Below are 53,640 nucleotides of genomic sequence, written 5' to 3'. Positions count from 1 at the left end.
CGGGATGATTCCCGCCTTTTGGGTTCGATGAGGGTTTGCGATGGTCGCGTATCCTCCTCTCAACTCTCACGCCTAAGAAAAGGCATGATTAATGCAAAGCCAAAACATTCGCATTCGGCTGAAGGCATTCGATTACCGTGTACTGGACGCCAGCACTCAGGAAATCGTGAACACTGCAAAGCGCACAGGCGCGCAGGTTCGTGGCCCGATCCCGCTTCCCAACAAGATTGAGAAGTTCACCGTTCTGCGTGGTCCCCACGTTGACAAGAAATCCCGCGATCAGTTCGAGATCCGTACGCACAAGCGTCTTCTCGACATCGTTGATCCGACTCCCCAGACCGTGGACGCGCTGATGAAGCTCGACCTGGCGGCTGGTGTTGACGTCCAGATCTCGGTTTAAGGAGGGTATCTAGCATGCGCTCTGGAATTATCGCGAAAAAAGTGGGCATGACCCGCTTGTTCATGGAAGACGGCAAACAGATTCCTGTCACCGTTCTTCACCTTGACGGCCTGCAGGTCGTTGCACAACGCACCAACGAAACTGACGGTTACACCGCGGTTCAGCTGGGCGCTGGTTCGGCCAAAGCCAAACGTACATCTCAAGCGATGCGCGGTCACTTTGCCAAAGCCAACGTCGCGCCGAAGCGCAAAGTTGCCGAATTCCGTGTTTCTGAGGATGCCCTGATTGAAGTCGGCGCCGAAATCTCGGCCGAGCACTTCCTTGAAGGTCAAAAAGTTGACGTTGCTGGCACATCAATCGGTAAAGGTTTTGCCGGTGCGATGAAGCGCCACAACTTTGGCGGTTTGCGCGCGACACACGGTGTTTCGATCTCGCACCGTTCGCACGGTTCAACCGGTCAATGTCAGGATCCGGGCAAAGTTTTCAAAGGCAAGAAAATGGCTGGTCACATGGGCGCCGTCCGTGTCACCACTCAGAACCTTGAAGTTGTGAAAACGGATGCCGACCGTGGCCTCGTGTTCATCAAAGGCGCCGTCCCCGGCTCCAAAGGTGGCTGGGTGACTGTTAAGGACGCCGTTAAGAAAAAAGCCCCCGAAGGTCTGCCTTTCCCGGCTGGACTGATCACGGCTGCAACTGAAGCACCTGCAGAAGAAGCTCCTGCAGAAGGCGGTGAAGCATGAAACTTGACGTAATCAAACTCGACGGCGGCAAAGCCGGTTCGGTTGATCTGGACGAAGCCCTGTTTGGCCTCGAGCCACGCGCCGACATCCTGCACCGTGTGGTCCGCTGGCAGCGTAACAACGCTCAGGCCGGTACTCACAAGGTTAAGACCCGTTCGGAAGTGAACTACTCGACCAAGAAGATCTATCGCCAGAAAGGCACCGGCGGCGCACGCCACGGCGCACGTTCTGCTCCGATCTTCCGCGGTGGTGGGGTTTACAAAGGCCCGGTTGTCCGTTCGCACGGCCACGACCTGACCAAGAAATTCCGTAAACTGGGTCTCAAGCACGCCCTGTCCGCCAAAGCGAAAGCAGGCGAACTGGTTGTGATTGACGCCGCAGAGTCGGACGGCAAAACATCCGCACTGGCCAAACAGGTTGCAAACCTGGGCTGGAAACGCGCGCTGATCATTGACGGTGCCTCGGTTAACGAAGCATTCGCCAAAGCAGCAAGCAACATCGAAGGTCTGGATATCCTGCCAACGATGGGCGCCAACGTTTATGACATCCTGAAACGTGACACTCTTGTGATCACCAAAGCAGGTATGGAAGCACTGGAGGCTCGACTGAAATGAGCGCGAAGGCTGAACATTACGACGTGATCCGCAAGCCGATCATCACCGAGAAATCAACCATGGCATCTGAAAATGGTGCGGTTGTTTTCGAAGTGGCAATCGCGGCGAACAAACCGATGATCAAAGAGGCCGTTGAGGCTCTGTTTGGTGTTAAGGTCAAAGCGGTCAACACGACAATCACCAAAGGTAAAGTCAAACGTTTCCGCGGCCAGTTGGGCAAGCGTAAAGACGTGAAAAAGGCTTATGTGACCTTGGAAGAAGGCAACACAATCGACGTGTCCACCGGACTGTAATTGTGAGTGGCCCGGGCTGAAGCCCGGTCTACGCCTTGAGAAAATAGAAAAGCCCCTCGGTGAGAGCCGGGGGGCTTTTTTGTTGCTTCGGCTAACCTTGCTCCACAGGAAACGTCCAAACTTCGACAGCTTGGTCTCGACCGCGAACGTCAATTTCACCGTGCCTTTGTAGCTTTGCCACAAGGTCGGATGCATCCCGGTTTCCATTTTCACTGTTAACTGCGTCGACAAGGTCCTGGCTGGCGACAAGATCGCATTGAAGATCCCGAGTCGCATGCTGCAACCGGCTCGCTGTGTTCACGGTGTCACCTATGACTGTAAACTCGACAAAGTCCTCGGTGCCGACGTCGCCAAGAACGACGGGCCCATAGTGTACGCCAATTCCGATGTGAACCGGCAGCAATCCCTGATTGGCTCTACCTTCGTTCCATTGCTGCGAGGCCGCAAGAAGCTCAAACGCGCAAGAAAGGGCGTTCACGGCGTCGTCCTCACCGGCTTTGGGGAAGCCAAATATCGCCAGAGTTTCGTCGCCAACATAGCCGGCAATTGATCCGTTCCATTTAAAGACGGCTTTTTCGATCCAGCTGTGAACCTCGCGCAACAGATCCATAACTTGCTTGGGTTCAAGGTCTTCCGAAAGCGACGTAAAACCGACAATGTCTGCAAACAGGACCGCAAGGTCTTGCTGTGTCACGTCGCCAAGAGGCTGGTCCTTTTCGGTGAGCATTTCGACCAAATCGGGCGAAAAGTACCGCGCCAGATTGGCGCGTGCCCGGTCTGCTTCACTTGCTTCTTTCTGGGCCAGCCGCAAGCGTTTGTCGGCCTCAACGCGGTCGGTCACGTCGCGCTGAACTGCCAGGTATTGGTACACTTTGCCGTGGTCATCGTTCAAAGGCACGATCGACCATTCCATCCAGAATTCCGAACCATCTTTCCGGTAGTTGATTGTCCGGCCTTCCCATAGCCCTGTGGACCCAAGCTGTTCCCACATATCAGCAAAGATACTGTGATCTGTCTTTGGGCCTTGCAAAATTTTGGGTGACTGGCCGAGCACCTCTGCGTTTGACCATCCGGTCATCTCTTCAAATCTGGGGTTCGCAAAAACGATTTGAGGTCCGAGTGGCTCTGATCCTGCCGTTGTGACCAAAATGCTTTCTGCAGCGGAATTGACAATGGCGCGGTAATCAATGTTTGAATTCGCGTTGCTTTTTGACATCCGGCCCCCCGTATCAAATCATCGATGATGAACGGTAACACATAATTCACCGCGTCCAAATGCGGCTGCTGTCGTTATAGGGGGTAAAGCGGTCAACACGACAATCATCGAAGGTAAAGTCAAACGTTTCCGCGGCCAGTTGGGCAAGCGTAAAGACGTGAAAAAGGCTTATGTGACCTTGGAAGAAGGCAACACAATCGACGTGTCCACCGGACTGTGATTGTGGGTGGCCCGGGCTGAAGCCCGGTCTACACCTTGAGAAAGTGAAAAGCCCCTCGCTGTGAAGCGGGGGGCCTTTTTTTGTTTCTTGTGCCTCGTTGAAAAAGGCACCTGATTTGGCGCAATGTGGCGATAGCAATCAGAGCTTGGGGTGAAAATGTCTAAGAAAAAATCGCTATTGTCAGAGTTGACCAATCAGATAGTTGCAGCGATTGAAGAAGCTGATTTCAGCGAAGACAAAATTTCTGAACTAATTGAGTCAATAGTTTCGGAAGGGCAGAATGAGCTATTTGAATCTCTTAAGAAAAACGCTCCTCCAATGCTTAAAGAGGAGCGTCGAGCAAAGCGGTCTTTCGAGGATCGAAATTATCGGCGATGGAAGGAACCGTTAGATTTATTGCGAACCATGTGGGTTTGTTGCCAAGAGATTGCAGAAAGCCATGCTCACGAAGGTCCTCTTGATGGAGATGAACTAACATTTGATACGTTAGCTCATTTGCAACCTAAAGCTCTACTCATTCTAAGTGAAATTCTTAGCCTTTTGGAAAGCGGCTTTGCTGATGGCGCTCTTGCACGCTGGCGCTCGCTTCATGAGGTTACAGTTGTCGGAATGTTTATTTCAAAGCACGGCCACGAAGCAGCTTTGGCTTACCGGTTAAGTATGTGGTTTTCGAACTTGCGTGCTGCCAATCAGTATAATCGACACGCAAATAGAGCCAATCTGGCGCCAATCACACACGCAGAGGTGTCGAAAATTGAACAAAAGTGTGCGGAATCTCGAGAGCTTCTCGGGAGAGAACTCAAGTCAGACTGGGATTGGGCGTCTTCCATTCTTAAGAAAACAAGACCAAACTTCGCTGATCTTGAAAGGGAAGTTGGGTTGGATCACTGGCGACCGCGCTTTAAATGGGCGTGTCAACACATCCATGCAGGCTTTGTTCGCCCGGATAGATTATTGGGCATGACTGAAGCAGATAATTTTGCATTTCAAGTAGGCGCGAGTAACTCGGGACTAGTTGAGCCTCTTCAGATGTCTGCAATTTCTTTGATGCAGATAACAAATACATTCCTGCTATTCCCTGAACCGAATGTTGACAGGCTGGTATTCGCAAATGTTCTGGCCGCCTTTTCAGATGAAATCGGAATGGTTGCCTTAAGAACGAAAGATGAGACTCTTAAAGAGGCTCTAAAGGATGCCAGGGAGTAAGGCCGTCATACAGTACGAAACAGCGGCCCATAGGCCGCCGTGCATCGACGACGCGCCCGGACGCGGCGCCGATTTGGTGAGGCCGGCGCAACACTGATGGTGCACACGGATTTGGCGGGGATAAACTGCCATCTATCTGCGTTGGATCGCAACCGCGCGCGTCGTCGACGCACGGCCTACCCAAAAGCGCACCAAGCCCAAAGAAATATGGGCGATCCACTTGCCAGCCCCCCCTGACCCTGTTACATCCCGCCAGTCGGCTGGCCTCAGATTCGTTCTGGGGCCGGTTGTTATTTAATCGGGCACCTACGGGGGCCTATACACTTGGCACCTACGGGGGCCTCAAACATAGCGGATCAGTTAGGTCCGCATTGCTAAACGGAAGACAGAAAGCATGGCACTTAAGTCGTATAAGCCGACGACGCCGGGCCAACGTGGGTTGGTGCTGATTGACCGTTCCGAGCTGTATAAAGGACGTCCAGTCAAAGCCCTCACCGAGGGTCTGACAAAGTCGGGCGGCCGGAATAACACCGGACGGATCACATCGCGTCGCCGCGGTGGTGGGGCAAAACGCCTCTACCGGATCGTTGATTTCAAACGTAATAAACTGGATGTTGCGGCAACCGTCGAACGGATCGAATATGACCCGAACCGGACCGCATTCATCGCATTGGTCAAATATGCAGACGGCGAGCAGGCCTATATCCTGGCCGCACAGCGTCTTGCAGTTGGTGATCAGGTTGTGGCCTCGGCCAAAGCCGACATCAAACCGGGCAACGCAATGCCGTTCTCGGGCATGCCGATCGGTACCATCGTTCACAACATCGAACTGAAACCAGGCAAAGGCGGCCAGATCGCCCGTGCAGCTGGGACTTATGCTCAGTTTGTTGGTCGTGATGGTGGCTACGCTCAGATCCGCCTGTCGTCAGGTGAATTGCGCATGGTCCGTCAGGAATGCATGGCCACTGTTGGTGCCGTGTCGAACCCCGACAACTCGAACCAGAACTACGGTAAAGCCGGTCGTATGCGCCACAAAGGCAAACGCCCGTCGGTTCGTGGTGTTGTTATGAACCCGATCGATCACCCACACGGTGGTGGTGAAGGTCGTACATCCGGTGGTCGTCACCCGGTTTCGCCTTGGGGCAAACCAACCAAGGGTTACCGCACTCGTAATAAGAACAAAGCGTCGCAAAAGCTTATTATTCGCTCGCGTCACGCCAAGAAGAAGGGACGTTAATCCATGTCTCGCTCTGTATGGAAAGGTCCTTTCGTCGATTCTTACGTGCTTAAAAAAGCCGAAGCATCGCGCGAGTCGGGCCGCAACGAAGTTATCAAGATTTGGTCGCGTCGTTCCACCATTCTGCCCCAGTTCGTGGGTCTGACATTTGGTGTGTACAACGGCCATAAACATATCCCAGTCAACGTCTCTGAGGACATGATCGGTCAGAAGTTTGGTGAGTATTCGCCAACTCGCACCTATTACGGTCACGCAGCAGACAAAAAAGCGAAACGGAAGTAAGCCATGAGCAAGGATAAAAATCCCCGCCGCGTGGCTGACAACGAAGCAATGGCGAAAACGCGCATGCTTCGCACCAGCCCGCAAAAGTTGAACCTGGTCGCCGGCATGATCCGTGGCAAGAAAGTTGAAAAGGCGTTGATCGACCTGACTTTCTCGAACAAGCGTATCGCAGCAGACGTGAAGAAATGCCTTCAGTCCGCAATTGCCAACGCCGAAAACAACCACAACCTGGACGTCGATGAACTGATCGTCGCCGAGGCGTATGTTGGCAAAAACCTGACCCTGAAACGCGGACGTCCGCGGGCTCGTGGTCGTTTTGGCAAGATCATCAAACCGTTCTCGGAACTCACCATCCTGGTGCGTCAAGTTGAGGAGCAAGCCTAATGGGTAACAAAGTAAATCCGGTCGGCATGCGTCTTCAGGTGAACCGCACCTGGGACAGCCGTTGGTACGCAAATACCAAAGACTACGGTGATCTTCTTCTGGAAGACCTGAAAATCCGTGAGTTCATCAACAAAGAGTGTAAGCAAGCTGGTATTGCCCGTGTGATCATCGAACGTCCGCACAAAAAGTGCCGCGTCACGATCCACACGGCTCGTCCCGGCGTCATCATTGGCAAAAAAGGCGCAGATATCGAAACCCTGCGCAAGAAAATCGCCTCGATGACCGACTCGGAACTGCACCTCAACATCGTTGAAGTGCGCAAGCCCGAGCTCGACGCTCAGCTGGTCGGCGAGAATATCGCTCAGCAGCTGGAACGCCGTGTATCTTTCCGTCGCGCGATGAAGCGTGCCGTACAGAACGCTATGCGCATGGGCGCCCTGGGTATCCGGGTGAACGTTGCTGGCCGTCTGGGTGGTGCTGAAATCGCACGGACCGAATGGTATCGTGAGGGCCGTGTGCCACTTCACACTCTGCGTGCCGACATCGATTACGCACATTCCGAAGCGATGACTGCCTATGGCATCATCGGGATCAAAGTCTGGATCTTCAAAGGTGAGATCATGGAACACGATCCAGCGGCGCGTGACCGTAAAGCACAAGAAGTCCAGGATGGCCCAGCACCTCGCGGTGCCGGCGGTCGTCGCTAAGGGAGACTGACAAATGCTTCAACCAAAGCGTACTAAATTCCGCAAGCAGCACAAAGGCCGGATCAAAGGTCTTGCTAAAGGCGGTTCTGACCTGAACTTCGGTTCTTTCGGTCTCAAAGCCACTCAGCCCGAGCGTGTGACTGCTCGTCAAATCGAAGCGGCTCGCCGCGCGATGACCCGTCACATGAAACGTCAGGGCCGTGTTTGGATCCGTATCTTCCCAGACGTGCCGGTCACTTCAAAACCGACCGAAGTTCGTATGGGTAAAGGTAAAGGTTCTGTTGATTATTGGGCATGCAAGGTCAAACCTGGCCGCGTAATGTTCGAAATCGACGGTGTCTCGGACGAGGTTGCCCGCGAAGCCCTGCGCCTCGCTGCAATGAAACTCCCGGTCAAAACCCGCGTCGTGGTTCGCGAAGACTGGTAAGAACGTCGAAAACGCCCCTGGGCGTTTTCTGACGACTGCGGTGTAGGCAGTTTCGCAGAAACTGTCCGGGTCGCAGCCAGGTCGCAAGAAATCAAAACCCCCGTCGAGAAATCGGCGGGGTTTTTTCTTTGGCTTGGTGTTGATTGTTGCCCGAGTTGGGTTTTGTGAATTGATCCAACGCCCGCTATCATGTGGCAACGCAGGAAATGTCTGGTTTGAGCCCCAAGGCGCCTAGTTTGAGTTTCGTGACTTTCCTTATAGTATGGCGTTTTAGATTACTTGGAGCACGAAGATGGCAGACCCTTTTCAAGATGTAGATGAGGCTGGGCCTGAGTTTATCAAAATGTTCGCTGACTCGATGGACGTGCGCCAAACTGACCCGACAATGGAGCGAATTGTTGCGGAATATTTAGAGCGGCTACCGCTCGCCACCGACAGTGTAACTATCGAAGTTGGAGCTGGTGCTGGTGCAGTAACACGTCGCATCGCAGCAGCGGCACACCCAGCAAAGGTGGTAGGCTACGAGCCGTCTCAGGGATTCGTGAACGAAGCAATCGGACGATCAAGTGACCATGCCAATTTGTCATTCACAGTGGCCGATGGCGCAAAACTTCCCATTGAAAACAACAGCGTTGATGCAGTAATCATGCATACCGTTCTGACGCATGTGACCCATCCAGAATCTCTTTTAGCTGAAGCATTTAGAGTTCTAAAGGCAGGCGGATCGCTTGTCATATGTGATGCGGATTTTTCGAAAGCCACATTCAGTAGCATTCCCAACGACCCGCTAAATATATGCGCTCAAGAGTTCGTTCGAGAATTTGTCACCGATGCGTTCATTGTTGGTAAGTTAAGAACCTTGATTTCAACCGCAGGCATGGAGATTGCTAGCTTTGATGTCGTGAGTCGCGTCGTCACAACTCGTGAGCAAATGCTGCCATGGGTAGAAGTGACAACACGGCAAATGGTTGAACGTGGCGATATCGGCAAGGAACTGGCGGATGCGCTTGTAGCAGAACATGATCGCCGTGCCGAAGCCGGTTCACTCTACGGCTATCAAGCATTTGCGACGGCAATTGCACGAAAGCCCTAACAGCTAAAACTTCGTAGGGCAGCTTTGTCCCGCCCACCAGACATTGAGCAGGAGCAGCCGAATGTTTGCGAAATGCCCCGCGCGATGCGCCAACGCGTGTGGCCTTAGAACTTTCCGTTGTCGTTTTTCCAAACCTCGCGCGGGGGCACGCGCTCGACGGTGTTCCAGTGTTCGGCCAGTTTGCCCTCTTGCACGCGGAACATGTCATAAAACGAACTGTGCTTGCCGGCCTGATCGCCTTCGCAAACCGTCAGAACAAAGTCTCCACAGGCCAAGGTGCGATGGCGATGTTGGTACTGTTTCGCGGTCTCTTGTGGCCCAACGCTGATGCGCAGCGCCTCGACCCCGTCGGGCAAATCCGCGTCGTGCTGGATCAACTGACCATCGACACAGAACCCGTCCATCCGGCCCCAGTTTTGCGCGATCAGAACCTCATCGACAAAGCGGCTCACCAGCGCGCGGTTGGCTTCAGTCAGATCCAGATCGCGGGCCTCAACCGGCCCGTCCACCATACTGCGCCCCGAAGGGTTGGGGCCGCGGCGCGCCTGAATGTTGTCCCAATGCTCAACCACCTGATCGCCGTCATAGCGAAACACCTCGAACCCGATCCGGCGGGTTGAGAAATCATATTCAGTGTGGCCAAACACAAAGTCCCCGTCCTCAAAGGCGCGCACGATGTTGACCTTGGGGTTGGTCAGGGACAGGCGCTTGAACAATTCTTCCAACCCTTCACTGCCCTCAAGGGTCTGGGGGTTGTGCTGGATGTATCGCGCCTGATTGACCACAGCGATGGGCCCGGATTCTCCGGTCTCGATGCTCTTCAACAACGCGCGGATTTGATCGGGGCGGCTCGGTGGCATGGGACTCTCCTGAGCAGGTGAAACACCCCAAAAGCTTGGGTGTATTTTTACTTGGGCCCAAGCGTTAAGTCGCGCTAGGGTCGCAACATGCATATCACATGTTCTTTTGTTTCGTCCCTGCCTGATCCAAAAGCTTTTCAGGATCTGATGGAGGAATACTATCAAGTCATGGTCGACAAATTTTCCATGGCGGGCGGCGTGGCAAAGTTTACGGCTGCCGGCCTTGCGCGGGACACCGTAGAAAATATAGACGCGCTTTTGCCGCCCCATGGGCGAACGTTGCTGGCGACAGACGCGCATGGCCGCCTGTTGGGCTGCGGTGCCCTTCGCACAATCCGTCCCGATGCGGCCGAGTTAAAGCGTATGTATGTGCGCCCCGAGGCGCGCGGCACTGGATTGGGCAAAAGGCTGTTTGAAATGCGCATGGCCGAGGCGCGTGCGATGGGCTGCACCCGGCTTTATGCGGATACGGTCAAAGGCAATCGCGAAATGCTGCGGATGTATGAGAAGATGGGGTTCTCTTACATTCCACGCTATCCAGAAAACGCCAATGATCCCGACATGGCCCCGTATCTGGTGTTTCTGGAATATGTGTTTCCGTAAGGCCGGGCGCCTGCCTCGCGTCAATTCCACCTCTCGCGCTTGGCCCGGCCTTGCGCTAAACCCCCGGTATGGCCCAGATCGAATCTCTCTTTGTGACCCGCTTTTACCGCGCCAAGCTGTCTGAACATGGCACCGCCATTGATCCAGAAGAGCTTGAAGCATCCTGTTATTCCATCGCCGAAGATGACGAGGCCGGCCAGAAATGGTGCGAAGACAACGGCTATCCCGGCTATACGTCCTATGCGTCGCTGACCGATCTGGCGTGGCGATTTCCGGTCTTTGCCGACATCGTCACCGCGTTGGATCTGCATGTCGCCGAATTTGTCAAAGACCTCGAATTTGACCTTGATGGGCGCACGCTGAAACTCGAAGACCTGTGGATCAACATCCTGCCCGAAGGCGGCACCCATTCATCCCACCTGCACCCGCATTCTGTAATCTCGGGCACCACCTATGTGTCCATGCCCGGTGGTGCCAGTGCCCTGAAACTGGAAGACCCCCGGTCTGCCCGTATGATGGCCGCACCCACCCGCACCAAAGAGGCACGCCGCGAATTGCAGCCGTTTGTCTATATGCGCCCCGAAGTGGGCGAGGTGTTCCTCTGGGAAAGCTGGCTGCGCCACGAGGTGCCGCTAAACATGGACGAAGACGAACGTATTTCGGTGAGTTTTAACTACAAGTGGGAGTGAGTGCGTGTTTATGCAAAAACTTGCATTGCCGACTATTCTGATTTTTCTCCTTTCTTCAGTGGTAAATGCTCAAGACGAGCGGACCGAGTATAAGCTTATTGATACCGGTGTTTTGAACCATTCCACGCTGGGCAAAGGTATTTTGATGATAATTGTACCCGAGCCCATGCCAGAGGGCGGTATACATGGGGAAATTGTTCAGCAAGCAATGCCGGGCATTTGCAACTTTTATGCGCCCAATGTCATTCCTTATGTTATGAAAAAGACGGAAACCGAAGACCCGGAATTTGTCGGTGTTAGAATTAACAGCAGTTCGAAATCCGTCGATCAATACGTTATGCAAGCCTACCAAATCGCCCAAAACGAATGTGGTGCTCCGCTCAACTGATTTCGCAATCTTTCCCTTGCCAACCCGAACCCCAAACCGTATAGAGCGCCATCGCGTGGATTCCTGTTCAGGGATTCGCGTGTTTATCATTTATCCACCAGGTCAAAGGTGACCCCAGTTGGGGCCTTCTGGTGTGTGAAAAAAGGAATAGGCTATGAATGCCAACGAACTGCGCGACAAGTCGCCGGATCAGCTCCGTGAGGAACTGGCCAATCTTAAGAAAGAAAGCTTCAACCTTCGCTTTCAACAAGCCACCGGTCAGCTGGAAAACCCTTCGCGTATCCGTGAGGCACGTCGTGCCGCAGCGCGCGTGAAGACCATCCTGAACGAAAAAGCCCAATCAGCAGCCGAATAAGAGGAGCCTGAATTATGCCCAAACGTATTCTGACAGGCACCGTAACTTCGGATGCCAACGCCCAAACAGTCACCGTGTCGGTCGAGCGTCGCTTCACCCACCCGGTTCTGAAGAAAACCATTCGTAAGTCCAAAAAGTACCGGGCTCACGATGAGCAGAACGCTTTCAAGGTCGGCGATCAAGTTCGTATCATCGAATGCGCGCCGAAATCGAAAACGAAACGCTGGGAAGTTCTGGAAGCCTAAAGAGTCTCACTCGAGACTCCTGGCGACTTGACTTAACAGTTAGTCGAAACCCTGGGGGATAAGGCCACGCATCGGCCCCCCATAGGTCGGGAGAAACCATATGATCCAGATGCAAACAAACCTGGATGTAGCTGACAACAGCGGCGCTCGCCGTGTTCAGTGCATCAAGGTTCTGGGTGGTTCCAAGCGTAAGTACGCATCCGTAGGCGACGTTATTGTCGTCTCGGTCAAGGAAGCCATTCCACGTGGTCGCGTTAAAAAGGGTGACGTCCGTAAGGCCGTCGTCGTACGCACCGCTAAAGAAGTCCGTCGTGAAGATGGCACCGCGATCCGCTTTGATCGCAATGCAGCCGTTATCCTGAATAACGCGAACGAGCCTGTCGGCACCCGTATCTTCGGGCCGGTTGTTCGTGAACTGCGCGCCAAGAACTTCATGAAGATCATCTCACTCGCGCCGGAGGTGCTGTAAGATGGCTGCTAAATTGAAAAAAGGCGACAAGGTCGTTTTGTTGGCTGGTAAAGACAAGGGCAAAGAGGGCACGATTTCCTCTATTGATCCTAAAGCCGGTAAAGCCGTTGTAGACGGTTTGAACATCTCGATCCGTCACGTGCGCCAGTCGCAAAACGAACAAGGTGGCCGCGTTCCCAAAGCCATGCCAATCGCTCTTTCGAACCTGGCATTTGTGGACGCAAACGGCAAACCTTCGCGCGTTGGCTTCAAAATGGAAGGCGACAAGAAAGTGCGCTTTGCTAAAACCACGGGGGACGTGATCGATGCTTGATACTGAAAATTACACCCCGCGTCTGAAGGCTGCGTACAAAGACACCATCCGTGCCGCTCTGAAAGAAGAGTATGGTTACAAGAACGAAATGATGATCCCCAAGCTGGAGAAAATCGTTTTGAACATCGGGTGTGGTCGTGCGGCTGTTCGTGACAGCAAAAAAGCCAAGTCGGCACAAGCTGATCTGACATTGATTGCAGGCCAAAAGGCTCTGACAACCATTGCCAAGAATTCGATCGCGGGCTTCCGCGTACGTGAAGGTATGCCAATGGGTGCGAAAGTGACCCTGCGCGGCAACCGGATGTATGAATTCCTGGATCGTCTGACCACTATTGCGATGCCTCGTATCCGCGACTTCCGCGGCGTTTCGGGCACCTCGTTTGACGGCCGTGGCAACTATGCCATGGGTCTCAAAGAGCACATCGTGTTCCCAGAAATCGATTTTGATAAAGTCGACGAAAACTGGGGCATGGACATCGTAATTGCCACCAACGCGAAAACTGACGCTGAAGCAAAGAGCCTGTTGAAAGCTTTCAACATGCCTTTCAACAGCTGATCGCGGGAAGGAATAGACATGGCTAAGAAAAGCATGATCGAACGCGAGAAAAAGCGCGAACGTCTGGTGGCAAAATACGCAGCCAAACGTGCCGAGCTTAAAGAAATCGCAAATGACGAAAGCAAGCCGATGGAAGAGCGTTTCAAAGCGCGCCTCAAGCTTGCAAAACTGCCGCGCAACTCGTCGGCAACCCGTCTTCACAATCGCTGCCAGCTGACCGGCCGTCCTCACGCTTACTATCGTAAGCTGAAGGTGTCCCGGATTGCTCTGCGGGAACTGGGCTCGAATGGCCAGATCCCCGGCATGGTCAAATCTAGCTGGTAAGGAGAGACAGAGATGAACGATCCTATCGCTGATATGCTGACCCGAATCCGCAATGGCCAGATGCGTGGCAAGTCGACTGTGTCGACACCTGCATCGAAACTGCGCGGTTGGGTTCTGGATGTGCTGGCTGACGAAGGCTACATCCGCGGCTACGAAGCAGCTGAAGAGAACGGCCACCCGGCGTTCGAAATCAGCCTCAAGTATTACGAAGGCACTCCTGTCATTCGCGAAGTGAAGCGGGTCTCTAAACCTGGCCGTCGCGTCTACATGGGCGTCAATGACATTCCCGTTGTCCGTCAGGGCCTCGGTGTGTCGATTGTCTCCACCCCCAAGGGTGTGATGTCGGATGCAAGCGCTCGCGCCAACAATGTTGGTGGTGAAGTGATTTGCACGGTCTTCTAAGGAGAACCTGATGTCTCGTATTGGTAAAAAACCGGTCGAGCTGCCCAGCGGCGTATCTGCTGCTGTCTCCGGCCAGACCATCGAAATCAAAGGTCCAAAAGACACCCAGTCTTTTACTGCAACTGACGATGTCACGCTGACAGTAGAAGATAACATTGTAACCGTGACACCGCGTGGCTCGTCCAAGCGTGCACGTCAGCAATGGGGTATGTCACGTACTGTCATCGGTAACATGGTGACAGGCGTGTCTGCGGGCTTCAAAAAAGAGCTTGAAATCAACGGTGTTGGTTATCGTGCGCAGATGCAGGGCACCACCCTGAAACTGTCGCTCGGTCTCTCACACGAAGTGAACTTTGAAGTGCCAGCCGGTATTACCGTGACTGCACCAAAGCCCACCGTGATTATCGTTGAAGGCACTGACAACCAACTCGTTGGCCAGGTTGCGGCAAATATCCGCGAATGGCGCAAGCCCGAGCCCTATAAAGGCAAAGGCATCAAGTACAAAGACGAGTATATCTTCCGCAAGGAAGGCAAGAAGAAGTAAGGACCAGACAAATGGCAAACAGCAAACGGGATCTGTTCCTCAAGCGCCGCCTGCGCGTCCGGAACAAACTTCGCAAGGTCAACGCAGGACGTCCGCGTCTTTCGGTTCACCGTTCAAACAAGAACATCAGCGCTCAGCTGATCGACGATGTGAACGGCGTGACTTTGGCATCGGCTTCCACACTCGAGAAAGATCTCGGGTTTGTAGGCAAAAATGGTGTCGAAGCCGCGACCAAAGTTGGCGCAGCGATTGCAGAACGTGCACAGAAAGCCGGCGTGAGCGAAGCATACTTCGACCGCGGTGGTTTCCTCTTCCACGGCAAAGTGAAGGCTCTGGCCGACGCTGCGCGTGAAGGTGGCTTGAAAATCTAAAAACCTGAGGGGGACGGCAACGTCCCCCCGATGATCCGGGGGCAGGGCGCATGCGTGGCCTGCTCACCAGGATTGAAACAATAGGCGCCTTGCGCCAGACAAAAGGAAAGCCTTATGGCAGAACGTGATAATCGTCGTGGCAACCGCCGCGATCGTGATGAAACTCCGGAATTCGCCGACCGCCTGGTTGCGATCAACCGCGTATCGAAAACCGTAAAAGGTGGTAAGCGCTTTGGCTTTGCTGCTCTGGTTGTTGTAGGCGATCAAAAAGGCCGCGTTGGTTTCGGCAAAGGTAAAGCGAAAGAGGTCCCCGAGGCCATCCGCAAAGCCACCGAGCAAGCCAAGCGTCAAATGATCCGCGTTCCACTGCGCGAAGGCCGTACCCTGCACCACGACGTCAATGGTCGTCACGGCGCTGGTAAAGTGATCATGCGGACAGCCCCAGAAGGTACTGGTATTATTGCTGGTGGTCCTATGCGTGCTGTTTTCGAAATGCTCGGCGTCAAAGACGTTGTTTCGAAATCGCTGGGTTCCGCGAACCCATACAACATGATCCGCGCCACCATGGACGGCCTGACCAAAGAGTCTAGCCCCCGTCAGGTTGCAGCACGTCGTGGCAAAAAGGTCGCTGACATCTTGAAAAAAGATGACGCACCGGCCCCAGCCGCCGCTGAATCGTAAGGAGTAGACATCATGGCCAAAACCATCGTCGTCAAACAGATCGGTTCTCCGATCCGTCGCCCCGCCAAACAGCGTCAAACGCTGATCGGCCTGGGCCTGAACAAAATGAACAAGACCCGTGAACTCGAAGACACCCCTTCAGTCCGCGGCATGATCGCCAAGATCCCTCACATGGTCGAGATCATCGAAGAAAAAGGCTAAGCCCTTTTCGTCTTGAGAATTGAAACGCCTCGCAGGAAACTGCGGGGCGTTTTATTGCGTCTGGAGGAGTCGGAATTGCCAGTACTTTCCAAATGCGCCATCCAAATTTGGAGATTCTGACCGCTCTCGACTAACCAACTCGGATCGGTCGCGAACCTGGTGTTGGCTCTGAGCGCCCCCCTCATGCTCGCATAGGCTCCAATCTCTGAGCTCCCTTTCATTGCGAACGACCGGGCCAATTGGGGCATCCGTATGACATGCAATAGCTGCATAACGGGCTTGCCAAAACCCACCTTGCTGCAACGCGGCGGCAGGACTATCTGAGCCTCACAAACAAAGACACATGACAAGCACTCCGGGAAATCAGTCCCGGTCACATCAAAGGATATCACCCATGGCATATGCCCTCACAGCCGTCGCTTCCGACATTGGCCTCATCGGCCGTTTCCGCGTTTTCCTCAATGACTACAAAGCAGCTGCCGTCCGTGCGGCTCAGTATCGTAAAACCGTTGCCGAGCTTAGTGGCCTGAGCAACCACGAGCTGGCCGATATCGGCATCAGCCGTGGCCAAATCGAAGACATTGCGACTGCTCACGCCAACGGCTAAGCCCACCGCGTCTTTCGACTTTTCAAAACGCCTCCGGATCGCCGGGGGCGTTTTTTTGTGTCCTGGGATTATGCACATGGCTTGTGCGCGAAACCACGAACTTATTTCGGTTGATTGTTCCCAGACCATACATATCTGGCGTTGGATACAGGAAAAGGGACAAGAAACATGACACTCACCATGGTATTTACCGGATTGCTATCAGCGTTCTTTTTGTTCGCCAGCTCGATCAAGATCCTTGGATGGCAAAAAACGATCTTTGACGTGCAGGTCGAGATGTTCAAATCTTATGGGCTGAATCGCCGGATCATGCTGCTTGTCGGGCTGGCAGAATTGTTCGGAGCGATTGCGATCTGGTGCCAATCGACGGCCCTGGGAGGCTTGGGCGCGCTGGCTTTGTTGGGCACGTCGTTGGGGGCAATTTCCTGCCATCTGATCTTTGACACATGGAAGCAAGGGGTCCCGGCCATGATCACCGGAACCCTGTCGGCTTATGTCGTTTGGGTTAATCTGGATAAGCTTCTGGCGTTGATCCCCTGAGAGACATCCATGCGTTCACTGCATTTCGGGGATGTTGATTTCGGTGGTGGTCAGGGAAACTGGGTAGGCGTATCCAGCCTCAAACCTGAAATTCAGACATATGGACCTCCAGCATGGCATTCGCCACACAACTCCCCGCCCGCTTTTCGAACGCCTTTGGCGTTAGCGCCTTCTTCAAAGGCTTTTTCCGCGCCGAGCATGTCCCTCACTGGACCGAATACCTGCGCGACAGCCACCGCGTCTAAGCGACCTGACTCAAACCATCAGGCCGTTTGCGGCACTCCAAAGCGGCTCGCCTTTAACGGCGGGCGTTTTGCGTTTTAGCAGCTTGGTTCGCGGGTGATGGATGGTTTGCAGAACGTGAAAACCGACACGTCTTCGGGCAGCCCCTTGAGGGTAAATCGACCAACCGATTGAACCGGGGCGTCCAGAAGATCGGCAAACTCATTCGACATCAGAACAGAACATTCGGTTTGAGCACATAGTGCTTCGATCCGGGCCGCCAAATTAACCGCCGCGCCAAGGACCGTGAAATCCAATCGGGTTTCAGAGCCGACGTTGCCATACAGAACCTGACCCACGTGAAGCCCGACCCCAAATTGCAGCGCGTCACTTTGATTGGTCAGGGCAGATGTCGCTGCGGCCTTGGCGTTGGCGACTGCGCCTGCCTGATCTCCTTCGGCTGGAAAGATCGCCAACACTCCATCCCCCATGAATTTTAGGATTTCCCCGCCATTCGATTTCACGGCAGAGTCCAGAATGTCGAAATACTGATTGGCGATCGCCACAACCTCGTGCACAGGTCGTTCTGTGTTCAGTCGGGTCCAGCCACGCAGGTCGCTGATCATGATGGCCGCATCAATCTGGTCGACATGCCCGCGCGTGATCTCACCGCCCAGAACCCTCTGTCCAGTTGTCGGCCCCAGATAGGCACTGGCCACGGCCTTGGACAGAACAGCGAGACGCCGGACTTCGACCAGCGGCGCAAGTGTCATTGCAATGGTCGACAGCCCTTCGATGTCATGTTCGCAAAACCCATCAGAGGCATCGGTCACTGCGATCATAATTCCTCCCATGTGGTCACCGTACAATAACGGAATACCCAGATAATCTGTGGCCCCGCGTTCGCGCAGGTCGTGAAACGCTTTGTGATCTTCGCCGGTCAAATCGCTCAGATTCCTGCGCAATGGCGCACGGGTCTCGGAGATGACCGACATTGGGCTGCCCCGGAACACGCTGAGCTGTTCCAGCCCGTGCCGACTGACGAGCACATCCTGTGGGCCGGTTTCGCGCTCCCAGATCGTGCTTACGGCAGTGACAAGCGGGTGAATCGTGCGCATGGCCAGCCGTAACCGCCAGAGAGGCACGCCGCCGTCTCTCAGCCTGTCTGCCAGGGCATAGGTCAATGCCTCAAGATGCGGCATGTTTGGACCGTCGGTCAGAAGCCAGTCGGTGATGTCTCGGGCGTTCCAATGCATGAAAGTCAGCGTAAAGGGAAATACAGAAAATGCAAAAGGACGCAAACACCTGTACACCCTGTCGCAACGCTTGCATCGTCATCTCACAGGGTCTATACGCCCCCGGTGGCGTTTCACGTCACAAGAATCAACAAGCAAGAAAAGCCGCGTTTGGCCCCTTACGCTTCATGGGTCACTTCCGGCAAAAGGAGAAGCGATATGAAACTGAATGAACTGCGCGACAATCCAGGTGCAACCAAGAAACGCATGCGCGTTGGCCGTGGCCCGGGTTCGGGCAAAGGTAAAATGGGTGGCCGTGGTATCAAAGGTCAAAAGTCCCGCTCGGGTGTAGCCATCAATGGTTACGAAGGCGGCCAGATGCCCCTCTATCAACGTCTGCCTAAGCGTGGCTTCAGCAAGCCAAACCGCAAGGCATTTTCCGTTGTTAACCTGGGTCTGATCCAGAAATTCATCGACGAAGGCAAGATCGACGCGAAATCGGCAATCACCGAAGAATCGCTGGTCGCATCGGGCCTCGTACGTCGTGTTAAGGACGGTATCCGCGTTCTGAACAAAGGCGAAATTACTGCCAAAATTGACATCACAGTCACAGGTGCTTCGCAAGCAGCTGTAGACGCTGTTGCCAAAGCCGGTGGGTCGCTGAACGTTGCTGCTGCAGCTGCGGCAGAATAAGAGGTTGTGAGCGGGCTCAGCGCCCCTTACATACACTTCTAGTTTTCCAAACGCCGCCGAACCGGAAAACGGTTTTGGCGGCGTTTTCAGTCTAAGAGAGATCCGAATGGTATCCGCAGCAGAGCAAATGGCCGCCAACACAAGTTGGGCAGCACTTGGTAAAGCCACCGATCTACGCAACCGCATCCTGTTCACGCTGGGGCTGTTGATCGTTTATCGTCTGGGCACGTTTATTCCGGTGCCTGGCATCGACGGTGTTGCATTGCGCGAATTCATGGAAGGGGCCGCCGCTGGTATTGGCGGCATGCTGGCCATGTTCACCGGCGGCGCACTGGGCCGCATGGGCATTTTTGCTCTTGGGATCATGCCGTATATCTCGGCGTCGATTATCATTCAGCTTTTGACCTCGATGGTGCCTGCGCTTGAGCAGATCAAAAAAGAGGGCGAGCAGGGTCGCAAAAAGATCAACCAATACACCCGCTACGGGACCGTGGCGCTTGCCACATTGCAGTCTTACGGTCTGGCTGTGTCGTTGGAGGCTGGCGAGCTGGTCACTGATCCGGGCATGTTCTTCCGTATTTCCTGCATGATTACCCTTGTGGGTGGCACCATGTTCCTGATGTGGCTGGGTGAGCAGATCACTGCGCGCGGCATCGGCAACGGTATCTCGCTGATCATCTTTGTTGGCATTATCGCTGAAGTTCCCGCCGCTCTGGCACAGTTCCTTGTGTCGGGTCGTTCCGGCGCCATCAGCCCTGCCGTGATCATCGGTGTGATGGTGATGATGATCGTGCTCATAGGATTTGTGGTGTTTATGGAACGCGCTTTGCGCAAGATCCATATTCAGTACCCGCGTCGTCAGGTCGGCATGAAGGTCTATGACGGCGGATCTTCGCATCTGCCAGTCAAAGTGAACCCGGCCGGCGTGATCCCTGCGATCTTTGCTTCGTCGCTGTTGTTGTTGCCAACCACGATCTCGACCTTCTCGGGCGGATCAACCGGTGCTTTGATGTCGACGATTCTGGCCTATTTTGGCCCCGGCCAACCGCTGTATCTGTTGTTCTTCACAGCGATGATCGTGTTCTTTGCTTACTTCTATACCTTCAACGTGTCGTTCAAACCGGATGAGGTCGCCGACAACCTGAAGAACCAGAACGGCTTTGTTCCGGGTATTCGTCCGGGTAAGAAAACCGCCGAATATCTGGAGTATGTTGTGAACCGCGTGCTTGTGATCGGCGCGGGCTACCTTGCGGCAGTTTGTCTCCTTCCTGAGATTCTGCGTGGCCAGCTGGCGATCCCCTTCTATTTTGGCGGGACTTCGGTTCTGATTGTTGTGTCGGTGACTATGGACACCATCCAACAAGTTCAGAGCCACCTCCTGGCCCACCAATACGAAGGGCTGATCGAAAAGTCGCAGCTGTCTGGAAAGGGCCGCAAGCGCAAGCGCAAAGGGCCTATTCGTAAATGAACATTATCCTGCTTGGACCACCCGGTGCCGGTAAAGGCACGCAAGCCCGTCATCTGGTTGATGACCGCAACATGATCCAGCTTTCAACCGGCGATATGCTGCGCGAAGCCAAGGACAGCGGCACCGAGATGGGCAAGATCGTGGCCGACGTCATGGCGCGTGGTGATCTGGTGACCGACGAGATCGTGATCGGTCTGATCCGCGAGCGGCTCGAAGGCGACAAGCAGGGCGGTTTCATTTTTGACGGCTTTCCGCGCACGTTGCCTCAGGCAGATGCTCTGGCGGACCTTCTGGCAGAAAAAGGCGAAAAGCTGGACGCCGTCGTGGAAATGCAGGTTGACGACGAAGCGCTGGTTCAGCGCATCACAGCACGGTCAACCTGTGGCGACTGTGGTGAAGTTTACAACGACGTCACCAAACCACACCCAGCAGATGGCAAATGTTCCAACTGTGGGGCTGCGAACTTCAAGCGCCGCGCAGACGACAACGAAGAGTCCTTACGCAATCGCCTGATGGAATACTACAAAAAGACCTCTCCGCTGCTTGGTTATTACTATGCCAAGGGCGACCTGAAGTCGGTCAATGGGCTTGGTGAAATTGACGAAGTCAAAGCCGAGATTAACGCCGTACTGGGATAGGGAGGCGACGGGACTTGACACCCCCCTCAATCCCCCATAAATCGCATCATCTCTACTAAGAGAATCATATTGCCGGAAAGGGGTCGCTCCCCAATGGCAAGATCACCTGATCAGCTGAGGCCCGACGGGAAGCCGCGTCGGGCTTACGTTGTGAAAAAAGGTTCCGGAACTACGGAACCGCAACGAAAAGGAAAGTGAAACGTGGCACGTATCGCCGGCGTAAACATCCCGACCCATAAACGGGTCCCGATCGCCCTCACATATATCACTGGTATTGGTAACACCTCTGCCAAAGCCATCTGCGAAGCAGTTGGAATCGACGCATCCCGTCGTGTAAATGAATTGTCGGACGCCGAAGTTCTGGCCGTTCGCGAGCATATCGACGCAAACCTCACCGTTGAAGGTGACCTGCGCCGCGAAGTGCAAATGAACATCAAACGTCTGATGGATCTGGGCTGCTACCGTGGCCTGCGCCACCGTCGTAACCTTCCTGTGCGCGGTCAGCGTACCCACACCAACGCTCGTACTCGCAAAGGCCCTGCTAAGGCCATTGCTGGTAAGAAGAAGTAATAGGGAGGGTTTGATCAATGGCACGTGAAAAGACTCGTACGAAGAAAAAAGAGCGCAAGAATATCGCCACTGGCGTTGCGCACGTAAACTCTTCTTTCAACAACACCAAAATCCTGATTTCTGACGTTCAGGGCAACGCAATTTCCTGGTCCTCTGCCGGTACCATGGGCTTTAAAGGGTCGCGTAAATCGACACCTTATGCAGCTCAGATGGCTGCAGAAGACGCTGGCAAAAAAGCTCAGGAACATGGCGTTAAGACTCTGGAAGTCGAAGTTCAGGGCCCTGGCTCTGGCCGTGAATCGGCTCTGCGCGCTTTGGCTGCTGTCGGTTTCAACATCACCTCGATCCGTGATGTGACCCCGATTGCGCACAATGGCTGCCGCCCGCCGAAACGCCGCCGCGTTTAAGCACCATTTCATAGACCTGGGGCCGCGTGATTTTCACGGCCCCAGTTCGCCATTTTGAAACCTCGGGAGTCTGGCGCTCTCGGACATGGAGGCCAGACAGGAATGGAGGGACGTATGATCCACAAAAATTGGGCAGAACTGATTAAGCCGACCCAGCTTGACGTGAAACCAGGCACCGATCCTGCGCGCAAAGCAACTGTTGTTGCGGAACCGCTCGAGCGTGGCTTTGGTCTGACACTGGGCAACGCGCTGCGTCGCGTTCTGATGAGCTCGCTGCAAGGCGCGGCCATCACATCGGTTCAAATCGACAATGTTCTGCACGAGTTCAGCTCGGTTGCCGGTGTGCGCGAAGACGTGACCGACATCATCCTGAACCTCAAAGGTGTTTCCCTGCGCATGGAAGTCGAAGGCCCTAAGCGTCTTTCGATCAATGCCAAAGGCCCCGGTGAAGTGACTGCGGGTGACATCAGCGACAGCGCTGGCATCGAAATCCTGAACAAAGACCACGTGATCTGTCACCTCGACGATGGCGCCGATCTGTTCATGGAACTGACCGTCAACACTGGCAAAGGCTATGTCTCTGCTGAAAAGAACAAACCCGAAGATGCGCCCATCGGTCTGATCCCGATCGACGCGATCTATTCGCCTGTCAAACGCGTGTCTTATGACGTGCAGCCGACTCGTGAAGGTCAGGTTCTGGACTATGACAAGCTGACCATGAAAATCGACACCGACGGGTCGATCACGCCGGATGACGCCGTGGCTTTCGCTGCACGCATCATGCAAGACCAGTTGTCGATCTTCGTGAACTTCGAAGAGCCCGAAGCTGCCGGTCGTCAGGAAGAAGACGATGGTCTCGAGTTCAACCCACTTCTGCTCAAGAAAGTGGACGAGCTGGAACTGTCTGTACGGTCTGCAAACTGCCTCAAGAACGACAACATCGTTTACATTGGCGATCTGATCCAGAAAACCGAAGCCGAGATGCTCCGCACTCCGAACTTTGGTCGCAAATCGTTGAACGAGATCAAAGAAGTTCTCTCGGGCATGGGTCTGCACCTTGGCATGGACGTCGAAGACTGGCCGCCGGACAACATCGAAGATCTGGCTAAGAAATTCGAAGACTCTTTCTAAGGGTCTTTGTTACCGGGCGGTTAACAAATGACCGCCCGGGGTTTTGTACAAAACGGTCAAACCGGCCTTAGAGTTTTGTAAAAAATGAACAAAATGGGCATTCGCCCCAAGGAGAGCCGCTGACACGCATCAGAGGCCAGACAAAGCAAAATCGCCTGTAGAAGGCATATTAGGAGACTAGAAAATGCGTCACGCACGTGGATATCGCCGCCTGAACCGTACTCATGAGCACCGTAAAGCTCTGTTTGCAAACATGGCAGGCTCGCTCATCGAACATGAGCAAATCAAAACTACTTTGCCAAAAGCCAAAGAACTGCGCCCTATCATCGAAAAGATGATCACGCTGGCCAAAAAAGGCGACCTGCACTCGCGCCGTAACGCCGCATCGCGTCTCAAAGAAGACAAGTATGTTGCGAAACTGTTCGACATCCTGGGCCCACGTTACGCTGAGCGTTCGGGTGGTTACGTTCGCATCATGAAAGCGGGTTTCCGCTATGGCGACATGGCTCCGATGGCGATCATCGAATTCGTCGATCGCGACGTCGACGCCAAAGGCGCAGGCGACAAAGCCCGCGTTGCTGCAGAAGAAGCTGCAGAAGATTAAGAATTCCGGGCCACGGCCCGCTGATGACCCCCGACTGGAAACAGGCGGGGGTTTTTTGTTTTGAAATGGCGCGAATGCGATAGTCTGCGGCTCATATAGGCAAGCCATAGGAATTAACTCTGCCAAACAGAGGGTGGAGGACATATGATGAGCATTCTTGAAACTATTCCGGCAAAACTGATTGGCCCGTCCGTCTGGACCGGGAAAGATATGATGGCTAATCCCTTGGATTGGCTGACTACTTTGACACCAGATGGCATTGCTGACTTGGAACAAGCAGCGAAACACTATCTTTCTTTGGGCCGTGATATTGGCGAGATCACGAAAGAAGACTTTCCGCTTGGGAAATTTGCAAACCATCTAAACAGCCTGCGAGACAAACTGGTCAACGGAATCGGATTTGAAGTGCTGCGTGGCCTGCCGGTTCAAGATTATTCTCAGGAAATGGCGGCTGCGATTTTCTGCGGTGTGGGCGCGCACCTGGGCTCGGCCCGTTCACAGAACGCAGCCGGGCATATTCTGGGGCATGTGCGCGATATCGGAGCAGATGCCAATGATTCCAATACCCGTATTTATCAGACCAGCGAGCGTCAGACCTTTCACACAGATAGCGCGGATATCGTAGGGCTTTTGTGCCTCGCGACGGCCAAAGAAGGGGGCGAGTCTCTGTTGGTCAGTGCTGAGGCGATCTATAACCGGATGCGCGCCGAACGGCCTGATCTGTTGGAACGTCTGTTTGATCCCATCGCCACCGACCGGCGCGGTGAAGTGCCCGAAGGCATGCAGCCTTTTATGACCATCCCTCCACTCAGCTGGCATCAGGGCAAGCTGACGGTGTTTTATCAACGCCAGTATATCGACAGTGCACAGCGGTTTCCCGAAGCCATGCGTCTCACCAAAGATCATGTCGCGGCCTTGGATATGTTTGATGATCTGACAAATGATCCGGACCTTCATATGACCATGCGCTTGCAACCGGGTGATTTGCAGTTTGTCTACAACCACTCACAACTGCACGACCGCACGGGCTATCTGGATTGGCCTGATCCCGACAAGCGCCGCCATTTGTTCCGGCTTTGGCTATCAGCCGACGGGGATCGAGAACTGCCAGAAAGCTTCAGGCAACGCTATGGATCGATCGAGATTGGCAATCGAGGTGGCATCATCACAAAAGGCACCAAGCTGCACGCGCCATTAGACTAGGCATGAAGCGCGTTTGCCAACGTGGTTGATGCTTTTTACCGCAGGACACAGACCGGGGTTAGGCATTGCGGTTGCCAATGAAATCATGGACTAATTGGCGCATATCCGGTTTTTGAATTTGAGAATTTCCATGAGTATTGAGACTATAAAAATCCCAGAGCTAAAGATTGACGCCTCAGTACTGAAAGGCGCGCTCAGCGGTGTGCCAGCAATGGCATCCCAATTCAAAACCACCGTTGATGCGGTGCTTAAAGCTGATGATTTTACGGTGCTTGATTTGGGCCAGTATTGCGACTCTTACGAGGGCTTTAAGTCTGCGTGCACCGCTCTGGCCTCGGCGCTGGGAACATTGATGGTGCAAAACGAAGATGGCGCTACGGTTGTGGAAGTGTATGACCGCAACGTCGGGCGCATCGAAGAGGGTGTCCGATACCATCAAACCCGTCAGGGTGGCGACATCCACACAGACAGCGTCAATCGCCCCGACCCGATGAAGTACCTGATCCTGGGAAGTGCGGCGACGTCTGTGATCGGGGGCGAAAGCATTTTGATCCGCGCCCGCGAAGTAATCGCCCGGCTGCAAGGCATGCCCGAAGTTCTTGATATCCTGCGCCAGCCTTTTTGGTTCGAAGGACGCGGCATGTCTGCTGAGCAAGAGCTGTTTCAACAGCCGGTTCTGCGCGGGCCTGATGAGGCTCCGGACTTCCGATATCTGCGGCCCTATATTGCCAGCGCTCATGAACGCGCAGGCACACCACTGACCACGGATCAGACCTATGCGTTTGACGTGCTGGATTCGGTGGCTGAGCTTTCGGACATGCAGCACCGGTTTATGCTTGAACAGGGGCAGATGCTCTTGGCCGTGGACACCCGCGTGTTCCATGGGCGCACCAGCTTTGTGGACGGTGTGACGCCAGGAGCATGGGTTAAAGGGCGCCGGATGCTGCGTTATTGGGTAGAGTAGGCTCTCTTCTACCCTGGCAATCTTGTAACTTGGTAGTGGCGCAGTCATATCTGGCAGAGGTTGAACAACACACGGAAATTCCCATGCTCCGAGCCTTGCTGGCCTCATTTGCCCTTGTGATGGCGCCTGCCGCCATTGCGGATACAAAAATCCCTCAGTCTCAGGCAGAAATCTCCCTTGGATTCGCGCCATTGGTCAAACAGGCGGCGCCTGCTGTGGTGAACATCTATGCCAAGCGCGTGGTCGAAGTGCGTGACAGTCCGTTTGGGGGCGATCCGTTCTTTCAAAATCTGTTTCGTGAGTTTGGTCAGACACGCCCAAGGGTTCAGAATTCGTTGGGCTCTGGCGTGATCCTGTCGGACGATGGCATCGTGGTGTCGAACTATCATGTGGTTGGCATGTCGACCGACATCCGAGTGCATCTGAATGATCGTCGCGAATACAACGCGCGCGTTTTGCTGGCCGATCAGGAAAGTGATCTGGCGATCCTGCAACTAGAGGACGTCAGTGATATGCCGTATTTGGCTTTGCGCGACAGCGACACGGTTGAGGTGGGCGAACTGGTGCTGGCCATCGGCAATCCCTTTGGGGTGGGTCAGACGGTCACCAGCGGCATTGTCTCGGGGCTGGCCCGGTCAGGAACTGCAACTGGCAGCTCACGCGGCTATTTCCTGCAGACAGATGCGCCGATCAACCCGGGCAATTCGGGTGGAGCGTTGATTGATGTGAACGGAGAATTGATTGGGGTGAACACGTCAATTCTGTCTCGATCGGGTGGGTCAAACGGGATTGGCTTTGCGATCCCTTCGGCGCTGGTGAAACAGTTTGTCGAACAGGCGCGTGCCGGGGAAGATCGGTTCATGCGCCCTTGGGCGGGTATGTTTGGGCAACCGGTGGATGCGGATATGGCGAACAGCATGGGGCTCGACCTGCCCGGCGGCATCGTCATTTCAGAATTACATGGCGAAAGCCCGTTCACAGCGGCAGGGTTTGGTCCCGGGGACGTGGTCCTTGGGGTAGATGGCCTGGTGGTGAACACACCGGCTGAAATGCTGTATCGCATGTCAGTGGCCGGCATTGGCAAGACAGCGGATATACTTGCCATACAACGGGGCAAGAAGATTGTTGTACCTGTCTCTTTGATCGCCGCCCCGGAAACGCCTGCCCGCGAGAGCGTTATGACCAGTCAGAAATCGGCCATACCAGAGTTGAGGTTGTCAAACATCAACCCGGCGGTGTTGGGGCAATATGGCCTGCCGCTAAGCGTAGCCGGTGTGGTTGTTGAAGATCCGGGCCCGGTAGGAAGCCAGTTGGGATTGCGTCCTGGCGACGTTTTGCTGAACATCGATGAAACTGAGGTCAAAGACACCAAAGATGCAAAAAAGGCGCTGCGCAAGGCACGCCGCAAAGTGACCATTGAAATTCAACGTGGCAACAAACGCCTGACCTCAAAGCTGCGGTTATAACGATGGCTGATCTGTTCGACACACCGGGCGAACCCGTCCCCGACACAGCACCACGGCCGCTGGCAGACCGGTTGCGCCCGCGGTCGCTGACCGAGGTGATTGGGCAGGATCAGGTTTTGGGTCCAGAGGCACCTTTGGGGGTCATGCTCGCATCAGGCAGCCTGTCATCGCTGATCTTTTGGGGGCCGCCCGGTGTCGGCAAAACGACGATTGCACGGCTGCTGGCGGATGAAACCAATCTGCATTTCATTCAGATCAGCGCGATTTTTACTGGTGTACCAGAGCTGCGCAAAGTGTTTGAGGCTGCCAAAATCCGGCGCCAAAACGGGCAGGGAACACTGTTGTTCGTCGATGAGATTCATCGCTTCAACAAGGCGCAGCAGGATGGGTTTCTGCCGCATATGGAAGACGGCACAATTCTGTTGGTGGGGGCGACGACGGAAAATCCGTCATTCGAGTTAAACGCCGCGGTGCTGAGCCGCTCGCAGGTCTTGGTGCTGGAGCGTTTGGCGCTGAAAGACCTTGAGCGCCTGGCGCAGCGTGCGGAAAAAGAGCTGGATCGCACCCTGCCACTGGACGGCCCCGCGCGCGAAGCACTGTTGGAAATGGCAGATGGCGATGGGCGGGCTTTGCTTAATCTGATCGAGCAGGTTGCGGCGTGGAAGGTCAAAGACAAGCTCAACACCGACGCGCTATCCAAAAGATTGATGAAGCGGGCAGCCAAATACGACAAGTCCGGCGATGAGCATTACAACCTGATATCAGCCTTGCACAAATCGGTGCGGGGGTCTGATCCGGATGCCACGCTCTATTGGTTCGCGCGGATGCTGGAAGGCGGCGAAGACCCCAGATATCTGGCACGTCGGATCACCCGTATGGCGGTGGAAGACATCGGTCTGGCCGATCCCCAAGCGCAGGCCGTGTGTTTGCAAAGTTGGGAGACATATGAGCGTTTGGGCAGCCCGGAGGGTGAACTCGCTCTGGCGCAGGCGCTGGTCTATCTGGCGTTGGCTCCGAAATCTAACGCAGCCTATGCAGGGTACAAGGCAGCGCGCGCCTCCGCCAAGAAAACCGGGTCAGAACCGCCACCCAAACACATTTTGAATGCGCCTACATCGTTGATGAGTGATCAGGGTTATGGTGCGGGCTATCAGTATGACCACGATGCGGAAGACGGGTTTTCCGGGCAGGACTACTTTCCTGAGACCATGAAGCGGCCTGTGTTGTATGCGCCGGTAGAGCGTGGGTTTGAGCGAGAGTTAAAGCGACGATTGGATTACTTCACAAAGCTGCGGTTAAAGCGGAACGAATAAGCGCCCAGCCTCTCTCGGTGTCCTTGCAATATAGCGGCTGTCCGGGGGCTTTGCTTGACAATTGCGCCCGCGCGGGTGACAGACGCGGCATGTTCTCAAACCTAGCATATGTGGCCCTTGGTGGGGCTGTTGGCGCGTCTCTGCGGTATCTGACTGGTCTGTGGGTCGTGCGACTGATCGGCCACGGGTTTCCGCTGGCGATTATCACGGTCAATATCATCGGATCATTTCTGATGGGGGTCTTTGTGGTGTTCGCAGCCCATCGTGGGCTGACCCATTTGTCGCCCTTGGTGATGACCGGATTTCTGGGCGGGTTTACGACATTTTCGGCCTTTTCTCTTGAAACAGTGACCCTGTTTGAGCGTGGTCAATTTGGGGCAGCGGCGGCCTATGTGCTGATTTCCGTTGTCGGATCGGTTGGGGCGTTGGTCCTCGGCCTTTGGATGGCAAGAGGAGTGTTGGCATGAGTGGCGTTCAAACATTAACCGTGGCGGAAGATGATGCGGATCAACGGCTGGATCGCTGGCTGCGCCGGCAATTTCCACATGTGAATCAGATTCGCATCGAAAAGATGTGCCGCAAGGGAGAACTGCGGGTGGACGGTGGTCGGGTCAAGCCCGCGACCCGCCTCAGCGAAGGTCAAAGCGTGCGTATTCCACCGCTGCCCGAACCCGGTGAGCTGCCTGCCAGATCCAAGACCTATGTGTCAGACGCTGATGCCCGGATGATTCGCGAATGCGTGATTTACAAAGACGATCAGGTGATTGCCATCAACAAGCCACCCGGTTTACCGACACAAGGTGGCAGCAAACAAACGCGCCATGTCGATGGTCTGGCCGAGGCGCTTAGGTTTGATCTTGAGGAAAAGCCGCGTCTTGTGCACCGGCTGGACAAGGACACATCCGGGGTTTTGCTTTTGGCACGCACACGGCAGGCGGCATCGGCGTTGACGGCTTCGATGCGCCACAAGGAAACCCGCAAGATTTACTGGGCTGTGGTGGCCGGTGTACCGACACCCTATCTGGGCGAAATCAAATACGGTCTGGTCAAGGCGCCGGGTCACGGCAAGGGCGGAGAAGGTGAAAAAATGCATTGCCTGCACCCGCGTGACGTCGACAAGACACCCGGAGCCAAACGGGCGATCACGCAATATGCCACGCTGTTCCGTGTCGCCAGCCGGGCGGCCTGGGTGGCTATGGAACCGATCACTGGCCGCACGCATCAGTTGCGTGCGCATATGGCCGAGATTGGCCATCCGATCATTGGCGACGGAAAGTATGGGGGTTCAGGTCAGGAAAACCTTGGTGATGGTTGGGGTGCCAAACTCGGCGGCATCATTTCTAACAAGCTGCATCTGCATGCCCGAACGATGAGCTTTGAACATCCGGTCACTCGCAAAATGATCACGGTAAACGCCGATCTGCCCGAGCATATCGCGCATACCTTTGATACACTGGGCTGGACCGCTGATATGCCGAAAGATGATCCGTTTGAGGAACTCAGATGAGTGATCTGCGTTTGGTCGTCTTTGATGTGGACGGCACGCTGGTCGACAGTCAGGGCGATATTCTGGCGGCGATGACGGTGGCCTTTGGCGATGTGAACCTGCCGGTGCCTTCACAGGAAGATATTTTAGGCATTGTCGGATTGTCGTTGAACGTGGCTATGCCGCTGTTGGCTCCTGATGCAAGTCGCCAGACGCATCACAAATTGGAAGACGCCTATAAAGACGCTTATGTTCAGCTGCGCGCCTCGCAAGGGGCTGCACTGTCGTCTCCCTTGTATCCCGGCGCGCGCGAGATGCTGGAGCATCTGCAGCAGCAACCACATACTTTGTTGGGGGTGGCAACTGGTAAGTCGCGCCGAGGCCTTGATAAACTGCTTGAAGGTCATGATCTGATGTCGACCTTTGTGACCGAGCAGGTCGCAGATTTTCACCCCTCAAAACCTCATCCATCTATGTTGCAATCGGCACTGTCCGAGACCGGTGTGACGACTGATTGCGCTGTGATGGTGGGGGACACCAGCTATGATATGGACATGGCACGGGCGGCAGGAATGGCCGCCATTGGGGTCAGCTGGGGTTATCATGACATCAAGGTATTGACCGCTGCAGACGTCGTGATCGACAGTTTCGACGCCCTGCCGGCGGCCTTGGAACAGATTTGGGGACGATGAGATGAGTGGTTGGGCAAAAAAACGGTTTTGGAAAGACGCCACGGTTGAGCAGAACGGTAACCAATTTACCATCAAATTGGATGGTCGTGGAGTGAAAACACCGGCCAAGTCAGACCTGTTGGTGCCAACCCAGGCGATGGCCGATGCCATTGCCGCCGAATGGCAGGCACAAGAGGGCGAGATTGCCCCCCTATCGATGCCTGTGACCCGGTCCGCCAATGCAGCCATCGACAAAGTGGCGCATCAACATAGCGAAGTGGCCGATATGCTCGCCGAATATGGCGGTTCGGATTTGTTGTGCTACCGGGCGACTCAGCCAGAAGCATTGATCGCGCGGCAGGCCGCTGCGTGGGACCCATTGTTGGACTGGGCGGACAGCACTTTGGGTGCAAGATTAAAGACCGTTTCGGGCATTATGCATGAGGCGCAGGATCAGGGAGCGCTCACCGTCTTGAAACGGCGCGTGCATGTGTTTTCAAACTTTGAACTGGCCGCGTTTCATGACCTTGTTGCCCTGTCTGGTTCATTGGTTTTGGGATTCGCTGCGGTCCATGGTTTGCGACCGATAGAAGAGATTTGGACACTGTCTCGCGTCGATGAAAATTGGCAGGAAGAACAGTGGGGCCATGACGACGAAGCTTCTGCATTGGCCGAGACCAAGCGACAGGCTTTTTTGCATGCAGAAAAGTTTTTCCAACTGGTCCAAAAATAGTGCACAATCTCAAATGCTTGATCCGTGAAGTAAAATCTTTGCACTCGCAAAGCGTGCATTGATTGTTTCCTGTGATACGGCACTTGACGTTTTGCAATGAATCCGCCCAAACTAGGCTACTGTGAGGGGGGAGCACCCTTTACATCTTTGTAACCGGTCTCACTCGACCGGAATAAAACGCCCTTCAAGGGCGAACCATCAGGAAGAGGTAAATATGAAAAAATCCGTAATCTTTGGTGCGCTGACTGTTGCTGGCCTTGCGGCCGGCGCTGCTGCTGCCGGCACGTTGGATGATGTCAAAGCACGTGGCAAACTGAACTGCGGCGTCACCACCGGCCTGGTCGGCTTTGCTGCACCAGACGCAAACGGTAACTGGGATGGCTTTGACGTTGGCGTCTGCCGCGCGGTTGCAGCTGCGGTTCTGGGTGATCCGGCCGCCGTTGAGTTTGTGCCAACCACTGGTAAAACCCGCTTTACTGCTCTGGCGTCGGGTGAAATCGACATGCTGGCGCGTAACACCACTTGGACTTTCTCGCGCGACGTGGACCTCAAGTTCACTTTCGTCGGCGTGAACTACTATGATGGCCAAGGCTTCATGGTGCCATCTGAACTGGGCGTGTCTTCGGCCAAGGATCTGGACGGCGCGACCGTTTGTATCCAGACCGGCACCACAACCGAGCTGAACCTCGCGGACTTCTTCCGCGCCAACAACATCAGCTACGAGCCGGTTCCGATTGAAACCAACGCAGAAGGCCAGCAACAGTATCTTGCCGGTGCTTGTGACGTTTACACCACGGATGCTTCGGGTCTTGCCGCAACACGCGCCACCTTTGAAGATCCAGGTGCGCACGTTCTGCTGCCAGAAATCATCTCCAAAGAGCCTCTGGGCCCACTTGTTCGCCACGGCGATGACAACTGGGGCGACGCGGTTCGCTGGACGTTGAACGCACTGATCACAGCCGAAGAGCTGGGTGTGACTTCGGCCAATATCGGTGAGATGGCTGCTGGCACCAATAATCCAGAAGTGAACCGTCTCTTGGGTTCCGAAGGATCGTTGGGTGAAATGCTGGGTCTGTCGGCTGACTGGGCCAAGAACGCCATTATGGCGGGCGGCAACTATGGTGAAATCTTTGAGCGTAACATCGGTGAATCAACTCCGATCGGTCTGGCCCGTGGCCTGAACGCTCAGTGGACAGATGGCGGTCTGATCTACTCGCCTCCTTTCCGCTAAGATATCAAACGATTAGGGCGCAGGCATCATCCTGCGCCCTTTTTGTTCCAACATAATTCTGGTTTTCAAGGAGCGGGGATCAACCTTGCCCTATCGGAAAAACCGGAAACAAACGGGGAATAATGGCTATGTCCACTTTGACCGAACCTCCAGTGGAGCGGTTTCGGATATCTATGCTTCTATATGATGCAAGGTATCGTTCAGCAACGATCCAAGTCGTTGCAATGCTTTTCTTTATGTTGGTCGCCGCATGGCTGGTCAACAATGCGATCATCAACCTGAATACTCTTGGCAAACCAATTTCATTTAAGTTTCTGAGTAATCCGGCCGGCTATGACATCAACCAACGTCTATTAGAATACTCCAGCCGCGACATCAATTTGCGCGCCGCTTTGATTGGGTTGCTGAATACGCTGGTTGTGGCATTTCTGGGCTGTATCACCGCAACAATCATTGGCGTGATCGTGGGCGTACTGCGATTGTCGTCGAACTGGTTGGTTGCCCGGATCATGACCGTTTACGTCGAAATGTTTCGTAACGTACCGGTTTTGCTGTGGATCATCCTAGCCTGGGCAATCCTGAGTGAAGCCCTCCCCAAGATCAAATCCTTCCGTGGTGAGAATGCGACCAGCTCAATGAGCCTGTTTGACACGGTTGCTGTCACCAACCGCGGAATCTACATTCCCGAAGCATTGTTCAGCAGAAGTCTGGGCAACGTTCATTTGCTGGGCGATTCCGGTCTGCGGTTTGATATCTCAATTGACCTGATTGCCATTGTGGTTGTTTTGGCCCTGAGCATCTTTGCTGTTCGCAAAGTGAAGGCGCGGGCCACCGCGGTGCAAGAGGCAACCGGTGAACGCCCAACAACTTGGTATATTCAGCTTGGAATCCTGTTCGTTCCAATGATCGCCTTGCTGGTTGCGTTGGGTTTCCATCTGGGACTGCCTGAACTCAAAGGGTTTAACTTCAAAGGTGGCACCCATCTGCGCAACTCGTTGATCGCTTTGTGGCTGGCACTTTCGCTTTATACGGCGGCTTTTATTGCCGAGATCGTGCGGGGCGGCATTCTGGCTATTTCCACAGGTCAGAGCGAAGCGGCGGCCGCATTGGGGCTGAAACCAAACCGGACCATGAGTCTGGTGATCTTGCCTCAGGCATTGCGGGTAATCATCCCGCCGATGATTTCGAACTATCTCAACCTGACCAAAAACTCATCTTTGGCCATTGCGGTTGGGTATTTCGATCTTACGGGCACGCTGGGTGGTGTCACGCTGAACCAGACCGGCCGCGAGCTGGAATGTGTTCTGCTGCTGATGCTTGTCTATCTGGTGATCAGCCTGCTCATCTCAGCTGTGATGAACTGGTACAACAAACGCGTAGAATTGGTGGAGCGGTAATATGAGCGATCTCTCTTTTGTCCGCACGGAAATGTTGCCTGAAAAGGCTCCTCCGGCCTCGGAAATCGGCATTGTTGGCTGGCTGCGGCACAACCTGTTCTCAGGCTGGGTTAACTCTATCCTGACGATCATCTCTTTGGCCGCGATTTATGGCGTGTTGTCCGTTTTGATACCTTATGTTTTCCTGTCTGTCTGGAATGCAGAGTCTCTGAACGAATGCCGCGAAATCATGAACGAGACCTGGGGCAGTTCTCATGGTCATGCCTGCTGGGCGGTGATTAACGAACGCTGGCTGCAACTGTTGTTCGGGTTCTATCCACCCGAGTTCTACTGGCGCCCGATTTTGTCGCTTGTTCTGTTGGTAGTGGCTCTTGCGCCCATTTTGTATTCTGACCGGGTGTCTTCCAAGCTTTTGATTGTGACAGCACTTTATCCCTTCATCATGCCTTGGCTGATGTGGGGCGGTTCGGTTTGGGGAACAGTCAGCGTCGCGTTTGGATTTGTGGCCGGCTATCTGGTCCTGAAATACGCCACTGAGGCTCTTGGTGAACTCTTTGCGATGATCGCTGGGGCCGTTGTGGCCATCGTCTGGTGGCTTTTCATTGCTGGCATGTTCGTCGGTGCAATGGACGCAATCTTGCCGATCGCGCTTGAGACGGTGCAGTCCCGTAAATTTGGCGGCTTCATGCTGGCGATCTTGCTGGGCGTTGTAGCGATTGGGTGCTCTTTGCCCATTGGTATCGTTCTGGCTTTGGGGCGGCAATCGCACCTGCCGATCGTCAAATGGCTGTGCGTTTGTTTCATCGAGTTCATTCGCGGTGTGCCGCTTATTACGCTGTTGTTCGTGGCATCGTTGCTTTTGAACATCTTCCTGCCACCTGGCACCAATTTTGACATCATCCTTCGGGTGATGATTATGGTGACCCTGTTTGCCTCTGCTTATATGGCCGAGGTAATCCGGGGTGGCTTGGCGGCGTTGCCACGCGGTCAGTATGAGGGGGCCGATAGTCTTGGTCTTGATTACTGGCAGTCGCAGCGGTTGATCATCATGCCGCAGGCGCTGAAAATCTCTATTCCGGGGATCGTCAGTACCTTCATCGGGGTCTTCAAAGACACAACATTGGTTTCGATCATCGGCTTGTTCGATGTGATTGGGCTGACACATGCCATCCGGGCCGATACCGCCTGGAACGGTATTTATTGGGAACTGTTTGCGTTTATCGCGCTGCTGTTCTTCATCGTCTGCTTCTCAATGTCCCGTTATTCCATGTATCTGGAGCGCAAGCTTCGGACGGATCATAAATAAGGAGTTCTGCACATGTCTGAACTTTCAACAGCTCGCGAGATTGATCGCTCGAAAATGCAGGTCTCTGATGAGGTTGCGATCGAAATCAACAATATGAACAAGTGGTACGGGACCTTCCACGTGCTGCGCGATATCAACCTGACGGTCAATCAGGGTGAGAGAATCGTGATTGCCGGGCCGTCTGGATCCGGGAAATCGACCCTGATCCGCTGCCTGAATGCTCTGGAAGAGCACCAGAAAGGCAAGATCGTCGTGGATGGCACAGAATTGTCGAATGATCTGAAAAACATCGACAAAATCCGCCGCGAAGTCGGGATGGTGTTCCAGCACTTTAACCTTTTCCCGCATCTCAGCATTTTGGAAAACCTGACTTTGGCGCCGATCTGGGTGCGTAAAACACCCAGAAAAGAAGCCGAAGAAACAGCGATGCACTTCCTTGAAAAGGTGAAAATCCCTGAACAGGCCGACAAATTCCCCGGCCAGCTTTCGGGTGGTCAGCAGCAACGTGTGGCAATTGCACGATCTTTGTGCATGAAGCCGCGTATTATGCTGTTTGATGAACCAACATCGGCGCTGGATCCTGAGATGATCAAAGAAGTGCTCGACACCATGATCGAACTGGCCGAAGAGGGCATGACCATGCTTTGCGTGACCCACGAGATGGGCTTTGCCCGTCAGGTGGCGAACCGTGTGATCTTTATGGATGCGGGTCAAATTGTGGAGCAAAACGAACCAGAAGAGTTCTTCAACAATCCGCAAAGTGAGCGGACTAAATTGTTCCTGAGCCAAATTCTGGGACACTAAACCCAGAACCATTCATGAAAAGCCCCGCTTTGGCGGGGCTTTTTGTTTGTCAGATCAATTCACGGGGAATGGCAAAAGCTTTGACGACACCTTGGCCAAAACCCACATCCTGCCAGTTGTCTGAGGAAAATTCGAACACAGTCGTAGCGCAGGTCGGATAATCCAGAAAGCGGGCGTGCGCGGGCAACTTTGACGCCAGACGTTCCGCAAACTCTGAAATGCCAGGGTTATGTCCCAGCATTAAAACCGTTTTTCCGGTCGCATTTTGCAGTTCCCGAAGCATCAAATCGGCACCTGCGAGATACAGAGAACGAGAAAAGCGTGCTTCTGCGTCAAAACCAAGCAACTCATAAGTTTCACGTGTGCGTTGTGAAGATGAACTTAACGTTTCGTCCGGGACGTCCTCTAGCTTGCGCAGCCATTTCCCCAAGGCGATCGCGGAATCCCGACCACGCGCGTTCAAAACACGGTCGTGGTCGGATTGCAGAGGGTCATCCCAGCTGGATTTTGCGTGACGCATAAGGATCAGTTTAAGGGGCATTTTTCAGGAACACCTGCATGTGAAAAGCGGATTGTTCTGTTACCCTGCCATAGCTTTGCGAGACGGGACAAGCGCGCCTCGCGCCGCACCCTTGGATTAAGCAGTTTTTCCGGTCCCGCGTTCTCATTTCAGCTGTACAGGCGGGTACGTCATAGACGCCTGTACTAAAGGCTTCGACAGGGCAGGTTGTCTGGCAGGGCTTGTCGGCGCAGTCCTCACAAGGCGAGTCCGCAGCAGGTGGCAGATCAAAAACCTGAGGAAACGCAAGCGCCCCGCGAAAAGACACGAACAGTCCGGCGGTGTCGTGGACCAACAAATTGATCGGCGAAGCATGACATCGATCTGTTCGCAGCGCCCACTGGTAAAACGGCTGATAGGGCGGGCCGGTAAAAGGAAAGAACGGATGCGCATTCAAGGCCGCCGCCAACCCTGTCAAAACGCGTGCGGACCACCGATCAATCGGGTTTGGTGTGCCGTCGAGATATTCCTTGTCTTGGGTGAAGTGATCCCAAAACCCCGGTTCGCGTGGACCAAACAATAGGACCGTACCAAAACCGCGCAGGTCGGTTTCATTGTTGTCCGGATGAAAGCCACCCAGAATATCCAGATGCCGCGCTGCTGCGGCCCTTTCGACTAAATCAAACATCATTTCTTCCTAAACGGCAGAGCAAGGCTCCAGCCAAGCCGCGAGGGTTTGTCATCCTGCCATTCCAGCCCAATGGTCATTTTGTCATGCCCTTGTTCCGGCTGGGCAACATAGGTGCGGAACAGTCGATCCCAGATCGACAGGGCAAAGCCATAGTTGTTGTCATGTTCGCGCCGGTGCACCGAATGATGAACTCGGTGCATATCCGGTGTCACCAGCACAAGGCGCAGGACACGGTCGACTCTCAGGGGCAGACGCATATTGGCGTGGTTGAACATAGCTGTGCCGTTCAGAATGATCTCAAACAGAATGATGGCCAACGCCGAGGGGCCAATTGCATACACAAGCCCGATTTTGAGCAACATGGACAGGACTATTTCCACCGGATGGAACCGAATGGCCGTGGTCACGTCAATATCACGGTCGGCGTGGTGCACGCGGTGCAGACGCCAAAGCAGCGGCACTTTATGGGTGACCAGATGCTGTGCCCAAATGGCGAAATCAAAAATTAAAATGGCCAGAATGGTTTCTGGCACCACGCCAAGTTCAATCTGGTTCAAGAGGCCCCAACCGTTGGAGGCTGCATCCAGCGCCGCGCCTACGGCCATGACGGGCAACACAAAGGCCATCGCGCGCAAGGTTAGCGTATTGGCGATGGTCATGGCCCAGTTGGTCACCCAGCGTGTGGTGCGCGGCTGTGTACGCTGTTTGCGCGGAACCATGGCCTCGAGCAATGCAAACAAAGCAAACAATCCGGCGAATACGCTTAGGCGGATCAGGGCTTCATTTTCCATCATGGCCTCTCTTGCAGTGGCAGTGGATTAGTCCCCGCGAATAAGCGAGCCCGCACCATGTTCTGTGAACAATTCCAGCAAACAGGCGTTGGGGGCACGTCCGTCCAGAATCACCACGGCCCGCACGCCGCCTTCGATGGCGCTCAGGGCTGTTTCGGTTTTGGGGATCATACCACCGGCAATGACGCCTTCGGCCGTAAGGTCGCGAATCTGTTGTGCTTTCAGTTCGGTCATGACGTCGCCATTCGCGCCTTTGACACCGGCCACGTCTGTCAGCAACAACAGGCGATCTGCTGTCAGCGCGGCTGCAATTGCTCCGGCGGCGGTGTCGCCGTTGACGTTAAAGGTCTCTCCGTTTCGACCGGCGCCAAGAGGTGCGATCACCGGGATGGTATCCGTGGCAAACAGTTCTTGCAGAAACTCTGGGTTCATCTCGGCGGGTGTTCCGACAAAACCGAGGTCAGGATTGGTCTGATCGCAAATCATCAGGTCTGCATCTTTGCCCGACAGGCCCACGGATTTTCCACCCTGACGGTTGATCGCCTGTACGATGTGTTTGTTCACAAGGCCAGACAGGACCATTTCAACCACTTCAACCGTGGCCGCATCCGTGACCCGTTTGCCGTTCACAAATTCGGATTTAATCTCAAGCCGCTCAAGCATCGCGTTGATCATCGGACCGCCGCCATGCACGACCACCGGATTCACGCCAACCTGACGCATCAGCACCACATCGCGGGCGAAATCTTCCATGGCCTCATCGCTGCCCATGGCGTGGCCACCAAGCTTGATGACAACGGTCGCCCCGGTATAGCGCTGCAAATATGGCAGAGCCTGGGACAAGGTGCGGGCAGTGGCGATCCAATCGCGGTTCATGTCTTGCTTCTTCATCTTTTGGTCCTCTTGTCCTTAGGTGTTAGACGCTTGGGCGTTTCGTGCCAAGAGGGCATTGCCTCTCAGCGATGCTGCGTTACCACTTGGGGGAACAAACGAGGTGTGACATGAGCGATTCGAGGAAAACGATGTTGTTGACGGGGGCCAGTCGCGGGATTGGCCATGCAACCGTGCGGCGGTTCAATCGTGAAGGCTGGCGGGTGATCACCTGTTCCCGGTTTCCCTTTCCCGAGGAATGCCCCTGGGGCGGTGGTCAGGAAAACCATGTCGAGATTGACCTGTCCGACCCAGCAGCTGCAATTAACGGCGTTGGAATTATTCAGGAAAAGCTGGAAGGTCGGCTGGACGCTTTGGTGAACAATGCGGGCATTTCACCCAAAGGACCGGGCGGAGAGCGGCTCAGCACACTGACGACGGACCTTGTCGATTGGGGCAAAGTGTTCCACGTCAACTTTTTCTCTTCGGTCGTTCTGGCACGTGGATTGCGGGAAGAATTGGCGGCGGCTAAAGGATCAGTGGTCAATGTGACGTCGATTGCAGGCAGTCGGGTGCACCCCTTTGCAGGTGCGGCTTATGCCACGTCCAAGGCCGCCTTGGCTGCCCTAACACGGGAAATGGCACATGATTTTGGACCACTGGGTGTGCGGGTCAATGCGATTGCACCGGGAGAAGTTGAGACGGCCATTCTAAGTCCGGGAACCGAAAAGATTGTCGAAGATTTGCCCATGCGTCGATTGGGGCAACCCGAAGAGGTTGCAGCAGCGATCTATTTCTTATGTTCCGACGAAAGTTCATATATTTCCGGCGCTGAAATCGAAGTCAATGGTGCGCAACACGTCTGACGTGTTGCGCCAAACCACCTATGCAAGATTGGCGATGATGGCGCGCAAATTGGCGATGCCGTCGCCTTTCTCGCTGGATGTCAGGACGATTTCAGGAAACGCGGCCGGGTGTTTGGCAAGCCTTTCGCGCACCTGCCCCATCACTTTCTCTAGGTCTTTGTCTTTGACCTTATCAACCTTGGTCATCACCACCTGAAAGGTCACAGCCGAACTGTCCAGCAAGGACATGATTTCATCATCCACGGCTTTGATTCCGTGACGTGAATCCACCAGAACAAAGGCGCGGCGCAATGTTGCCCGCCCCGAGAGGTATTGCTTGAGCAGGCGTTGCCATTTTTCGACCACGGCCAACGGCGCGTTGGCATAACCATAGCCCGGCAAGTCTACGAGATAATGACTGTCCGCCAAGGTGAAATAGTTGATTTCCTGCGTGCGCCCCGGCGTGTTCGATGCCCGTGCCAGACGTGTGCGCCCGGTCAGCGCATTGATCAGGGTCGATTTGCCAACGTTTGAACGGCCTGCAAAGCAAACCTCGAGCCGATCAGCCGGCGGCAGGCCGGACATAGCGACGACACCTTTGAGAAACTCGCTGTTGTTGCCTGCAAATAGTTTGCGGCCCTTTTCACGGCTGATGTCATCCGCGTCTTCAACAATTGGAAATGGCAGTTGCATCACAGCACCTCGATTGTGTCACCAACGGCAATTTCGCCGGGTCGGGTCACCACAGCATAAACGCCAAATTCCTGATGACCCAATGCTTTCAGCGCGCCAAGCGTATCAGCGTCACGTATGCCCGTTTCGGGGTTGGCAGTGGTGGCCAGGCAGCGGGTGATCTCTTCTCGGACGTCAAAGGTGACTGTTCCGATTTTGAGAGTTTTCCCGATCCAGTCTTTTTCAGCCCAAGAGGCAAGGCCATCGATGATGATGTTGCCGCGCCAACGGTTCATTGAAAGGTCTTGGCTCATCTCGTTGGACAAGGCGTCGTTAGACGCAAGATTCAAAAGGCTGATCGAGGGATAATCCGTATCGGTCATACCTCGGTCTTCGACCCGAACGATCCCAGCCGATTGCGCCCGGCCCTCTGGCATGATGGAACGAACCCAGTCCAGAAAGGCGGTTGGATCGCTGTCTGGGTTGAATGCGATCTCGCCTAGATCGGGATGGGTCAGGGTGACCTGCCCCGAAACTTCGTTACTTTGTGCGGTCAGAGCCATGAGCGAAGGCGCCTTGGCTCCGCGGGAAAAGTTCACACACTCTGCCCAGGCAGAACCATCAGTTTTGGCGGCTTCATGTGTTACAGCCCACCGACGATCCCAGGGCATAGTCTGCCCAGCTGTTAGCGCGACGCGGTCAAGCGCCTCGCGTCCATGGCTTTTGATCGGGTGCCGCCACAGGGCAGCTACATGCGCGGTCATCCGTCGTCAGACTTCATTTTCTTGGCAAAGCTTTTGCGGATGTTGCCAAAGACGTCGGGTTTATAGCCATGGCTGCGCATGATCAGATACTGCTGGGTAAAGGTGATCACGTTGTTGGTGATCCAGTACAGTACCAGACCGGACGCGAAGCTGCCCAGCATGAACATGAACACCCATGGCATCCAGGCAAAGATCATCGCCTGTGTGGCATCCGTAGGGGCGGGGTTCAATTTTTGCTGAATCCACATCGAAATCCCTAACAGGATCGGCAAGATGCCAAGCGAGAAGATGAAGAACAGCGAGCCGGGCTCGGGCGTCGCAAAGGGCAGCAGGCCAAACAGGTTCAGGATCGAAGAGGGGTCGGGTGCGGAAAGGTCGGTGATCCAGCCCAGCCAGGGCGCGTGACGCAATTCCAACGTGACAAAGATCACTTTGTAGAGCGAAAAGAAGATCGGAATCTGAATCAGAATTGGCAAACAGCCCGAGGCAGGGTTCACCTTTTCCTTTTTGTACAGCTCCATCATGGATTGCTGAACCTTCTGGCGATCGTCACCAGCGGCTTCTTTCAGCTTCTCCATCTGAGGCTGAAGCTCTTTCATCTTCGCCATCGACGCATAAGATTTGTAGGCCAGTGGGAATACCAATGCCTTGATGAGCAAGGTCAGGGCGATGATTGACCAGCCCATGTTTCCGATCACACCGTTCAGCCAATGCAACACTGCAAAGATTGGTTTGGTCAGGAAAAAGAACCAGCCCCAATCAATCGAGTCGAGAAATCCGGTGACGCCACCTTCGTTTTCATAGGCTTTGATCGTGGCCCATTCTTTGGCGCCCGCAAATAGCTGACTGTCAACCGAGGCCGATGCTCCAGCTGCAACTGTTAGAGTCGGCATGACGGCTTCGGTTTGATAAATGTCGCGACGGTCGTCATATTTGACTACCGACTTAAAGGCGCTGGCTTGCGATGGGATTAGTGTGGCCATCCAGAAATGGTCGGTAAACCCAATCCAGCCACCTTCGCTGACTTGTGTGACTTCGGCTTTCGCACCTTCGCGCGGATCATACTCATAGTCCGTAACGTCGTCATAGTCGATTTCCGACAATTCACCATCGGCCATGCCAACAAGACCTTCGTGCAGGACGAAGAAGTTCTTCATGTCGGCGGGTTCACCGTGGCGCGCTAGAATACCGTAAGGGGCCAAAGACACAGCGCCTGCTCCGGTGTTTTCAACAGCTTGTTGCACCGTGAACATATAATCTTTGTCGATCGAAATCGTGCGCCGGAAGATGAGGCCGCTGCCGTTGTCCCATTTCAATGTAACAGGTGTTGACGCAGTGAGTTTGTCGCCGGAGTCCACGCTCCAGATCGTGTTGGCGCCGGGAACGGCATCGACGTTCAGACCAGCACCTGGCGCCCAGCCGTACAAAGCATAAAACGCATTGGGCTCACCCTTGGGAGCAAGGAAGGTCACAATTGGGCTGCCGTCGTCCAAAGTCTCGCGGTAGTCGGCCAGTTTCAGATCATCAATCCGACCACCCAACAGGGAAATCGACCCATTAACGCGGTCGGTTTCAATCGCCACGCGCGGCGCGTCTACTTCTTCTGAGGCGTCGCCAGCAGCAGGAGTGACTTCGGTGGAGGTTTGCGTCGTGGTTGCGCTGGCCACCGGTTGGGTGACATCTGTTGTCGCAACGGGCGCGTTGGGGTCGACTGCAGGTTGTTCCGGGGGTGGGAACAACAGAAACCAAACCAAAATCACGGCAAAGCTGAGCGCTGTCGCGAGGATGAGATTCTTATTCTGATCGTCCATTGCCTTGGGCCACCTGTCTTTGAAACGTTGGGGTGGTTCAACAGAGGTGTAGCGCAAAGGTCAAGCGGATTCCGGCCACAATCAAGGCTAACGGCGCGATTGCGGCCTTGTCACCCGGTTTGGCGGCCGATTTTGGGCAAGGCGTCTAGGCTGGCCGTGTAAGACTTTAGCCAACCAATCGTATGATCAAATGGCATCGGACGGGCGATGCCAAAGCCCTGAACATGGACGCAGCCCAATTGGGCCAGCATCGCATGTTCACCCGGGGTCTCGACACCTTCAGCCAATGTATCGAGTTCAAGCCTCTCTGCCATCGTCAGAATCGCGGAAACCATACGCTGTTGTTCGATATCCTGATCGATGCGGGTGACGAAGGACCGGTCTATTTTGAGGCGTGAGATGTTCAATCGCCGGATCGAAGAAATTGACGCATGTCCGGTGCCAAAATCATCGAGATCAATCCGGCACCCCAAATCTGCCAGCGCGTTCACATTGCGCACGAGCATGTCATCCGGCGCGCCAGCCACGACTGATTCAAGTACCTCAACCGAAAGCCTGTCCGCCGTGATCGAAAACCGATCCAGTTCCCAGCGCACCTTTTCCAGCAGCACAGGATTGCGCAGCTCGTCCCCGGCGAAATTCACCCCGATCGAGGGCACTTTGAACCCGGATTCGTCCCATTGGCAAAGTGCACTGAACGCCTGAGACATCATACGATTGGCGAGGCGTTCAAGCTGCCCCGTTTGTTCCAAAACCGGCAGGAATTCCACTGGCGGGATAACCCCTCGTTCAGGATGTTCCCACCGGGCGAGAGTTTCAAACCCGGTGACTAGTCCCGTGTCTGTTGAGATTTGCGGCTGAAACCAAGCCTGAACCTGCCCGCGGTCAATGGATTCCTCGGCCTCTTTTTCGCTACGGCGGCGAGTGACAGCCCGGCGGCGCATTCCGTCGTGATAGGCCCGTGCCGAGGATGGGCCCGAGCGGCGCGCCTCGGCCAGAGCAAGATCAGCGGCGTTATAGAGCGTTCGGCCTGACACATGGCTGAGCCGCGAAGACAGGCAAAACCCGATCGAACACGTCGGGTGCACCGAAACCGACTGAAGCGGGACGGGTTCCTCAATGGCTGTTTGAAGACGACTGGCCAGCTGCAGGCAAACTTCGAGATCAAGAATGCGCACAGGATCAAGGAAAATCGCAAAGCGTGCATCGCCTATACGTGTGATCAGATCGCGGCTGCGCAGGGCCGCAGAAATCCGGCGCGCCGTATATTTCAACACCTCTTCGGCGGCGCTGTCGCCGTGACGTGCCCGAATTTGGTGAAACTTGTCCAACTCAAGGATCAAGCAAGCGGTCAGCAGGAACCGATCTTGGATTTCTTCTAAAACACTGTCGATGGTGGTTTCAAACGCGTCGCCGACCATAAAACCGGTCAACCTGTCCCGGTCTCTGGCAGTTTGAGATCTGGAAGTGTCGGATGGCTGCATCAAAAGAGGTAGCGGTACCACAAGTGCCGCAAGCAAAAGCCAGATTTCGCCACCCAGAAAGTAAGCAGTAAGGATTATGCAGGGCACAGCCAGCGCCACGAGTTTTCCGCGCAATCTTTGCAACGACAGCAGGTTTTCGAGTCGAGCCATACGTAAAGCTAAAGCCCCCAAAAGGATTGATTCCTCTTGAACCTAGGCAGGCAGACTCATTGCACGGTTAACGCAGTCGGGGAATTTCCGTCTCAATTTGTTCAAATTCTTTCGATCCAAGCATCAGCCCGGCAAAATCGAACAATTTCGGATCCAGCATGTGTGACGGACGGATGTTCATCAGGGACCGGAACATGACCTGTCGGCGACCGGGAGAGTTGGCCTCCCATTGATCAAGAATCTTCTTAACTTGTTGGCGCTGCAACCCGTCTTGCGAGCCGCACAGATCGCAGGGAATAATCGGATAGTTCATCGCATTGGCGAATTTCTCGCAGTCGACTTCGGCAACATGCGCTAGAGGGCGAAAGACAAACAGATCGCCCTCTTCATTGACCAGCTTAGGTGGCATCGTCGCCAGTCGCCCGCCGTGAAACAGGTTCATGAAAAACGTCTCAAGGATATCATCGCGGTGATGACCCAGCACCACAGCAGTACAGCCTTCTTCGCGGGCAATGCGATAGAGGTTACCACGGCGCAGGCGTGAACATAGTGCGCAGAATGTCCGTCCTTCGGGGACCTTATCCATCACCACCGAATAGGTGTCCTGATACTCAATCCGGTGTGGTACTTTCATGCGTTCCAGAAACTCGGGCAGGACAGTGGCCGGAAACCCCGGCTGACCCTGATCCAGATTGCAAGCCAGAATGTCGGCGGGTAACAGGCCGCGCCATTGCAACTCGTGCAGCACCGCCAGCAATGTATAGGAATCCTTGCCGCCTGACAGACACACCAGCCAACGGGCCCGCGGCGCGTCTTTGTCGTGCGCACCGCGTTCGACCATGCCGTAATGTTCAATGGCCTCGCGGGTTTGACGCACAATGCGTTTGCGCAGCTTTTTGAAGCTGGTGGAAGAGGGCGCGCCATGAAACAGCGGGTGGATATCGTCGAGATCATCAAGCATGGGCAGCCTTTAGGCCAAAAGCCCCTAGTCGGCAAGACAGCGCCGCCCGAATTGGGCGGCGTCACATTGTTTTCATGTAGGGAGCTGGCTTAACCGCCGAGTGCCTTTTTGTTGCACTCTTTGCCCATTTCGATGGCTTTGAACGTGCCTTTCAGATTAACGATAAATCCGTACTCTTTCTCGGGGAACACGGCCATTGTATATTCTTTTTGAATGGCAGTCACAATTTCCGGATCATCGGTCAGCACATAGCCACCGGTGTAGCCTTTGGTGATGTTGCCACGCATGCCGGTGGCTTCGCCCACATAAAGATTGTCACCCAAAACAATCGCGACGGCCTCTTTTTGGCCCTTCTTGATACCCGTGTCTGCCTGCGTGAAAACGCCGATATAGGCCACACTGCGATCTTCTCTGGTCAGCCCCATCTGAATGACGTTGCCCACGTCGTCTTTGGTTTCGATCATGCAGGTGTTCTTTTCGTGATCGAGAAAGACGTTCCAGCCTTCGACTGATCCGAAGTGTGCAAATTTGCTTTCGGCCATTGCGCTGGTGGCGGCAATTGTTGCGACTAGAGCGGCCGCGGTTGTTTTAAGAAAAGTCATGGATTTTTTCCCCTTTGAAATGCTCTCAATTGACAAGATAGTGCCTGTCCCCCCGGGGTCCAGAGCATGTGACACTTTGGGGCAATTATTCGTCGTTCTTTTCTTTCGAAAGCGCAGGGTCAGGCACAGGGTCATAGCCATCCCCTCCCAAGGGATGACATCGGCCAATACGTTTGGCGGCCAGCCAGCTGCCTTTGATTGCACCATGTTTCTCAAGCGCCTCCATGGCATAGGCAGAACAGGTAGGCTGGTACCGGCAGTTGAACCCAACCCATGGGCTGAAAATCAGCCGGTAGGCGCGTACGGGCAGGGCGATGATATGGGCAAAGGGGGTCATGGCGGAAAGATAGGTGCGAACGGGACGTGAGGGAAGTGGCGTCGCAAAGTTTGTCGACGCTGTCATAGCGCCAGCGTTCGGTGAACCGCCAAGAGTGGCAGCCCCCCCCAGAGCGCAAACCGGCACTGGGGGCGTCAGGGGTTTAGCCCGGCATCTTTTCAAAGGCCGGAATGCCGTCATCAAGGATCGTCGCCTTCATCTTGCTCGAGACATAAACATTCACCTTGGGGGTAAATTCTTCGTGCTCGTTGATGACACCGGCGCGCAGGCCCAGCATGCCTTCGCGGGACGAGTTTTGTGTGAACATTGGCGTTCCGCAATTGCCGCAGAAATGCTTGGTCATGGTGCTGCCGGCATCGGATTTATGTTGAAAGGTTTTCGGCGTGCCGGTAATTTTTACGTCGTCCTGCTTCATGAACATCAGCGTGGCAAAGGCAGCGCCAGTGGACTGGCGGCAATGGGTGCAGTGGCAATTTGCCATGACCGGCACCTCGCCATCTGCCTCGAATGAAATGTCGCCACACAGGCACTGTCCGGTAAGTTTTGTCATCGGTTTCCCTTTTGGTTTCGGCATCACGTGTTCACACGACACTAGGGCAAACGCGTTGATCATCAAGGGCAGGCGAAAGAATTCGGTCAAATGCGCGGACGCGGGGCGCATCGCAGATTCATTTGGCGGAATTCAGGTGTCTGCTGCGTGAAGTTTCTTTAACGCATACCTCAGGTCGCCTTGCAGGTCCTCAAACGGCCGCGCGGCGGTGCTCTCAAATCGCCCGATCAACACATAATCCCATCCAGCGAGACCTTTGTTGGGCAGTACAAGGCGGGCGACCTCGCGCAGGCGGCGTTTGGCACGGTTGCGGGCCACCGCATTGCCAACTTTTTTGGAACAGGTAAAGCCGACGCGGATCGCATCGACCGGGACGTCCTCATGCGGGAGTCGTTTGCGCGCCTGCACCATCATCGCCTTGGTGCCCTGACGTCGAGCCCGTGAGGTGGCAATGAAGTCGCTGCGTTTTTTGAGGACCGTTAGGCAAACGGAAACCGCCGGGGGCATATCCCCGTGGCTGGCGTTGCCATCCTTGGGGGCCTCCGGCGGTATCATATCCGTCAGAACGTAATCGGTGAGCTTTAAGCGCTCAGCGACTTACGACCATGCGCACGACGTGCGTTGATGATCTTGCGGCCGGCTTTGGTGGCCATACGCGAACGAAAACCGTGGCGCCGCTTGCGAACCAGGTTTGAAGGTTGGTAGGTGCGTTTCATCGCTCCGTCTCCGTCTGTCTTTCAGGGCGCTCCACAACGGAATCGTGGGCCCAAGTGCTATTCGAAGCCCGGTCTATAGGGGGGTGCCGAAGATAAGTCAAACGCCACAACCGGGTTTTGCAACGTTTTGCAATAAAAACTGCCCGCCCGCACACGGTTTGTTTCAAAACCCGTTATTTTCAAGCGCCTTTATCACGACTTCTCTGTTTGCGATCAAGCGCCCGTGATCGGCCTGTTGTTTCTTTTCTGGCTGTCTCATGTTGCAATTGACACAACCAGATGAACACAAGATGAGCGATATGACCAATACCGGCGGAGCAGGATGGGGACGAATGCTGCCATTTGCTGCGATTCTCGTGGTGGCGGGGATTGGGGCAGCGACGCTCGGCGACGCGCTGAGTTTCGAAGTCCTGCGCAATAATCGCGAGGCATTGCTGGCCTACCGTGATGCACATTACGCCTTGGCCGCAGTGGTTTTCATGATGGTTTACGTCGCCATTGTCGCTTTTTCATTGCCCGGAGCTCTGATGGCCTCGCTGACTGGGGGCTTTCTGTTTGGCACGATTGCAGGCTCATTGTTCAACATTTCTGCCGCCACAATTGGGGCCACTCTGATCTTTCTGGCGGCACGCTGGGGATTCGGTGAACGTATGGCTGTGAAAATGGACACCTCGCAAGGTCGTGTGAAGCGTATTAAGGACGGCATTGATGAGAATCAGTGGTCGATGTTGTTTCTGATCCGGCTGGTGCCGCTGGTGCCGTTTTTTGTGGCCAATCTGATACCTGCTATCGTGGGCGTGCCATTGCGCCGCTTTGTGATCTCGACCTTTGTCGGCATTATTCCGGGTGGTGTGGTTTACACGTCTGTCGGCGCCGGTCTGGGGGAGGTTTTCGCAAAAGGGCAAGCGCCGAATCTTGGCGTGATCTTTGAACCCCATATTCTGTTACCTATCCTGGGCCTTTGTGCGCTTGCGGCCTTGCCGATTGTCCTGAAATTTCTGCGTGGCGGAGATGAACTGTAATGCAACGTATTAAAACTGATCTGCTGGTGATTGGCGCGGGGTCTGGCGGGCTGTCAGTTGCGTCGGGTGCTGTTCAAATGGGTGCCGACGTTGTGCTGCTCGAGGGGCACAAGATGGGGGGCGACTGTCTGAACTATGGATGTGTGCCGTCCAAGGCGTTGCTGGCCAGCGCCAAGGTTGCCCACACTCAAACCCATTCAGTTGTTTTTGGCGTAACTGATGTTCAGCCAGACGTGGATTATGCTGCGGTCAAAGATCACGTGGCCAATGTGGTCGCCCAAATCGAGCCCAATGATTCCGTGGAACGATTTGAGAGTTTGGGCGTTCGGGTGATTTCGGAGTTTGGCAGTTTCCTAAGTCCAACCGAGGTGCAGGCCGGCGATCAGATTATCACCGCACGCCGTGTTGTGATCGCGACTGGTTCAAGCCCGCTTGTCCCGCCGATTCCCGGTTTGAAAGACGTGCCGTACCTGACCAATGAAACCTTGTTTGAGTTGCGCGACAAACCTGACCACCTGTTGATCATAGGAGGTGGGCCCATCGGTATGGAAATGGCGCAAGCGCATGTGCGATTGGGCTGCAAGGTGACTGTGATTGAGGGCGCCAAGGCGCTCGGCCGGGATGATCCGGAAATGGCAGAGTTTGTGTTGGATGCGCTGCGCAACGAAGGTGTGGAGATTGCCGAACAGACAATAGCAACACAGATCAGCGACCAGAACGGCCAAATCACCGTTGAGACCAAAGATGGGCACAGCTTTACCGGATCTCATCTGTTGATAGCTGTGGGGCGCAAGGCGAACATTGATCGTCTGAATTTGAGCGAGGCAGGAATTGAAACGCATCGTGCGGGAATCACGGTCGATGCCAGCCTGAAAACCAGCAATCGTAAGGCCTATGCCATTGGCGATGTGACAGGCGGCCAACAATTTACACATGTTGCAGGATATCATGCCGGAGTGATCATCCGATCTGCATTGTTCGGTTTGCCTGCCAAGCAACGCACAGATCACATTCCGCACGCCACCTTTACGGACCCTGAACTGGCTCAGGTGGGTCTGACCGAAGTTGAGGCCCGCGAAACCCATGGGGATACTTTGGAAGTGGCGCGTTTTGATCTGCACCACAATGATCGTCTGATCGCTGAACGCAAAGCGCGGGGCCTCATCAAGGTTATGGTGGTCAAAGGCCGCCCAGTGGGCGTGTCGATTGCTGGGTATCAGGCGGGTGAACACATCAATCTTTGGGCTCTGGTACTGGCCAACCGTATGAAGATGTCTGAGGTTGCCGCCATGGTGCCGCCCTATCCAACGGTGGGCGAAATTGGCAAACGCGCGGCAGGGGCCTATTTCTCACCCAGATTGTTTGATAGCCCTAGGGTGAAGAAAATTGTCCGGCTGGTACAACGCTGGATGCCATGAGGCGCGAAATGGGACACGCATGCTGAGATCGCTTTCAGGCCGGTTTCTGATCCTGACCATCATCTTCGTGATGCTGGCAGAAGTGCTGATCTTTGTGCCCTCTATTGCCCGTTTCCGGGAAGACTACCTGCTGTCGCGGCTTGAACGCGCCCAGATCGCGTCATTGGCTTTGCTGGCTGACGATATGATTGGCGAAGACCTTGAGGCCGAATTATTGCGCAATGCAGAAGTGTTCAACGTGGTGCTGCGCCGTGACGAGATGCGCCAGCTGATCCTGTCATCCCCGATGCCACGGCCCATCGATGCCACCTTTGATTTGCGTGCAGCCGGGCCAGCCGAGTTGATCGGCGATGCGGTAAAGCGGCTTTTTGATCGTGAAGAACGGGTGATCCGGGTGATTGGAGCACCTGTGCGGGAAGCTGGTCTGTTGATCGAGGTTACCATGCAAACCACGGGCCTGCGCAGCGCAATGATTGACTATGGGCTGAACATTTTGTGGCTGTCGGCGGTGATCTCGGTGATCACGGCCTCAATGCTGTTTGTCGCGGTGCGTGGTTTTCTGGTCCGCCCCATTCGTGGGGTGGTGAGTTATATGAAATCCTATGCGGCGGCCCCGGAAGATGCCCGCCGGATCATTCAGCCCTCGGCTGGTGTGACCGAGCTGCGCGAGGCCGAAGAGGCCTTGCAGTCGCTTCAGGTGGAATTGACCGCATCGCTCAAACAAAAAGAACATCTGGCGCAACTGGGTGAGGCCGTGGCCAAAGTGAGCCATGACTTGCGGAACATCCTGACCTCGGCGCAATTGTTCACTGACCGGATCGAGATGAGCGAAGACCCGACGGTCAAACGCATGGCGCCCAAACTGGTAAATTCCATCACCCGTGCGGTAAATCTGTGCGAAAGCACGCTGGCCTTTGGCAAAGCCGAAGAACCGCCCCCCCGACTGACCCATGTCCTGTTGACGGAAGTGGTGTCGGACGTAGTGGAAAGTGAACGTCTGGCAATCGAAGACTTTGACCTTAGCTTTGCCGAAGACATTGCGGCGGGCCTCAAGGTGCGGGCAGACCCGGAACAATTGTACCGGGTGATTGCCAACCTTGTGCGCAATGCGCGTCAGGCCATTGTGGCCACCAGCCAACCCGGCGAAATCGCCGTGGCCGCACGCGAGGATGATACATCTTGGTTCATCACTGTGACCGATACTGGTCCGGGCTTGCCCCCCAAAGCACGTGAACACCTGTTTACGCCGTTTCAGGGGGGCATTCGCAAAGGTGGGTCGGGCCTGGGTTTGGCCATTTCAGCCGAACTTGTGCGCGGTCATGGCGGCAAATTGCTGCTTCTTAGGACCGACGAGACCGGAACGGCCTTTGAAATATGCCTGCCCAAGGGCGATGTTGCGGAAACATGAGAATTTGCGGTTTTAGCTCTTGCAAACCCTCTGCTCTCGCTCTAAATCCCACCTCACCGCGCTCTGGTAGCTCAGCTGGATAGAGTACCTGACTACGAATCAGGGGGTCGGGGGTTCGAATCCTCCCCAGAGCGCCATTACTTCAGCTAACTCATTGGTATCGCTTCAGCTTTTAGCCACTGCTAGGAGCCGTAGACCATGTCGGAGACCATTTCACGCCCGTTCACCTTCGTGAAAGACGGGGTTTTCTACTTCAGCCGCCGCATCCCGAGAGAGCTGAGAAACCACTATACCTCGCCCCGGATTGCATACTCTCTGCGTACAAAATCGCCGAACATCGCCGAGGTTAGAGCCAGAAGAGCCGCCGATCAGCTCGATGAATACTGGTATCACCTGAGGTGTCGCGACGCCGAACTACCGGGAAAGCACTTGTTGCGCCTGCAAAGGACCGCAGGAGCAGAGGCCATTGACCAACAGATTTCTGTCTCTTCATCATTTGTCCCTTTGTCAGAGGCCGTCAGGATTTATCTGCAGCTCAAAGGAAAGGGTCGCCCCTTGTCCTTCCGGCAGGCTGCTGAGAGAGCATGTGGGTATGTGATCGACGCTTGTGGAGACAAACACCTTGATGCCTACACCAAGGCCGATGCCAATGCTTTCCGCGACGCCCTTATCGCTCGTGGTCTTGCAGGCAGCAGCATGACCCGGGTCTTCGGCACAGTCAGGGCCGTAACGAACTTCGCCGCCAGTGAACAGGGCCTCACCCTGAACAATCCCTTCGCGGGTGTCTACTATGACAGATCAGCTGGCGTAACTGATCGCACTTCAGTTCCTGCAGATGCCCTCACTACGGTTCAGGCGAAATGCAGAGAGCTGGACGATGATCTTAGGTGGCTTGTCGCCTTGGTGTCGGACACAGGGATGCGCCTTGCAGAAGCTGCGGGATTGACCCGAGAGGACTTTGTTCAGGGCGAGGGCGGGTTCCTTTTCGCTCGGGTCCAACCTCATCCATGGCGTCGTCTCAAGACCAAGGGCAGCAAACGAGATGTCCCGCTCGAAGGTGCAGCAAGGTGGGCAGCGGAACGCATCCTCGACCAGATGACGTCCTCCCAGTTCGCCTTCCCACGGTACAACAAAACCGACACGACCAACGCCAACGCAGCCAGTGCCGCGCTGAACAAATGGATGAAGAAATACGTGCCAGCAGGATGCTCGATGCATAGCTTCCGTCACTCGATGCGAGATCGCCTCAGAGCCGTTGAGTGTCCCTCCGACATCGTTGACCAGATCGGGGGTTGGCAGACCGACGGAGTAGGCCACGGATATGGCTCTGGCTATCCACTGGAAGTCCTCAGGAAGTGGATGAAGGCCGTCACGTGAGCCGACATGGTCTACGGCTCCTAGCAGTGGCTAAAAGCTGAAGCGATACCAATGAGTTAGCTGAAGTAATGGCGCTCTGGGGATGCGGGTTTGTTGTTTGTGTTCCCGCTGCAGGCCTCACTTCAACTGGTAGCTTCAGCAAAACAAGGGCTATCAGCTGCGA

At 54.8% G+C, this 53,640-nt stretch carries 69 protein-coding genes, 1 tRNA gene and 1 pseudogene; 54 read left to right on the top strand and 17 right to left on the bottom strand.

All coding sequences use genetic code 11. From position 1 onward, the window contains the following. Window positions 1–91: 91 nt before the first annotated feature. Genes rpsJ through BUC32_RS12260 form a run of 4 tightly spaced genes read left to right on the top strand, consistent with a single transcriptional unit; the run spans window position 92 to window position 2,047 of the window. The gene (gene rpsJ / locus BUC32_RS12275) at window positions 92–400 is read left to right on the top strand and encodes a 30S ribosomal protein S10 (RefSeq protein ID WP_044028221.1); all 309 of its coding nucleotides are present in this window, start codon (window positions 92–94) and stop codon (window positions 398–400) included. 14 nt (window positions 401–414) lie between these two features. Continuing rightward, a complete protein-coding gene (gene rplC / locus BUC32_RS12270) occupies window positions 415–1,140 on the top strand; it encodes a 50S ribosomal protein L3 (protein ID WP_073253057.1) in 726 nt (241 codons plus the stop codon). Further along, complete coding sequence (gene rplD / locus BUC32_RS12265; protein ID WP_073253054.1) at window positions 1,137–1,754, top strand: 50S ribosomal protein L4; 618 nt, start codon at window positions 1,137–1,139, stop codon at window positions 1,752–1,754. The genes rplC and rplD overlap by 4 nt, the downstream gene beginning before the upstream one ends. Continuing rightward, window positions 1,751–2,047: a 50S ribosomal protein L23 gene (locus BUC32_RS12260; RefSeq protein WP_073253053.1), complete on the top strand. Its 297-nt coding sequence runs from the start codon at window positions 1,751–1,753 to the stop codon at window positions 2,045–2,047. The genes rplD and BUC32_RS12260 overlap by 4 nt, the downstream gene beginning before the upstream one ends. 91 nt (window positions 2,048–2,138) lie before the next feature. Here the strand turns inward: BUC32_RS12260 and BUC32_RS12255 are convergent, their stop codons facing one another. Then, complete coding sequence (locus BUC32_RS12255; RefSeq protein WP_073253050.1) at window positions 2,139–3,263, bottom strand: adenylate/guanylate cyclase domain-containing protein; 1,125 nt, start codon at window positions 3,261–3,263, stop codon at window positions 2,139–2,141. Between the two features lie 85 nt (window positions 3,264–3,348). On the opposite strand from BUC32_RS12255, the pseudogene rplW reads away from it, so the two are divergent. The 8 genes and pseudogenes from rplW to BUC32_RS12215 all read left to right on the top strand — a co-directional run. Next, window positions 3,349–3,483: pseudogene (rplW, locus tag BUC32_RS12250) on the top strand (50S ribosomal protein L23); the annotation flags it as partial. Between the two features lie 156 nt (window positions 3,484–3,639). Further along, entirely contained in the window at window positions 3,640–4,689 is a 1,050-nt protein-coding gene (locus BUC32_RS12245; RefSeq protein ID WP_073253048.1) for a DUF5677 domain-containing protein, read from the top strand. A 394-nt stretch (window positions 4,690–5,083) separates the two neighbouring features. Further along, entirely contained in the window at window positions 5,084–5,926 is an 843-nt protein-coding gene (gene rplB / locus BUC32_RS12240) for a 50S ribosomal protein L2 (RefSeq protein ID WP_073253045.1), read from the top strand. A 3-nt stretch (window positions 5,927–5,929) separates the two neighbouring features. Beyond that, entirely contained in the window at window positions 5,930–6,208 is a 279-nt protein-coding gene (rpsS, locus tag BUC32_RS12235; RefSeq protein ID WP_067296663.1) for a 30S ribosomal protein S19, read from the top strand. 3 nt (window positions 6,209–6,211) lie between these two features. Continuing rightward, window positions 6,212–6,592 (top strand): 50S ribosomal protein L22, encoded by a 381-nt coding sequence (gene rplV / locus BUC32_RS12230; protein WP_073253043.1) that lies wholly within the window; start codon window positions 6,212–6,214, stop codon window positions 6,590–6,592. Beyond that, window positions 6,592–7,299, top strand: coding sequence for a 30S ribosomal protein S3 (rpsC, locus tag BUC32_RS12225; RefSeq protein WP_073253040.1), 708 nt, complete (start codon window positions 6,592–6,594; stop codon window positions 7,297–7,299). Before rplV ends, rpsC begins: the two co-directional genes overlap by 1 nt. 13 nt (window positions 7,300–7,312) lie before the next feature. Beyond that, the gene (rplP, locus tag BUC32_RS12220) at window positions 7,313–7,726 is read left to right on the top strand and encodes a 50S ribosomal protein L16 (protein ID WP_073253037.1); all 414 of its coding nucleotides are present in this window, start codon (window positions 7,313–7,315) and stop codon (window positions 7,724–7,726) included. A gap of 292 nt (window positions 7,727–8,018) precedes the next feature. Continuing rightward, complete coding sequence (locus tag BUC32_RS12215; RefSeq protein WP_073253034.1) at window positions 8,019–8,819, top strand: class I SAM-dependent methyltransferase; 801 nt, start codon at window positions 8,019–8,021, stop codon at window positions 8,817–8,819. A 104-nt stretch (window positions 8,820–8,923) separates the two neighbouring features. On the opposite strand, the gene BUC32_RS12210 is transcribed toward BUC32_RS12215, so the two are convergent. Next, window positions 8,924–9,679, bottom strand: coding sequence for a nuclear transport factor 2 family protein (locus BUC32_RS12210; RefSeq protein WP_073253031.1), 756 nt, complete (start codon window positions 9,677–9,679; stop codon window positions 8,924–8,926). 87 nt (window positions 9,680–9,766) lie between these two features. Between BUC32_RS12210 and BUC32_RS12205 the strand changes: the two genes are divergently transcribed. From BUC32_RS12205 to BUC32_RS21140, 17 genes are all read left to right on the top strand, one after another. Further along, window positions 9,767–10,282 carry a GNAT family N-acetyltransferase gene (locus BUC32_RS12205; RefSeq protein WP_073253028.1) on the top strand — a complete coding sequence of 172 codons (516 nt, stop codon included), beginning with the start codon at window positions 9,767–9,769 and terminating at the stop codon, window positions 10,280–10,282. Between the two features lie 68 nt (window positions 10,283–10,350). Beyond that, the gene (locus BUC32_RS12200) at window positions 10,351–10,971 is read left to right on the top strand and encodes a 2OG-Fe(II) oxygenase family protein (RefSeq protein WP_073253026.1); all 621 of its coding nucleotides are present in this window, start codon (window positions 10,351–10,353) and stop codon (window positions 10,969–10,971) included. A gap of 4 nt (window positions 10,972–10,975) precedes the next feature. Beyond that, window positions 10,976–11,359 carry a hypothetical protein gene (locus tag BUC32_RS12195; protein ID WP_139280719.1) on the top strand — a complete coding sequence of 128 codons (384 nt, stop codon included), beginning with the start codon at window positions 10,976–10,978 and terminating at the stop codon, window positions 11,357–11,359. 154 nt (window positions 11,360–11,513) lie between these two features. Next, complete coding sequence (gene rpmC / locus BUC32_RS12190) at window positions 11,514–11,714, top strand: 50S ribosomal protein L29 (protein WP_073253021.1); 201 nt, start codon at window positions 11,514–11,516, stop codon at window positions 11,712–11,714. A 14-nt stretch (window positions 11,715–11,728) separates the two neighbouring features. Next, window positions 11,729–11,959, top strand: a complete 231-nt coding sequence (gene rpsQ, locus BUC32_RS12185; protein ID WP_073253018.1) for a 30S ribosomal protein S17 — start codon at window positions 11,729–11,731, stop codon at window positions 11,957–11,959. A gap of 100 nt (window positions 11,960–12,059) precedes the next feature. Then, window positions 12,060–12,428: a 50S ribosomal protein L14 gene (gene rplN / locus BUC32_RS12180; RefSeq protein ID WP_048863755.1), complete on the top strand. Its 369-nt coding sequence runs from the start codon at window positions 12,060–12,062 to the stop codon at window positions 12,426–12,428. 1 nt (window position 12,429) lies between these two features. Continuing rightward, entirely contained in the window at window positions 12,430–12,741 is a 312-nt protein-coding gene (gene rplX / locus BUC32_RS12175) for a 50S ribosomal protein L24 (protein WP_073253015.1), read from the top strand. Further along, the gene (gene rplE / locus BUC32_RS12170) at window positions 12,734–13,297 is read left to right on the top strand and encodes a 50S ribosomal protein L5 (protein WP_073253013.1); all 564 of its coding nucleotides are present in this window, start codon (window positions 12,734–12,736) and stop codon (window positions 13,295–13,297) included. The genes rplX and rplE overlap by 8 nt, the downstream gene beginning before the upstream one ends. Before the next feature lie 18 nt (window positions 13,298–13,315). Further along, window positions 13,316–13,621: a 30S ribosomal protein S14 gene (gene rpsN / locus BUC32_RS12165; RefSeq protein ID WP_073253010.1), complete on the top strand. Its 306-nt coding sequence runs from the start codon at window positions 13,316–13,318 to the stop codon at window positions 13,619–13,621. A 12-nt stretch (window positions 13,622–13,633) separates the two neighbouring features. Beyond that, window positions 13,634–14,023: a 30S ribosomal protein S8 gene (gene rpsH, locus BUC32_RS12160; protein ID WP_073253007.1), complete on the top strand. Its 390-nt coding sequence runs from the start codon at window positions 13,634–13,636 to the stop codon at window positions 14,021–14,023. 10 nt (window positions 14,024–14,033) lie between these two features. Then, window positions 14,034–14,567, top strand: a complete 534-nt coding sequence (gene rplF, locus BUC32_RS12155; RefSeq protein ID WP_073253004.1) for a 50S ribosomal protein L6 — start codon at window positions 14,034–14,036, stop codon at window positions 14,565–14,567. A gap of 11 nt (window positions 14,568–14,578) precedes the next feature. Beyond that, on the top strand, window positions 14,579–14,938 hold the full coding sequence (gene rplR, locus BUC32_RS12150; protein ID WP_073253002.1) for a 50S ribosomal protein L18: 360 nt from the start codon (window positions 14,579–14,581) through the stop codon (window positions 14,936–14,938). A gap of 114 nt (window positions 14,939–15,052) precedes the next feature. Beyond that, window positions 15,053–15,619 carry a 30S ribosomal protein S5 gene (rpsE, locus tag BUC32_RS12145; protein WP_073252999.1) on the top strand — a complete coding sequence of 189 codons (567 nt, stop codon included), beginning with the start codon at window positions 15,053–15,055 and terminating at the stop codon, window positions 15,617–15,619. Between the two features lie 12 nt (window positions 15,620–15,631). Continuing rightward, window positions 15,632–15,820: a 50S ribosomal protein L30 gene (rpmD, locus tag BUC32_RS12140; protein ID WP_073252996.1), complete on the top strand. Its 189-nt coding sequence runs from the start codon at window positions 15,632–15,634 to the stop codon at window positions 15,818–15,820. A 394-nt stretch (window positions 15,821–16,214) separates the two neighbouring features. Next, entirely contained in the window at window positions 16,215–16,427 is a 213-nt protein-coding gene (locus BUC32_RS12130) for a DUF1127 domain-containing protein (protein WP_073252990.1), read from the top strand. A 168-nt stretch (window positions 16,428–16,595) separates the two neighbouring features. Further along, window positions 16,596–16,967 (top strand): DoxX family protein, encoded by a 372-nt coding sequence (locus BUC32_RS12125; protein WP_073252987.1) that lies wholly within the window; start codon window positions 16,596–16,598, stop codon window positions 16,965–16,967. A 113-nt stretch (window positions 16,968–17,080) separates the two neighbouring features. Then, window positions 17,081–17,212 (top strand): hypothetical protein, encoded by a 132-nt coding sequence (locus tag BUC32_RS21140; RefSeq protein WP_281248980.1) that lies wholly within the window; start codon window positions 17,081–17,083, stop codon window positions 17,210–17,212. A gap of 75 nt (window positions 17,213–17,287) precedes the next feature. On the opposite strand, the gene BUC32_RS12120 is transcribed toward BUC32_RS21140, so the two are convergent. Continuing rightward, window positions 17,288–18,445 carry an adenylate/guanylate cyclase domain-containing protein gene (locus BUC32_RS12120; protein WP_073252984.1) on the bottom strand — a complete coding sequence of 386 codons (1,158 nt, stop codon included), beginning with the start codon at window positions 18,443–18,445 and terminating at the stop codon, window positions 17,288–17,290. Window positions 18,446–18,643: 198 nt separating this feature from the next. Here BUC32_RS12120 and rplO point away from each other — a divergent pair, with 198 nt between their 5' ends. The 19 genes from rplO (at window position 18,644) to BUC32_RS12025 (ending at window position 36,509) form a co-directional block, all read left to right on the top strand. Next, window positions 18,644–19,117, top strand: a complete 474-nt coding sequence (gene rplO / locus BUC32_RS12115; RefSeq protein WP_073252981.1) for a 50S ribosomal protein L15 — start codon at window positions 18,644–18,646, stop codon at window positions 19,115–19,117. Between the two features lie 106 nt (window positions 19,118–19,223). Next, complete coding sequence (secY, locus tag BUC32_RS12110; protein WP_073252978.1) at window positions 19,224–20,585, top strand: preprotein translocase subunit SecY; 1,362 nt, start codon at window positions 19,224–19,226, stop codon at window positions 20,583–20,585. Continuing rightward, a complete protein-coding gene (locus tag BUC32_RS12105) occupies window positions 20,582–21,223 on the top strand; it encodes an adenylate kinase (RefSeq protein ID WP_073252975.1) in 642 nt (213 codons plus the stop codon). The genes secY and BUC32_RS12105 overlap by 4 nt, the downstream gene beginning before the upstream one ends. Window positions 21,224–21,424: 201 nt before the next feature. Continuing rightward, window positions 21,425–21,793 (top strand): 30S ribosomal protein S13, encoded by a 369-nt coding sequence (rpsM, locus tag BUC32_RS12100; RefSeq protein WP_073252972.1) that lies wholly within the window; start codon window positions 21,425–21,427, stop codon window positions 21,791–21,793. Window positions 21,794–21,810: 17 nt separating this feature from the next. Further along, complete coding sequence (gene rpsK, locus BUC32_RS12095; RefSeq protein WP_073252969.1) at window positions 21,811–22,200, top strand: 30S ribosomal protein S11; 390 nt, start codon at window positions 21,811–21,813, stop codon at window positions 22,198–22,200. A gap of 114 nt (window positions 22,201–22,314) precedes the next feature. Beyond that, window positions 22,315–23,331 (top strand): DNA-directed RNA polymerase subunit alpha, encoded by a 1,017-nt coding sequence (locus tag BUC32_RS12090; protein WP_073253259.1) that lies wholly within the window; start codon window positions 22,315–22,317, stop codon window positions 23,329–23,331. Window positions 23,332–23,515: 184 nt separating this feature from the next. Then, window positions 23,516–23,935, top strand: coding sequence for a 50S ribosomal protein L17 (gene rplQ, locus BUC32_RS12085; RefSeq protein ID WP_073252966.1), 420 nt, complete (start codon window positions 23,516–23,518; stop codon window positions 23,933–23,935). A 147-nt stretch (window positions 23,936–24,082) separates the two neighbouring features. Continuing rightward, a complete protein-coding gene (locus BUC32_RS12080; protein ID WP_139280718.1) occupies window positions 24,083–25,138 on the top strand; it encodes a TauD/TfdA family dioxygenase in 1,056 nt (351 codons plus the stop codon). 130 nt (window positions 25,139–25,268) lie between these two features. Next, window positions 25,269–26,102, top strand: a complete 834-nt coding sequence (locus BUC32_RS12075) for a TauD/TfdA family dioxygenase (protein ID WP_073252961.1) — start codon at window positions 25,269–25,271, stop codon at window positions 26,100–26,102. 83 nt (window positions 26,103–26,185) lie between these two features. After that, on the top strand, window positions 26,186–27,568 hold the full coding sequence (locus tag BUC32_RS12070) for a trypsin-like peptidase domain-containing protein (protein WP_073253256.1): 1,383 nt from the start codon (window positions 26,186–26,188) through the stop codon (window positions 27,566–27,568). Window positions 27,569–27,570: 2 nt separating this feature from the next. Further along, window positions 27,571–28,881: a replication-associated recombination protein A gene (locus BUC32_RS12065; protein WP_073252958.1), complete on the top strand. Its 1,311-nt coding sequence runs from the start codon at window positions 27,571–27,573 to the stop codon at window positions 28,879–28,881. An 89-nt stretch (window positions 28,882–28,970) separates the two neighbouring features. Beyond that, on the top strand, window positions 28,971–29,348 hold the full coding sequence (gene crcB, locus BUC32_RS12060) for a fluoride efflux transporter CrcB (protein ID WP_073252954.1): 378 nt from the start codon (window positions 28,971–28,973) through the stop codon (window positions 29,346–29,348). Continuing rightward, complete coding sequence (locus tag BUC32_RS12055; RefSeq protein WP_073252951.1) at window positions 29,345–30,388, top strand: RluA family pseudouridine synthase; 1,044 nt, start codon at window positions 29,345–29,347, stop codon at window positions 30,386–30,388. Before crcB ends, BUC32_RS12055 begins: the two co-directional genes overlap by 4 nt. Continuing rightward, complete coding sequence (locus BUC32_RS12050; RefSeq protein WP_073252948.1) at window positions 30,385–31,059, top strand: HAD-IA family hydrolase; 675 nt, start codon at window positions 30,385–30,387, stop codon at window positions 31,057–31,059. Before BUC32_RS12055 ends, BUC32_RS12050 begins: the two co-directional genes overlap by 4 nt. A gap of 1 nt (window position 31,060) precedes the next feature. Further along, complete coding sequence (locus BUC32_RS12045; RefSeq protein ID WP_073252946.1) at window positions 31,061–31,771, top strand: ATP12 family chaperone protein; 711 nt, start codon at window positions 31,061–31,063, stop codon at window positions 31,769–31,771. 214 nt (window positions 31,772–31,985) lie between these two features. Beyond that, complete coding sequence (locus BUC32_RS12040) at window positions 31,986–33,002, top strand: amino acid ABC transporter substrate-binding protein (protein ID WP_073252943.1); 1,017 nt, start codon at window positions 31,986–31,988, stop codon at window positions 33,000–33,002. A gap of 128 nt (window positions 33,003–33,130) precedes the next feature. Then, window positions 33,131–34,399, top strand: coding sequence for an amino acid ABC transporter permease (locus BUC32_RS12035; RefSeq protein ID WP_073253254.1), 1,269 nt, complete (start codon window positions 33,131–33,133; stop codon window positions 34,397–34,399). Between the two features lies 1 nt (window position 34,400). Beyond that, complete coding sequence (locus BUC32_RS12030) at window positions 34,401–35,705, top strand: amino acid ABC transporter permease (protein WP_073252941.1); 1,305 nt, start codon at window positions 34,401–34,403, stop codon at window positions 35,703–35,705. A gap of 12 nt (window positions 35,706–35,717) precedes the next feature. Further along, entirely contained in the window at window positions 35,718–36,509 is a 792-nt protein-coding gene (locus BUC32_RS12025) for an amino acid ABC transporter ATP-binding protein (protein WP_073252938.1), read from the top strand. A gap of 49 nt (window positions 36,510–36,558) precedes the next feature. On the opposite strand, the gene BUC32_RS12020 is transcribed toward BUC32_RS12025, so the two are convergent. From BUC32_RS12020 to argB, 4 genes are read right to left on the bottom strand one after another with little or no spacing between them, the layout of a single operon-like run. Then, on the bottom strand, window positions 36,559–37,050 hold the full coding sequence (locus BUC32_RS12020) for a SixA phosphatase family protein (protein ID WP_073252936.1): 492 nt from the start codon (window positions 37,048–37,050) through the stop codon (window positions 36,559–36,561). Continuing rightward, window positions 37,040–37,696 (bottom strand): 4Fe-4S dicluster domain-containing protein, encoded by a 657-nt coding sequence (locus BUC32_RS12015; RefSeq protein ID WP_139280717.1) that lies wholly within the window; start codon window positions 37,694–37,696, stop codon window positions 37,040–37,042. The genes BUC32_RS12020 and BUC32_RS12015 overlap by 11 nt, the downstream gene beginning before the upstream one ends. Beyond that, complete coding sequence (locus BUC32_RS12010; RefSeq protein ID WP_073253251.1) at window positions 37,696–38,490, bottom strand: sterol desaturase family protein; 795 nt, start codon at window positions 38,488–38,490, stop codon at window positions 37,696–37,698. Before BUC32_RS12010 ends, BUC32_RS12015 begins: the two co-directional genes overlap by 1 nt. 27 nt (window positions 38,491–38,517) lie before the next feature. Continuing rightward, complete coding sequence (gene argB, locus BUC32_RS12005) at window positions 38,518–39,381, bottom strand: acetylglutamate kinase (RefSeq protein WP_073252932.1); 864 nt, start codon at window positions 39,379–39,381, stop codon at window positions 38,518–38,520. A gap of 110 nt (window positions 39,382–39,491) precedes the next feature. On the opposite strand from argB, the gene BUC32_RS12000 reads away from it, so the two are divergent. Beyond that, the gene (locus BUC32_RS12000) at window positions 39,492–40,226 is read left to right on the top strand and encodes an SDR family NAD(P)-dependent oxidoreductase (RefSeq protein WP_073252930.1); all 735 of its coding nucleotides are present in this window, start codon (window positions 39,492–39,494) and stop codon (window positions 40,224–40,226) included. A gap of 18 nt (window positions 40,227–40,244) precedes the next feature. Here the strand turns inward: BUC32_RS12000 and yihA are convergent, their stop codons facing one another. From yihA to rpmH, 10 genes are all read right to left on the bottom strand, one after another. Beyond that, complete coding sequence (yihA, locus tag BUC32_RS11995) at window positions 40,245–40,898, bottom strand: ribosome biogenesis GTP-binding protein YihA/YsxC (protein ID WP_073252928.1); 654 nt, start codon at window positions 40,896–40,898, stop codon at window positions 40,245–40,247. Next, window positions 40,898–41,641, bottom strand: coding sequence for an MOSC domain-containing protein (locus tag BUC32_RS11990; RefSeq protein WP_073252926.1), 744 nt, complete (start codon window positions 41,639–41,641; stop codon window positions 40,898–40,900). Before BUC32_RS11990 ends, yihA begins: the two co-directional genes overlap by 1 nt. Next, a complete protein-coding gene (gene yidC, locus BUC32_RS11985; RefSeq protein WP_073252923.1) occupies window positions 41,638–43,452 on the bottom strand; it encodes a membrane protein insertase YidC in 1,815 nt (604 codons plus the stop codon). The genes BUC32_RS11990 and yidC overlap by 4 nt, the downstream gene beginning before the upstream one ends. 110 nt (window positions 43,453–43,562) lie before the next feature. Continuing rightward, complete coding sequence (locus BUC32_RS11980) at window positions 43,563–45,086, bottom strand: putative bifunctional diguanylate cyclase/phosphodiesterase (RefSeq protein ID WP_073252920.1); 1,524 nt, start codon at window positions 45,084–45,086, stop codon at window positions 43,563–43,565. Window positions 45,087–45,153: 67 nt separating this feature from the next. Further along, window positions 45,154–46,047: a tRNA 2-thiocytidine(32) synthetase TtcA gene (gene ttcA, locus BUC32_RS11975; protein ID WP_073252916.1), complete on the bottom strand. Its 894-nt coding sequence runs from the start codon at window positions 46,045–46,047 to the stop codon at window positions 45,154–45,156. Window positions 46,048–46,136: 89 nt separating this feature from the next. Then, window positions 46,137–46,649 (bottom strand): hypothetical protein, encoded by a 513-nt coding sequence (locus tag BUC32_RS11970; protein WP_073252914.1) that lies wholly within the window; start codon window positions 46,647–46,649, stop codon window positions 46,137–46,139. An 85-nt stretch (window positions 46,650–46,734) separates the two neighbouring features. Further along, complete coding sequence (yidD, locus tag BUC32_RS11965) at window positions 46,735–46,986, bottom strand: membrane protein insertion efficiency factor YidD (RefSeq protein ID WP_073253249.1); 252 nt, start codon at window positions 46,984–46,986, stop codon at window positions 46,735–46,737. Between the two features lie 142 nt (window positions 46,987–47,128). Then, the gene (locus tag BUC32_RS11960; RefSeq protein ID WP_073253247.1) at window positions 47,129–47,536 is read right to left on the bottom strand and encodes a GFA family protein; all 408 of its coding nucleotides are present in this window, start codon (window positions 47,534–47,536) and stop codon (window positions 47,129–47,131) included. A gap of 132 nt (window positions 47,537–47,668) precedes the next feature. Further along, window positions 47,669–48,091, bottom strand: a complete 423-nt coding sequence (rnpA, locus tag BUC32_RS11955) for a ribonuclease P protein component (RefSeq protein WP_073252911.1) — start codon at window positions 48,089–48,091, stop codon at window positions 47,669–47,671. 26 nt (window positions 48,092–48,117) lie between these two features. Beyond that, window positions 48,118–48,252 (bottom strand): 50S ribosomal protein L34, encoded by a 135-nt coding sequence (gene rpmH, locus BUC32_RS11950; RefSeq protein WP_073252908.1) that lies wholly within the window; start codon window positions 48,250–48,252, stop codon window positions 48,118–48,120. A gap of 290 nt (window positions 48,253–48,542) precedes the next feature. Here rpmH and BUC32_RS11945 point away from each other — a divergent pair, with 290 nt between their 5' ends. From BUC32_RS11945 to BUC32_RS11925, 5 genes are all read left to right on the top strand, one after another. After that, window positions 48,543–49,274 carry a TVP38/TMEM64 family protein gene (locus BUC32_RS11945; RefSeq protein ID WP_073253244.1) on the top strand — a complete coding sequence of 244 codons (732 nt, stop codon included), beginning with the start codon at window positions 48,543–48,545 and terminating at the stop codon, window positions 49,272–49,274. Continuing rightward, window positions 49,274–50,692, top strand: coding sequence for a dihydrolipoyl dehydrogenase family protein (locus tag BUC32_RS11940; protein ID WP_073252905.1), 1,419 nt, complete (start codon window positions 49,274–49,276; stop codon window positions 50,690–50,692). Before BUC32_RS11945 ends, BUC32_RS11940 begins: the two co-directional genes overlap by 1 nt. A gap of 19 nt (window positions 50,693–50,711) precedes the next feature. Then, window positions 50,712–52,100, top strand: coding sequence for a sensor histidine kinase (locus BUC32_RS11935; RefSeq protein ID WP_073252902.1), 1,389 nt, complete (start codon window positions 50,712–50,714; stop codon window positions 52,098–52,100). 60 nt (window positions 52,101–52,160) lie between these two features. After that, a tRNA-Arg gene (locus BUC32_RS11930) sits at window positions 52,161–52,237 on the top strand. 61 nt (window positions 52,238–52,298) lie between these two features. After that, a complete protein-coding gene (locus tag BUC32_RS11925; RefSeq protein WP_073252899.1) occupies window positions 52,299–53,477 on the top strand; it encodes a DUF6538 domain-containing protein in 1,179 nt (392 codons plus the stop codon). Window positions 53,478–53,640 lie beyond the last annotated feature (163 nt).

The organism is Shimia gijangensis (assembly GCF_900142085.1).
Taxonomy (GTDB): Bacteria; Pseudomonadota; Alphaproteobacteria; order Rhodobacterales; family Rhodobacteraceae; genus Shimia; species Shimia gijangensis.
The sequence above is the reverse complement of the archived record's forward strand: the minus strand, read 5'-3'. Positions and strand labels throughout refer to the sequence as shown.

Bases quoted from the DNA above. Each gene is read 5' to 3' on its own strand.
- BUC32_RS12245 (WP_073253048.1), top strand. From the start codon at position 3,640: ATGTCTAAGAAAAAATCGCTATTGTCAGAGTTGACCAATCAGATAGTT.
- BUC32_RS11925 (WP_073252899.1), top strand. From the start codon at position 52,299: ATGTCGGAGACCATTTCACGCCCGTTCACCTTCGTGAAAGACGGGGTT.
- rplE (WP_073253013.1), top strand. From the start codon at position 12,734: ATGCTTGATACTGAAAATTACACCCCGCGTCTGAAGGCTGCGTACAAA.
- BUC32_RS12090 (WP_073253259.1), top strand. From the start codon at position 22,315: ATGATCCACAAAAATTGGGCAGAACTGATTAAGCCGACCCAGCTTGAC.
- rplC (WP_073253057.1), top strand. From the start codon at position 415: ATGCGCTCTGGAATTATCGCGAAAAAAGTGGGCATGACCCGCTTGTTC.
- BUC32_RS11945 (WP_073253244.1), top strand. From the start codon at position 48,543: ATGAGCGATATGACCAATACCGGCGGAGCAGGATGGGGACGAATGCTG.
- rnpA (WP_073252911.1), bottom strand. From the start codon at position 48,091: ATGATACCGCCGGAGGCCCCCAAGGATGGCAACGCCAGCCACGGGGAT.
- BUC32_RS12120 (WP_073252984.1), bottom strand. From the start codon at position 18,445: ATGCATTGGAACGCCCGAGACATCACCGACTGGCTTCTGACCGACGGT.
- rplV (WP_073253043.1), top strand. From the start codon at position 6,212: ATGAGCAAGGATAAAAATCCCCGCCGCGTGGCTGACAACGAAGCAATG.
- BUC32_RS11960 (WP_073253247.1), bottom strand. From the start codon at position 47,536: ATGACAAAACTTACCGGACAGTGCCTGTGTGGCGACATTTCATTCGAG.
- BUC32_RS12065 (WP_073252958.1), top strand. From the start codon at position 27,571: ATGGCTGATCTGTTCGACACACCGGGCGAACCCGTCCCCGACACAGCA.
- rpmC (WP_073253021.1), top strand. From the start codon at position 11,514: ATGAATGCCAACGAACTGCGCGACAAGTCGCCGGATCAGCTCCGTGAG.
- BUC32_RS12130 (WP_073252990.1), top strand. From the start codon at position 16,215: ATGGCATATGCCCTCACAGCCGTCGCTTCCGACATTGGCCTCATCGGC.
- rplF (WP_073253004.1), top strand. From the start codon at position 14,034: ATGTCTCGTATTGGTAAAAAACCGGTCGAGCTGCCCAGCGGCGTATCT.
- yidD (WP_073253249.1), bottom strand. From the start codon at position 46,986: ATGACCCCCTTTGCCCATATCATCGCCCTGCCCGTACGCGCCTACCGG.
- BUC32_RS11990 (WP_073252926.1), bottom strand. From the start codon at position 41,641: ATGACCGCGCATGTAGCTGCCCTGTGGCGGCACCCGATCAAAAGCCAT.
- rpmD (WP_073252996.1), top strand. From the start codon at position 15,632: ATGGCCAAAACCATCGTCGTCAAACAGATCGGTTCTCCGATCCGTCGC.
- BUC32_RS12040 (WP_073252943.1), top strand. From the start codon at position 31,986: ATGAAAAAATCCGTAATCTTTGGTGCGCTGACTGTTGCTGGCCTTGCG.
- BUC32_RS12035 (WP_073253254.1), top strand. From the start codon at position 33,131: ATGTCCACTTTGACCGAACCTCCAGTGGAGCGGTTTCGGATATCTATG.
- BUC32_RS12210 (WP_073253031.1), bottom strand. From the start codon at position 9,679: ATGCCACCGAGCCGCCCCGATCAAATCCGCGCGTTGTTGAAGAGCATC.
- BUC32_RS11980 (WP_073252920.1), bottom strand. From the start codon at position 45,086: ATGGCTCGACTCGAAAACCTGCTGTCGTTGCAAAGATTGCGCGGAAAA.
- rpsE (WP_073252999.1), top strand. From the start codon at position 15,053: ATGGCAGAACGTGATAATCGTCGTGGCAACCGCCGCGATCGTGATGAA.
- rpsN (WP_073253010.1), top strand. From the start codon at position 13,316: ATGGCTAAGAAAAGCATGATCGAACGCGAGAAAAAGCGCGAACGTCTG.
- BUC32_RS12125 (WP_073252987.1), top strand. From the start codon at position 16,596: ATGACACTCACCATGGTATTTACCGGATTGCTATCAGCGTTCTTTTTG.
- BUC32_RS12260 (WP_073253053.1), top strand. From the start codon at position 1,751: ATGAGCGCGAAGGCTGAACATTACGACGTGATCCGCAAGCCGATCATC.
- BUC32_RS12000 (WP_073252930.1), top strand. From the start codon at position 39,492: ATGAGCGATTCGAGGAAAACGATGTTGTTGACGGGGGCCAGTCGCGGG.
- rplN (WP_048863755.1), top strand. From the start codon at position 12,060: ATGATCCAGATGCAAACAAACCTGGATGTAGCTGACAACAGCGGCGCT.
- BUC32_RS12050 (WP_073252948.1), top strand. From the start codon at position 30,385: ATGAGTGATCTGCGTTTGGTCGTCTTTGATGTGGACGGCACGCTGGTC.
- BUC32_RS12215 (WP_073253034.1), top strand. From the start codon at position 8,019: ATGGCAGACCCTTTTCAAGATGTAGATGAGGCTGGGCCTGAGTTTATC.
- BUC32_RS12205 (WP_073253028.1), top strand. From the start codon at position 9,767: ATGCATATCACATGTTCTTTTGTTTCGTCCCTGCCTGATCCAAAAGCT.
- crcB (WP_073252954.1), top strand. From the start codon at position 28,971: ATGTTCTCAAACCTAGCATATGTGGCCCTTGGTGGGGCTGTTGGCGCG.
- BUC32_RS21140 (WP_281248980.1), top strand. From the start codon at position 17,081: ATGGCATTCGCCACACAACTCCCCGCCCGCTTTTCGAACGCCTTTGGC.
- rpsH (WP_073253007.1), top strand. From the start codon at position 13,634: ATGAACGATCCTATCGCTGATATGCTGACCCGAATCCGCAATGGCCAG.
- BUC32_RS12020 (WP_073252936.1), bottom strand. From the start codon at position 37,050: ATGCCCCTTAAACTGATCCTTATGCGTCACGCAAAATCCAGCTGGGAT.
- BUC32_RS12200 (WP_073253026.1), top strand. From the start codon at position 10,351: ATGGCCCAGATCGAATCTCTCTTTGTGACCCGCTTTTACCGCGCCAAG.
- rpsQ (WP_073253018.1), top strand. From the start codon at position 11,729: ATGCCCAAACGTATTCTGACAGGCACCGTAACTTCGGATGCCAACGCC.
- BUC32_RS12015 (WP_139280717.1), bottom strand. From the start codon at position 37,696: ATGTTTGATTTAGTCGAAAGGGCCGCAGCAGCGCGGCATCTGGATATT.
- rplP (WP_073253037.1), top strand. From the start codon at position 7,313: ATGCTTCAACCAAAGCGTACTAAATTCCGCAAGCAGCACAAAGGCCGG.
- rplX (WP_073253015.1), top strand. From the start codon at position 12,430: ATGGCTGCTAAATTGAAAAAAGGCGACAAGGTCGTTTTGTTGGCTGGT.
- BUC32_RS12075 (WP_073252961.1), top strand. From the start codon at position 25,269: ATGAGTATTGAGACTATAAAAATCCCAGAGCTAAAGATTGACGCCTCA.
- BUC32_RS12055 (WP_073252951.1), top strand. From the start codon at position 29,345: ATGAGTGGCGTTCAAACATTAACCGTGGCGGAAGATGATGCGGATCAA.
- rpsC (WP_073253040.1), top strand. From the start codon at position 6,592: ATGGGTAACAAAGTAAATCCGGTCGGCATGCGTCTTCAGGTGAACCGC.
- argB (WP_073252932.1), bottom strand. From the start codon at position 39,381: ATGAAGAAGCAAGACATGAACCGCGATTGGATCGCCACTGCCCGCACC.
- rpsK (WP_073252969.1), top strand. From the start codon at position 21,811: ATGGCACGTGAAAAGACTCGTACGAAGAAAAAAGAGCGCAAGAATATC.
- yihA (WP_073252928.1), bottom strand. From the start codon at position 40,898: ATGCAACTGCCATTTCCAATTGTTGAAGACGCGGATGACATCAGCCGT.
- rplR (WP_073253002.1), top strand. From the start codon at position 14,579: ATGGCAAACAGCAAACGGGATCTGTTCCTCAAGCGCCGCCTGCGCGTC.
- rplB (WP_073253045.1), top strand. From the start codon at position 5,084: ATGGCACTTAAGTCGTATAAGCCGACGACGCCGGGCCAACGTGGGTTG.
- ttcA (WP_073252916.1), bottom strand. From the start codon at position 46,047: ATGCTTGATGATCTCGACGATATCCACCCGCTGTTTCATGGCGCGCCC.
- BUC32_RS12025 (WP_073252938.1), top strand. From the start codon at position 35,718: ATGTCTGAACTTTCAACAGCTCGCGAGATTGATCGCTCGAAAATGCAG.
- BUC32_RS12045 (WP_073252946.1), top strand. From the start codon at position 31,061: ATGAGTGGTTGGGCAAAAAAACGGTTTTGGAAAGACGCCACGGTTGAG.
- BUC32_RS12010 (WP_073253251.1), bottom strand. From the start codon at position 38,490: ATGGAAAATGAAGCCCTGATCCGCCTAAGCGTATTCGCCGGATTGTTT.
- rplD (WP_073253054.1), top strand. From the start codon at position 1,137: ATGAAACTTGACGTAATCAAACTCGACGGCGGCAAAGCCGGTTCGGTT.
- BUC32_RS12105 (WP_073252975.1), top strand. From the start codon at position 20,582: ATGAACATTATCCTGCTTGGACCACCCGGTGCCGGTAAAGGCACGCAA.
- BUC32_RS12070 (WP_073253256.1), top strand. From the start codon at position 26,186: ATGCTCCGAGCCTTGCTGGCCTCATTTGCCCTTGTGATGGCGCCTGCC.
- BUC32_RS12080 (WP_139280718.1), top strand. From the start codon at position 24,083: ATGAGCATTCTTGAAACTATTCCGGCAAAACTGATTGGCCCGTCCGTC.
- rplQ (WP_073252966.1), top strand. From the start codon at position 23,516: ATGCGTCACGCACGTGGATATCGCCGCCTGAACCGTACTCATGAGCAC.
- BUC32_RS12030 (WP_073252941.1), top strand. From the start codon at position 34,401: ATGAGCGATCTCTCTTTTGTCCGCACGGAAATGTTGCCTGAAAAGGCT.
- BUC32_RS11940 (WP_073252905.1), top strand. From the start codon at position 49,274: ATGCAACGTATTAAAACTGATCTGCTGGTGATTGGCGCGGGGTCTGGC.
- BUC32_RS11935 (WP_073252902.1), top strand. From the start codon at position 50,712: ATGCTGAGATCGCTTTCAGGCCGGTTTCTGATCCTGACCATCATCTTC.
- BUC32_RS12255 (WP_073253050.1), bottom strand. From the start codon at position 3,263: ATGTCAAAAAGCAACGCGAATTCAAACATTGATTACCGCGCCATTGTC.
- rplO (WP_073252981.1), top strand. From the start codon at position 18,644: ATGAAACTGAATGAACTGCGCGACAATCCAGGTGCAACCAAGAAACGC.
- rpmH (WP_073252908.1), bottom strand. From the start codon at position 48,252: ATGAAACGCACCTACCAACCTTCAAACCTGGTTCGCAAGCGGCGCCAC.
- BUC32_RS11970 (WP_073252914.1), bottom strand. From the start codon at position 46,649: ATGACTTTTCTTAAAACAACCGCGGCCGCTCTAGTCGCAACAATTGCC.
- rpsJ (WP_044028221.1), top strand. From the start codon at position 92: ATGCAAAGCCAAAACATTCGCATTCGGCTGAAGGCATTCGATTACCGT.
- yidC (WP_073252923.1), bottom strand. From the start codon at position 43,452: ATGGACGATCAGAATAAGAATCTCATCCTCGCGACAGCGCTCAGCTTT.
- secY (WP_073252978.1), top strand. From the start codon at position 19,224: ATGGTATCCGCAGCAGAGCAAATGGCCGCCAACACAAGTTGGGCAGCA.
- rpsS (WP_067296663.1), top strand. From the start codon at position 5,930: ATGTCTCGCTCTGTATGGAAAGGTCCTTTCGTCGATTCTTACGTGCTT.